Below are 44,086 nucleotides of genomic sequence, written 5' to 3'. Positions count from 1 at the left end.
GTTCATTCCATCTTTTTGGCGCTCGGCCAAAAAGTGACTCGCCGGCTACGCCGGCGAAACAGCCGCGCCCGCCAAGAACGATAACGGCGGCAATTCCCCCTAGGGTTCCCCCTTAATTGACGCTCACCCCGCTCCCCCATATATTTTTATGAACATTCAGTTCATTTTTGAACACATCCCAACGGTCAGCTGGAAAAAATGCCTCTCAAAATCGGAATCAACGGCGCCGGCATCGGCGGCCTCGCCGCGGCCATCGCGCTGCGCAAGCTCGGCATGGAGGCCGTGGTCTACGAACAAGCTCCCCGCTTTGCCCGCGTCGGCGCCGACATCAACCTGACCCCCAACGCCGTGCGCGCCCTGGACGGGCTGGGCGTGGGCGAGGCCCTGCGTGAAACCGCGGCGCGTCCCAGCCACCGCATCAGCCGCATGTGGGATTCCGGCGCCGAAACCTCGCGCCTGCCGATGCAGGACGAAGCCGAGCGGCGCTATGGCGCACCGCAGCTGACCATGCACCGCGCCGACCTGATGACGGCGCTGGAAGCCGCCGTGCCGGGCGCCTGCGTGCGGCTGGTTCACAAGGCCGTGGCGATCGAGACCCGCGTCGATGGCGCGACGCTGCGTTTTGCCAACGGCGCGCAGGAGCAGGTCGACGTGCTGGTCGGGGCCGACGGCATCCACTCCACCGTGCGCACCGCGCTGTTCGGCCAGGAAAGCCCGATCTTCACCGGCGTGGTCGCGTATCGGGCCGTGGTGCCGGCCGCGCGCCTGGCCGGCGTGCCCAACCTGGGCGCCTTCACCAAATGGTGGGGTCCGGACGCGGCCACGCAGATCGTCACCTTTCCGCTCAACCGCGGCCGCGACATCTTTATCTTCGCCACCGTCGCGCAGGAAGCCTGGCGCCATGAGTCGTGGACCACGCCGGGCCGCGTGGAAGACCTGCGCAGCGCCTATGCCGGCTTCCACCCCGAGGCACGCGCGCTGCTCGACGCCTGTGACGACGTGCTGATCTCCGCGCTGTACGTGCGCGATCCGCTGCCGGCGTGGTCGGCTGGGCCGGTCACGCTGATGGGCGACGCCTGCCATCCGATGATGCCGTTCATGGCGCAGGGTGCGGGCATGGCGATCGAAGACGGCGTGGTGCTGGCGCGCTGCCTGGCCGATGCCGCGGGCGACGGCGCCGCCGGCGTGCCGGCCGCGCTGGCGCGCTACCAGGCCGCGCGCCACGCGCGCACCAGCCGCATCCAGATCGGCTCGCGCAGCAATGCCTGGCTCAAGGAAGGCGGCAATGCCGACTGGGTGTACGATTACGACGCCTGGAACGTCGCCCTCGGCTGAAGCCGCGGCCCCGCGTTCCCTGCCAGCACGGCCGCCAGCGCGGCCGTTTTCCATGGATAGTCAACGCCAACATGCCCAAATCCCGCCTGCCGACCGAACCCGACGACGACGACGCAGCATCGGAAGACGCCCGCGAGGCGCAACTGGTGTCGCCGGTCATCCGCGGCCTGCGCCTGCTGCGCTTTATCGCCGAAGGCGGCGCCACCGCCAACCTGAGCGAGGTCGGCCGCCGTATCGACGTGAACCGGGTCACCGTGATGCGCCTGCTCGATACGCTCGAGCATGAAGGCATGGTCGAGCGGCTGCCCCAGGGCGGCCACCAGGTCGGCTTCAATTTCCTGAAGCTGGCCTCGCGCGTGCTGGCCTCCAACGATCTGACCAGCTTTGCCGGGCGCGTGCTGGCGCGGCTCAGTGCGTCGCTGCAGCTGTCGGCCTACCTGGCGGTGCGCGATGGCGGCGATGCACTCTACCTGCTGCGGCAGATGCCGGCCGCCGCGCTGGTCAGCAATATCCAGGTGGGCAGCCGCGTTGCCGCGCACCTGACCACGCCGGGCCGGATGCTGATTGCCGAACTGCCGCCCGAGACGCTGCGCGAATTGCTGGGGCCCGATCCGCTGCCGGCGGTCACCGGGCAGAGCCCGGCCAGCCACGCGCGCCTGGCCGAGATCCTGGCCGCGGACCGCGAACGCGGCTGCGCCTGGAGTTTCTCGGCATACGAGCCGGGTATCGACGCCTGCGCGGCACCGGTGCGCGGGGCCGACGGCGCGGTGCTCGCCGCCATCAGCGTGGCCGGGCCGCAGCAGCGTTTCGAGGCCGACGGCACGCTGCGCGAGCGCGTGGCGAAGGAAGTCCGGCAAGCCGCGCGCGACCTGTCAGGGCTGATGGGCTACCGGGGCGACGCTGCGTCGCGGTGACGCCGTACTGGCAGCCCCGGTTCAGGCAAACGGCCTGGGCACCTCGGGCCGGTAATCGAGCAACCGCGACAGCTCCGCCGCGGCCCGCCGCACCTGTTCCACCATGTTGTCGAGCTGGTCCGGGTCGATGCGTGCGGCCGGGATGGTGGCGCCCAGCGCGGCCGTCACCTTGCCGCTGCGGTCACGCACCGGCGCCGCGATGGTGGAGATGCTGGCCTCGAAGAACCCTTCGTGCAGCACATAGCCGCGCTGGCGGTCGCGCTGGACCATCTCGTACAGCTCTTCGACCGTGCGCGGCGTGCTTTCGGAATAGACCTCCAGCCGCTCTTCCGGATAGAGCGCGCGCAGTTCGGCCAGCGACAGGTCTTCCAGCAGCACGCGTCCCAGCACCGTGGCATGCGCGGGCAGCCGGGTGCCGACATTGACCGTGCTGGCGAACGGACGCGATGCCACCGACTTCGCCACATAAACGATAGAGCGCCCGTCGCGCACCACCAGGTTGCACGGGTAATGGATCTCGTCGCGCAGCCGGTCGAGCAGCGGACGGCCCAGCTCGGTCAGCTCCAGCGAGGCCAGGTAGTCGAAACCGAGGCGCAGCACTGCCATGCCCAGCCGGAACTCGCGCCCGCCGTCGGTGCGCTCGACGAAGCCCATCATTTCCAGCGTCGCCAGCAGGCGGAACACCGTCGAGCGCGGCACCTTGAGGCGGCGCGCCAGCTCGGCGGCCGACAGCGTGCGCTCGCGGCTGCTGAACTCGCCCAGCAGGCGCAGGCCCCGCTCCAGCCCCGGCACGATGTACCTGTCCTGCGCGCTGTCGGGCGCACCCTCCTGGCCGCCTTCCTGCGTATCGTCCTGCGGCGAATCGGTCGTCATGGTCTGTCTCTGCAATATTCGGTCTTGGCGCAACGTTCTCATATATCACGCCCGCACCCGATAGGGTACCCGTATTGCGGACAATCCCTGCCGGCCAGGCCGCTATGCGCCGGGGCGCAGGTAGTCGCGCAGCCATGCCGCGCACTGCTCGCCGTGCGCCGCGGGCCAGCGCACCACGATGGTTTCGTCATGGCGGCGCAGTTCGATGCAGATGTCGGCAAGCGATCCGCGCCCGGCGTCCCGGCGCCCCAGCAGCCGCGCGAGCAGTCCGGCCGGTGCTGGCGGCGCGGGCTCCGGCGGCGCCCCCCGCACCGGGTGGCCGTTGGCGGCCGGGCGCGGCGCGACGGCAGCCGCCTGCGCCGCCGTGGCCGCTTGCCGGGCCGGCCCGGGTGCGGGCTGCGCGGCCTGCGGCGACAGCCGCGCCAGCAGGTTGGCACCAAACTCGTCCCACATGCGGTCGGCCTTGGTCTTCATCACGCTCAGGCCGAAGGTGCCCAGCCGGCCCAGCACATCGACCTGCACCCGGATGCGCAGCTGTGTGCCGCCATGGTCCAGCGGCGTCAGGAACAGCTCGCTCGACTGCCGCAGCGAGCTGGCCACCGAAGCGTCCTCGCCGGTGCCCTCGGTGCGCAGGTAATGGGGCACGCGGGTCTCGACGATCTTCGTATGCAGCCGGAAGCGCGCGTTGATGAAGGCGATCTTTACCGCCATGTGCGCGACGTACTCGACCTCGCTGAGCACTTCGATCGATTCCATGCCGGGCACGCACGCGCCCATCACGTTGGGGTCGAGCAGCAGCTCCCACACGCGCGCCGGCGGCGCCGCGGTGACCAGGGTCTTTTCAATTTCCACGCATTGCCTCCGCGGCGGACAGGACCGATTCGACGATGCCGACATAGCCGGTGCAACGGCACAGGTTGCCGTTCAGGCCATGGCGGACCTCCTCTTCAGTCGGGTTGGGGTTGTTGGCGAGCAGTGCGCACGCCGCCATCAGGAAGCCCGGCGTGCAATAGCCGCACTGCAGTCCGCCGTGCTCCATGAAGCTTTGCTGCAGCGGATGCAGCTGGCCGTCGGCGGCCAGGCCCTCCACGGTCATCACATGGCGGCCGCGCGCCTGCACCGCGAGCATCAGGCAGGACTTGACCACCTCGCCGTCGACCAGCACGGAGCAGGCGCCGCAGATGCCGGTCTCGCAGCCGCGCTTGGTGCCGGTCAGGTTCAGGTCGTCGCGCAGCAGGTCGGCAAGCAGGCGCCGCGCCGGCACCTGCACCTGGTGTTCTTCACCGTTGACGGTGACTTCGATGGTGACTGGGTTCATGGGTAGGCTCCTTAGTCCGATGCCACGCCGAACAATGCGGCAATGGTGCGGCGCGCGACCACGCGCACCATCTCGCGGCGGTAGGCTTCGGCCCCGCGCGCGTCCGATACCGCGTTGATGTCCTCGGCGACGATGGCCGCGGCTTGCGCGGCAAGTTCCGCCGTTACCGCCTTGCCCGCCAGCAGCGCCTCGGCGCGCCGCAGCCGGCATGGCACCGGCGTGGAGGCGCCCACCGCCAGGCGGGCCTCGATGCAGAACGCGCCCTCGCGCCGCACCGACAGCGCCACGCTGGCCAGCGGGCGATGCTCTGCGGCCGTGCGCAGGAAGCGCGCATAGCGGCCATCGGCGCCGGCACCCGGCGCGGGCACGCGGATCTGCGTGACGATCTCGTCCGGCGCCAGCGCCGTGACGTAGTAGTCGACCAGGAAGTCTTCCATGTCGATCACGCGCTCGCCGCCGCGGCCGCTGACCACCACCTGCGCGCCCAGCGCCATCAGGCAACCGGGAGGATCGGTGGCCGGGTCGGCATAGCACAGGTTGCCGCCCAGCGTGCCCTGGTTGCGCACCTGCGGATTGGCCACGCGCGCGGCCATGCTGGCCAGCATCGGATAGTGCGCCTGCACCAGCGGCGAGCGCGCGAGCTCGGCATGCAAGGTCAGCGCGCCGATGCGCAGGCCTTCGCGCGCGTCGAAGCTGATGCCGCGCAGCGCATCGAGCCGGCCCAGCGAGACCAGGTGGCTGGGCGCCAGCATGCGCTGGCGCATGCCCAGCATCAGCGCGGTGCCGCCGGCAAAGAGGCGGCAGCTGTCGCCCAGGTCGGCCAGCATGGCGCTGGCTTCGGCCACGGTGGCCGGCTCCAGAAAGGCAAAGTCACGCATGGGCGGCCTCCGTTTCGCGCAGCGCACGCAGGCCCGCCAGCACCTTCTCCGGCGTGATCGGCAGCGACTGGATGCGCACGCCGACCGCGTCGAACACGGCATTGGCGATTGCCGCCGCGCCCGGCAGGATCGCGGTCTCGCTGGCGCCCTTGGCGCCGTAGGGGCCGTTGGGGTCGTTCGATTCCACCACGTCGGTGCGCAGCATCGGCACCGCGTCGGCGGTGGGCATGGTGTAGTCGGCAAAGTTGCCGTTCATCAGGCGGCCGTCCTCGTATTGCAGGTGCTCGTACAGGGTCCAGCCGATCGCCTGCACGGTGGCGCCATGGGTCTGGCCGTGCACCGCGAGCGGGTTGATGGCCTTGCCGCAGTCGTCGGCGACAAAGCTGTCGATCACGGTGACCTGGCCGGTGCGGATGTCGACCTCCACTTCCACCGCCTGCGCCGCGAACGAATGCGCGGGGGCGACGTTGCCGTAATAGTCGGCGTCGTGCATCACCGTGGGCGCGTCGTAGCTGGCGCGCACGTGGATGCCCTCGCCGCCGTGGCGGAAGATATGCAGCCGCGCGATCTCGGCCAGCGTGGCGGACTTGTCAGGCTGGTCGGGCACCGCGATGCGGCCATCGGCGATCACCAGTTGCCGCGCATCGACGCCGAGCTTTTCCGCCGCCAGCGCCAGCAGCTTCTGCCGCGCCTCGCGCGCCGCGCGCAGCACCGCGTTGCCCGAGATGATGGTCACGCGCGACGCCAGCGAGCCCAGGCAGAACGGCGCGGTATCGGTATCCGGCGCCATCACGGTGACGTGCGACAGCGGAATGCCCAGTTCCTGCGCGCAGATCTGGCTGAGCATGGTGTTGGCGCCCTGCCCCATGTCGCATTCGCTGGTCTGCAGCATCACGCGCCCGTCCTCGTTCATCTTGAGCAGGATGGTCGAGCCGTCCCAGTTGCCCAGCGTGCGGTTGCCGCTGACATGCATCGCCGCGGCAATGCCGACGCCGCGCCGGCGCGTGCCGGTGCCGCGCGGGGCGGCGCGCTTGTCGTCCCAGCCGATGGCGCGGCGGGTCATGTCCAGGCATTCGGCCATGCCGGTGCTGCTGATCTTCCAGCCATGCACGCTGGTCTCGCCGGCGCCGATGGCATTGCGCTTGTGCAATTCGATCGGGTCGATGCCGAGCATGCCGGCCAGCACCGTCAGGTGGCAGTTCAGCGGAAACTGCATCTGCTGCCCGCCAAAGCCGCGGAAAGCGCCGCGCGGCGGGTTGTTGGTATAGGCCAGCACCGCGTGCGAACGCACGTTGTGCAAGCGGTGCATGTTGTCGCTGCGCATGGCAGTGACGTGCATCACATCGCCGGCAAGGCCGGAATAGGCGCCGCACTCGGCCGTGATGCGCACGTCCTTGGCCAGGATCACGCCGTCGGCGTCAACGCCCAGGCGCAGCCAGACCTGCATCGGCACGCTGGCGCGCGCGCCCTGGAAGTCTTCGAGCCGGTTGTTGACCAGCCGCACCGGGCGCTCCAGCCGGCTGGCCAGGAAGGCGCAGATCAGGCTGTTGTTCTCTTCGACGATCTTGGCGCCGAAGCCGCCGCCGGTGGTGGCCTGCACCACGCGGATGGTCGAGACCGGCCGGTCCAGCGCCTCGGCCAGCCGCGCGCGCGCCAGGAACACCGACTGCGTCGACGCCCACACCGTAAGCCGCCCGTTGCCGTCCTGCGCCGCGACCGAGGCCATCGGCTCGAGGTAGCCGGGGTACTGCGAGTGCATGTCGTAGGTCGCCTCGTATACCGCGGCGCACGCCGCGAAGGCGGCCTCGACGTCGCCGCGCTCGATGCGCATTTCATGGCCGATATTGCCCGTACCGGCGTGGATCTCCGGCGCGCCCGCGGCCAGCGCCGCGGCCGGCGTCAGCAGCGCGGGCAGCGCCTCGTACTCGACCTGGATCAGGTCCAGCGCATCGCGCGCGATCTCCTCGCTGACCGCCACCACCGCCGCCACTTCCTCGCCGACATGGCGCACCACGCCGCAGGCCAGGATGCGCTGTTCCTTGCGGTGCGGCCCCCAGTGGCGGGCGGGCACGTCGTACCCCGTTACCACCAGCTTCACCCCGGGCAGCGCCCTGGCAGCGGCGGTGTCGATGCGCACGATGCGCGCGTGCGGGTGCGGGCTGCGCAGCACCTTGGCGTGCAGCATGCCGGGCAGCTTGAGGTCGCCGGCATACTGCGCGCGCCCCATGACCTTTTCCCGCGCGGTCACCTGCGGCGTGGACGTTCCCACGATGGCCCTGCTCATGCCGGCCTCCTGTCTGTCGTTATCCATGGCGTGGCGCTGGACTGCGATGCGCTGGCGCCGGTCATTCCGCGGTGATCGCCAGTTCGCGGATCACTTTGCCCAGGCGCTCGTAGTCGGCCGCGTTGATCTTCTCCAGCGCGGCCGGCGCGCCGCCGACGGGGATGGCGCCGAAGGTGGCCATCTTGTCGGCCACCTCGGGCAGGCGCAGCACCTCGTTGAGTTGCTGGTTCAGTGTCCTGACCACCTCGGGTGGCGTGCCTTTGGGCGCCATGACACCGTGCCACGCGCCGACCACCACGTCCTTGTAGCCCAGCTCGGCCAGCGTCGGCACGTTGGGCAGCAGCGGCGAGCGGCGGGCATCGGTGATCGCCAGCGGGATCAGCCGGCCGGTGTTGATGTATTGCGCCACCGGGCCCAGCGTGACGTAGGCAAACGGCACGTGCCCCGCCACCACATCGTTGACCGCGGGGGCCACGCCCTTGTAGGGGACGTGCTGGATCCTCACGCCGGCCGCGCGGTTCAGCATCTCGCCGGCGATATGCATCGGCGACCCCGCGCCCGGGCTGCCATAGGTCAGCGCCTTGCCGCCCCGGGCCGCGGCCACCATCTCGCCCACGGTCTTTACGCCCGCCTGCGGGTTGGCCACCAGCAGCACCGCCTGCACGGCGGTCTGGATCACCGGCGTAAAGCCGTGCAGCGGGTCATAGCTGGCCGACGGCGCCAGCTTCAGCACCATCGGCGCCAGCGTGAACGGATTCGGCGTGTACAGCAGCGTGTAGCCGTCCGCCGGCGCACGGCTGACAAACGCGGCACCTACCACGCCGCCGGCGCCCGGACGGTTTTCGACGATGACCGGCTGCTTCAGGCGGGCCGACAGCTTGTCGGCGTAGAGCCGGGCCATGGCGTCGGTATCGCCGCCTGGCGGGTAGGCCACCACCATGGTCACGGCCTTGGCCGGATAGGTCGCGGCAGCCAGTGCGCTGCCCGTGCTCAGGGCGAGCACGGCCATGGCGGCAATTGCTACGGCAGCGGCGCGTCGGGGACGTTGTTGTCTCATCTACAGCTCCTGTGGGGGCGCATTCGCGACGACGGAGTCAGCGGTTGTGCTCATCGCGAAAACAGGGGTGGCTTGGGAACAACTCTCTTCGGTTGTTTTATTAATGAAACGCAAGTTCAATAAAGGAACGCAACCATCGTAGGCGCCGTAAGTTGACAACTCAACTTACGTTAACCACTAATTGACGGATTGTGCTTTTTGCGGATTTATTCGCGCTCATCCGGATCGCCACACGGTGGCGGCAATGGCAAGCGCCTGTGAGACAATCTGCCCCGCCCACCGGCCACGCATCCTGGCCGGCAGACCAGACCAAGAGGAACGCATGCCCCGTGATGCCGCGCCCGCCCATGGCACGCCCGCGCCCACCCCTGCCCCCGCCGCCAACGCCAGCCCGTGGACGGACCTCGACGAGGCCGGCAGCGGCCTGACCGTCGACAACTTCCTGACCACGATGCTGAGCCAGCTGGTCACCGCGCTGCGCAGTACGGTCACCAAGCCCTATGCGGAACAGTTCGGCCTGACCGTGCCCGAATGGCGCATCCTGGCGTTGCTGGCCCATGCGCGCACGCTGCCGTTTGCCGAGCTGGTGACGCAGTCCACCTCGGACAAGGCGCTGGTCAGCCGCACCCTGCGGCTGCTGGAAGACCGCGGGCTGGTGCAGCTGACCTCCGCCGGCAATACCCCACGCAAGAAGCTGCTGTGCGCCATCACCGAGGCCGGCATCGCGCTGCACGACCAGGTGATGCCGCTGGCGCGGCGCGGCCAGGCCGAGGTGATCCGGCAACTGTCGCCGCAGGAGCGCGAGGCGGTGTACCAGGGACTGCGCAAGTTGTTGCGCGCCCAGGCATAAGGCCACCGGCCCGCCGCCGTCGCGGCATCCGCCGGATACCCGCCGCAGGGTTTCATCCGGCAAAACTTCTCCACGCCTGGGCATGGCAGCACCAGCCAGATAGCCTATAACGTCTGCTACCGGTTTCACTTAACGAAAACCGGACAAAGGAGACGAACGGCGTGACCATCCCGAGCACCTCGCTGCAGAAGGCCTGCCGCCTGTTGCGCGCGCTGACCGATGCCCGCAACAGCCGCCTGACCGACCTGGCCCTGGCAGCTGGTGTCGACAAGGCCTCGGCGCTGCGGCTCCTCGACACCCTGGCGGCCGAGGGGATGGTGCAGCGCGATCCGTCGACCAAGGCGTTTGCGCCGGGGCGGGAATGGCTGGCATTGCATGCCGCCGCCCTGCAGCGCACGGACCTGCGCCCGCTGGTGCGCCCGGCGCTGATCCGGCTGGCCAACGCCTTCGAGGACAGCGCCATCCTGTCGGTGCCGAGCGGCTGCGAATCCATTTGCACCGAGCTGCGCCTGGGCACCTTTCCCATCCGCGCCAATTACCTGGATATCGGCAGCCGCCGGCCGCTGGGCGTCGGCGCCGGCAGCCTGGCGCTGCTGGCCGCGCTGCCCGATGCCGAGGTCGACGCGACGCTCGACGGGATCGCACCGGCGCTGCGCCGCTATCCCCGCTTCAGCCGGCCGATGTTGCTGGAGCACGTGCGTGCGACGCGCGAGCGCGGCTACGCGGTCCTGCTCGACGTGGTGATCGACCGCATGGGCGGCATCGCCATCGCCCTGCCCGGCCCCGACGGCTATCCGCTGGGCGCCCTCAGCATCGCCGCGCTCAATGACCGTATCACCAGTCGCGAGGCCGCCATGGCCCGCGCATTGAAACGCGAGGCAGACGCCGTCTGCCAGAACTGGCGCCGGCACGCCGGGGCACACCCCGATACCGGGCGGCCCGCGCCCCGCCCACGCGTGCCACACCGGCAAAAGGCTGCCGGCGACGCCGATCGCCCCGGCCCGGCCGGAGCCAGACACCACAACAGACCGGAGGAGACACCATGACGCTTTGCCATTCGATCCGACGCCGGACCGCCGGCGTCCTCGCGCTTGCCGCGGCGCTGGCCTGCGGCGCCGCCCAGGCTCAGCCCAGGGCCGCGCTTTCCGACGACGTGGTCAAGCTCGGCATGCTGCTCGACATGAGCGGCCTGTACGCCGATGTCACCGGCCGCGGCAGCGCCACCGCGGCGCAGATGGCCATCGACGATTTCGGCGGCAAGGTGCTCGGCAAGAAGATCGAGCTGGTGGTGGTCGATCACCAGAACAAGGCCGATATCGCCGCCAACAAGGCACGCGAGTGGTACGACACCGGCAATGTCGACGCCATCCTCGACGTGGCCGCGTCGGCGCCCGCGCTGGCGGTGCTCGAGGTGGCGAAGCAGAAGAACCGCATCGTGGTGTTCTCGGGGCCTGGCACCGAGCGCATCACCAACGACCTGTGCACGCCGGTGTCGGTGCACTACGCCTACGACACCTACGCGCTCGCCAACACCACCGCGCGCGCCACCGTGGAGCGCGGCGGCAAGAGCTGGTTCTTCCTGACCGCCGACTACGCCTTCGGGCACACGCTGCAGGACTCCGCCACCGCGGTCATCAGCGAGACCGGCGGCAAGGTGGTGGGCGCCGCGCGCCACCCGATCGGCGCCAGCGACTTTGCCTCGTACCTGCTTCAGGCGCAGGCCAGCAAGGCGCAGATCGTCGGGCTGGCCAACGCCGGCGGCGACACCATCAACGCGATCAAGGCGGCGTCGGAGTTCGGCCTCACGCGCAACAACGCCCAGCGCATGGCGGGCCTGCTGCTGTACGTCAACGACATCCATGCCATCGGGCTGAAGACCGCGGCCGGCCTGCTGCTGACCGAAGGCTTCTACTGGGACATGAACGACGCCACCCGCGCGTGGTCGCGCCGCTATTTCGAGAAGCTGAAGAAAATGCCCAACATGAGCCAGGCCGGCGCTTATTCGTCGGTGACGCACTACCTGAAGGCAGTGCAGGCGGCGGGCACCGACGAGACCGCGGCGGTGATGAAGAAGATGAAGTCGATGCCTATCAACGACTTCTTCGCGAAGAACGGCCGCATCCGCGAGGACGGCCGCATGATCCACGACATGTACCTGTTCGAAGTCAAGACGCCGGCCGAATCGAAGTACCCGTGGGACTACTACAAGGTGGTGGCGACGGTGCCCGGCGAGCAGGCCTTCATGCCGGCATCGAAGTCGAGATGCCCGCTGCTGCGGCACTGACATGAACGTCACCTATGTACGCGGCACCGGCAACACGCGCTTTGGCCGCATCGACGGCAGCACGCCGCTGACGCTGATGGCGCAGGCCGCCGACGCGGCGCTCGCCGATGCCGGACTGGCGCGGACCGATGTCGACGGCGTGCTGTGCGGCTACGCCACCACGCTGCCGCATCTGATGCTGGCCGACCGCTTCTGCGAATACGCGTCGCTCAGGCCCGCCTACGCCCACGGCGTGGCCGCGGGCGGCGCCACCGGCGGGGTGATGGCGATGCTGGCGCACGAACTGGTGCGCGTCGGCCGCTGCCGCCATGTGCTGGTGGTCGCGGGCGAGAACCGCCTGAGCGGCCAAAGCCGCGACCAGTCCATCCAGACGCTGGCGCAGGTGGGGGAGCCGCATGCCGAAGTGCCCAACGGCGCCTCGGTGCCGGCCTACTACGCGCTGCTGGCGTCGCGCTACCTGCACCAGACTGGCATGGACGCCGATGCGCTGTCCGGCTTCGCGGTGCTGATGCGCGAGCACGCCGCCGGCCATCCGGATGCGCACCTGCGCGAGCCGCTGTCGCTCGCGCAGGCCCGCGCCGCGCGCCCGATCGCCACGCCGCTGCGGCTGTCCGACTGCTGCCCGATTTCTGACGGCGCGGTCGCGGTGATCGTCTCCGCCGTTCCTGGCGCGGGCACGCCGGTGCGCATCGCCGGCGCCGGCCAGGCTCACCGGCATCAGCACCTCGGCGCACTCGACGACGTGATGCAGACCGGCGCCGCCGACGCCGCGCGGCGCGCCTTCGCCGAGGCCGGAGGCGACGTGGACAGCATCGACTGCCTGGCGATCTACGATTCGTTCACCATCACCCTGGTCATGCTTCTGGAAGAACTGGGGCTGGCGCCGCGCGGGCAGGCTCAGGCGCGCTTGCTTGCGGGCGATTTCGGCCGCGAGGGCGCGCTGCCGCTCAATCCGCATGGTGGGCTGCTGGCCTTTGGCCATTCCGGCGTGGCGGGCGGCCTGATGCATCTCGCCGAGGCTGCGCGCCAGCTTGCGGGCCGTGCCGGCGAACGCCAGCTCGGCAAGCGCCGCCGGGCGCTGTTTCATGCCGACGGCGGGGTGCTGTCGTCGCATGTCAGCCTGGTGCTGGAGGCCGCGCCATGAGCAATCCCACCCGCCATCCCTATACCGACGGACTCGATGCCGGCGTGGTGCGGTACCAGTGCTGCAACGACTGCGGAGCCTGGCAAGCGCTGGCGCGCCACGCCTGCCGCACCTGCGGCAGCCGGCAATTGCACTGGCGCGATGCCGGCGGCCTGGCCACGATCTATGCCGTCACCGAGATCAGCCGCGCCCCGACCGACGCCTTCCGCGCCCTGGCGCCCTACACGCTGGTGCTGGCCACGCTGGACGAAGGTCCGCGCGTGATGGGTCATGCCGAGCCCGGCGTGGCGATCGGCGAGCGCGTGCGTGCCGGCTTCGTGCGCTTCGGCGAAGGAACGCTGCTGCGATTCCTGCGCGAGTAGCTGGCGAGTAGCTGGCCATAGGCGCCAGCCACCATCCCCTGCCGGCACCACGCCTTCGCTCCAGCCGGCATTCACAACCGGAGAACTCCCTTGGCACCGAATCCATCCCGGCGGCACGCGCTCGCCCTGTTTTCCTGCCTCGCCCTGTCCGCGGCGGCCACGCCGCCCGTGCTGGCGCAATCCTTCCCCGCCAGGCCGATCCGGCTGGTGGTGCCTTACCCGCCCGGCGGCCCCACCGACATCGTCGCGCGCGTGGTCGGCCAGAAGCTCTCGGACCGGCTCGGCCAGCCGCTGGTGGTGGAGAACCGCCCGGGCGCCGGCGGCAATATCGGCGCCGAGACGGTGGCCCGCGCCGCGCCCGACGGCTACACGCTGCTGGTCGCCACCACCGCGCATGCGATCAACATGACGCTGTTCCGCAAGCCCGGCTACGACACGCGCAAGGACTTCGCCCCGGTGAGCCTGCTCACACGTGGCCCGCTGGTGCTGGTGACGGCGCCCGCCACGCCCGCGGGCAATGTCGCGGAGCTGATCGCACTCGCCCGGGCCAGGCCGGGGCAAGTCACCTTTGCTAGTTCCGGCAACGGCCAGTCCACTCATCTGGCCGCGGAGCTGTTCAACAGCATGGCCGGCGTGCGCATGACGCACGTGCCGTACAAAGGCAGCGCGCCCGCCCTCACCGACGTCATGGGCGGCCAGGCCACGGTGATGTTCGACACCATGCTGTCGGCGATGCCATTCGTGCGCGACGGCAAGCTCAGGGCGCTGGCCGTCACGGGCGCGGCACGCTCGCCGGCCGCGCCCGACACGCCGACCATCGCCCAGTCGGGCCTGCCCGGCTACGAGGCCACCGCCTGGAACGCGCTGCTGGCCCCCGCCGGCACGCCGCCCGCCGTGCTGGATACGCTGGGCACGGCGCTGAAATCCGTGCTCGACGATGCGGACGTGCGCGCGCGCTTTGCCACGCAGGGCTTTGCCGCGGAATGGACCGCACCGGCGGCGACCGCGACGTTCCTCGACCGGGAAATCGACAAATGGGCGCGGGTCATCAAGGCCTCCGGCGCCACCGTTGACTAACCCCGACGCAACACTCACGCCTCCCAACATGACGACGCCTCTCCAGCCCCTGCTCGCCCCCCGCTCCATCGCCGTGATCGGCGCCTCCGACAACATCCACAAGATCGGCGGCCGGCCCATCCATTACATGCAGACGCACGGCTACGCCGGCACTCTCTACCCCATCAATCCGCAGCGCGACACCATCCAGGGCCTGCGCGCCTTTGCCTCGCTCGATGCGCTGCCGGAAGTCCCCGAGCTGGCCATCGTCATCGTCGCGGGCGACGCCGCCGTGCAGGCCGTGCGCGACTGCGCGCGACTGGGCGTGGCGGCGGCCATCGTGATCGCGTCGGGCTTCGGCGAGGCCGGTGCCGAAGGCCGGCGCCAGCAGGACGAGATGATGCGCGCCGCGCGCACCAGCGGCCTGCGGCTGGTCGGCCCCAACAGCCAGGGGCTGGCCAACTTCGGCAGCGGCGCCATCGCCAGCTTCTCGACCATGTTCATCGAAGTGCCGCCGCAGGACGGGCCGGTCGCCGTGGTCAGCCAGAGCGGCGGCGTGGCGGCAATGGTCTACGGGCTGCTGCGCGGCCAGGGCATCGGCGTGCGCCACATGCATGCCACCGGCAACCAGGCCGACATCACCGTCAGCGAGCTGGCGCTGGCCGTGGCCCACGATCCTGGCGTGCGGCTGGTGCTGCTGTACCTGGAAAGCCTGTCCGACCCCGAGGTGCTGGCCGCAGCGGCGCGCGTGGCGCGGGCGCGCAACGTGCCGGTAGTGGCGGTCAAGGCCGGGCGCTCGCAGGACGGGCAGCGCGCCGCCGCGTCGCATACCGGCGCCATCGCCAACGAGGACCGCGCGGTCGATGCCTTCCTGCAGGGCCACGGCATCTGGCGCGTCGACGATGCGCACGCATTGGCGCGCTGCGCGCCGATGTACCTGCGCGGCTGGCAACCCGAGGGAAGGCGACTGGTGGTGGTCAGCAATTCCGGCGCGAGCTGCGTGATGGCGGCCGATGCCGCACCCTCGTGCGGGCTGACGCTGGCGCCGCTATCCGGACACACGCAGGCCGCGCTGGCGCAGCGCCTGCCCGGCTTCGCCGCCACCGCCAATCCGGTCGATGTCACCGCCGCGCTGCTGAACAACAGCGCGCTGTTCGGCGAGGTCCTGCCGGTGGTGGCACGCGATCCGGCCGCGGACCTGTTCCTGCTCGACATCCCCGTGTCCGGCATGGGCTATGACGTACCGCGCTTTGCCCGCGACGCCGCCGTGTTTGCCGACACCGCGGGCAAACCGATCGCCGTCGCGGTATGGCAGGCACCGGTGGCCGAGGCCTTTCGCCAGGCCGGCGTGCCCACCTTCGCCAGTGCCGCCGAAGCGCTGGCGGCGCTGGGGCAGCTGGTGTCGCACCGGCAGCGCCTGCGGCAGATCGCGCAGGAAGGCGAGCCGCCGCTGCCCGCAGCCCCTGCGTCGCCGGCAGATAACTCCGCGAGCGTGACGCTCAGCGAGGCCGCCAGCCTGGCCCGCCTTGCCGCCGCCGGCATGCCGGTGGTCGAGCACTACCTGTGCCAGGATGTCGATGCCGCGGTGACCGCATGGCGGCGCATCGGCGCGCCGGTCGCGGTCAAGGCCAGCTCGCCCCAGGTTCCCCACAAGAGCGAGCATGGGCTGGTTGCCCTGCACTGTAACGACCCCCAAGCCGTCGCCAGCGCCTTCACCTTGCAGACCCGCACCCTCAGCGCCATGGGCGCCACTTGCGAGGGCGTCGTGGTGGCGCGCATGGCGCGCGGCCAGCGCGAATGCATGATCGGCGCACACTGGGATCCGGTGTTCGGCGCGGTGCTGGTGGCCGGCGATGGCGGCAAGTATGTGGAAGCGCTGCGCGATACCGCGGTGCTGCTGGCGCCGTGCCGGGAGGCCGACGTGGCGCGGGCGCTGGAGCGGCTGCGTATCGCGCCGCTGCTGCACGGGGTGCGCGACGAACCCGCGGTCGACATCGGCGCGCTGTGCCGGCTGGCGGTCCAGGTGGGCGACCTGGTCCATGCCGCCGGCGGCGCGATCCGCTCGGTCGATCTCAACCCGGTGATGGCAAGCCCGCAGGGCGTGGTGGTGGTCGATGCGTTGATCGAGGTGCCAGAGACGTCGCTGCCCGTGCGCGGCTGAGGAACGCGCACGGGCACGTTGATCGGTCAGACCTCCAGCTCCTCCAGCACCCGTCCCTTGGTCTCGATGCCCAGCCAATGCACGGTGACGGCCGCCAGCGCCGGCACCACCGACAGCGCAAAGAAGGCGAAGCTCAGGTCGCCGCTGCCGATGGTGCTGGCGATCAGCCCCGGCGCGAAGATCGCGGCCAGCTTCAGCCAGGCCCCGCCGAGGCCGCAGCCCATGGCTCGCACGCTGGTCGGGTACAGCTCCGGCGTATAGACGTAGGCGGTGATGAAGCCGCTGGCGAGGAAGCCCATCGCCAGCGCGCAGAAGGTCGCCACCACGTACACGCTGGCGGCGTGGAACACGCCCGCCAGCACCAGCGACAGCGCGCACAGCAGGAACGAGACGTTGATCACCGGCTTGCGCCCGACCTTGTCGACAATCATGGCGCAGACCAGCGACCCCACCACGCCTAGCACCGATGCCGCGGCTGCCAGGTTCAGCGCCAGCTGCAGCGGCGCATGGTAGACGGTCTTGTAGACCGTGGGCAGCCAGGTCGACAGCCCGTACTGGATGAAGCCGCAGGTGGCCCACAGCATCCACACCGCCATGGTGCGCCCTACGTAGGCCTTGCTGACCAGGTCCCGCACGCTGCGGCGCGGGTGCCGGGTCATGCGGTCGTAGGCGCTGGCATTCTGCGGCGGCGGCAGCGGTCCTTTGGCGCGCGCCTCGAACGCGCGCAGCGCGGCGTCGGCTTCTTCCAGGCGGCCCTTCTCGGCCAGCCAGCGTGGCGATTCGGGGATCACGCGCTTCAGGAGGAAGAACAGCACCAGCGGCACGCCGCCGATGAAGTACATGACCTCCCAGCCATAGTGCGGCACCAGCCAGGCACCTACGCCGTTGGATACCATCAGGCCGATCGGGAACACCACCTCGTACAGCAGCACGAAGCGCCCGCGGCCGTGCGCGCGCGTGACTTCGTTGATATAGGTGGCGGCCACCGGCAGTTCGCCGCCAAGGCCCAGGCCCTGCACGATGCGCAGCAGCAGGAAGATCTCGAACGACGGCGCGAAGCCACAGGCAATGCTCATCAGGCCGATGATGCCCGCGCTCCAGCCGATCGAGCGCAAGCGGCCGAAGCGCTCGGCCAACCCGGGGAACAGCAGCGCACCGACCAGTTGGCCGACCGACGGCGCCGCGATCAGCACGCCGATCTGCGCCGGCGTCAGCGACCACTGCGCGATCAGCAGCGGCAGCGTGGCGGCAATGGCGATGACGTCGAAGCCGTCGAAGAAGGTGGCCAGGCCGATCAGCAGCCTGGCGCGGACATGCATGGCGTTGCCCGGCATGCGTTCGATGCGGGCGACGATATTGCCGCGCGTGACCGGGCCGCCGCGGGCGGTGGCTGCGGCGCCCTGGCCGGCACTGTCGGCCGTGGTCACGATACCTGCGGTGGCGGCCACCGGTGCGCCGGGGGACGCTGCGTCTTGTCTCTGGGTTAGCACGGGAACTTCTCGGTAGATTCTGGGGGCTGCCCGCAAGCGGGAGGTTTGCTCCCCTCTCCCGCTTGCGGGAGAGGGGACGGGGGTGAGGGGCGGCGGTTCTGGTGGCGTGGCGACTTGTTAAACCACTCCTCACCCTGCCCTCTCCCCGTGAGGGGAGAGCGGAACACCGTCGGTGTTCTGGCGATGTTCGGCGGGATTACAAATCCAGCACCAGCTTGCTGCCCTTGCAACCGGACACGCACACCATCATGGTCTTGTTGCTGGCGCGCTCGCTGTTGCTCAGCACGCTGTCGCGGTGGTCGGGGCAGCCTTCCAGCACGGCGGTCTCGCACGAACCGCACACGCCTTCGCGGCAGCTGTATTCGACCTCGACGCCGGAGTCGAGCAGCGCGTCGAGCAGCGACTTGCCCGAAGGCACCTTCACCAGCGAGCCGGTGCGCGACAGCTGCACCACGTATTCGCCTTCCTGCACCGCCTCGGTCGACGGGTCGGCGGCGAAGCGCTCGATATGGACATTGGGGTAGGCATGCGCCTCGCACGCACCCTCGAACGCATTCAGCATCGGGCCCGGGCCGCAGCAATAGAAGTGCGTCTGCGCATCCTGTCCGCCCAGCATTGCCTTCAGGTCCGGCGGCGCGCCCGCTTCGTCGTCGAAGTGGAAGCGCACCGCGTCGCCATAGGCCGACAGCGGTTCGACGAACGCCGCCTCGGCGCGCGAACGCGCGCAGTAGATCAGCGTGAACGACTTGCCCAGCTCGGCCAGCCGGCGCGCCATGCAGACGATCGGCGTGACGCCGATGCCGCCGGCGACCAGCACGGTATGCGCTGCGCTTTCGTCCAGCTCGAAGTTGTTGCGCGGTGCGCCCACCGTCAGCGTGGTGCCCACGCGCAGCTGCTCGTGCACGTAGCGCGAGCCGCCGCGGCTGCCGCGGTCCAGCAGCACGCCCACGGTGTAGAGGTTGCGCGCTTCCGGCGCGCCGCACAGCGAGTAGCTGCGCACCAGGCCGTTGCCCAGGTGCAGGTCGATATGGGCGCCCGGGCTGTACTCGGGCAGGGTCTTCCCTTCGGGATCTTGCAGTTCGATGCTGACCACGCCGCGCGCTTCAAAACGCATGGCCTGGACGCGCAGGGTAAGGGACTGGTGGGCACTCATTGCTGCTTCCTTCTGTTGCGCTTCTCTCTCTTACCGCTTCTCGGTCAGGAACTTGCCTGCCGGGCCGCCGGCGTTCTTCTGGCGGCGGGTGTTGCCGTCGATGCCGCCCTCGATCGCCCATTCGGCGAACATGGTCGGGCCCGGCTCGAAGGCGCGCGCCTCCCAGTGTTCGTCGAGCTGGTCTTCATCGGCGTAGTACTCGATCAGGCCGCCGGCCGGGTTCTTGAAATACCAGAAGTAGGCCGAGGAAATCGGGTGCCGGCCCGGGCCGAGCTGCGTGTCCCAGCCCTTGCGCGAGACGTGCATACCGCCGCCAAACACTTCGTGGATATCGCGCACGGTGAACGCGACGTGGTTCAGCCCGCTCTTCGGTTCCGGCAGCTGCAGCAGGAACAGGTCGTGGTGGCCGCCGTCCGCGGTGCAGCGCAGGAACGCGCCGCGGTCCGGGTAGCGGTCGGACGGCACGAAGCCGAACTTCTCCACATAGAACTGCTCGGTGGCCTTGACGTCCTTCACGAAAAACACCACGTGGCCGACTTCGATCGGCGTGGCGTGGTCGTAGATCGGGCTGCGCTGGTTCATGCGCGGCTTGTCGTTCCACGTATTCATCAGCGCGCATTCGACCTGCACGTCATGCTTGCGCGTAACCTGGAAACGCACCGCCAGGCCATTCGGGTCGGTGCAGCCGATGCGCAGCGCGGCGCCTTCGCCTTGCTTCACAAAGCCCGGCGCATCGGCGATCGCGTCAGCCAGATGGTCGAGCGATGCCTGCGACTCGACTCCCCACACCACTTCGCGCAGCGTCGGGCCGGCCTCGATCGCGGGCGGCAGCGACGGATCGTCGATGCGGCGCACCAGCACGCGGCAGCCGTTCAGCGTTTCGAAGTCCAGGCCCTGCGCGTCATCGCGCTTGATGGCCAGGCCCCAGTCCGAGAAAAAGCCACGGCAGGCGTCAAAGTCATCCGCGCCGTAGACGATCTCGTCGATTCCCAATACCTTGATCATTGCTTCTCTCCTGCGTGCCGGGTTCAGTGGCTGGCCCACGGCAGCGGTTGTTCGTTCAGGCCCCAGTACACGCTTTTCTGCTCCATGTACTGCAGGATGCCCAGCCGTCCCTTCTCGCGGCCCAGGCCGCTGTCGCGCCAGCCGCCGAAGGGCGTCGAGATCGAGAACTGCTTGTAGGTGTTGATCCACACATTGCCCGCCTGCACCGCACGTGCCACGCGCCACGCGCGCTTGTAGTCGCGCGTCCAGATGCCGGCGGCAAGCGCGTAGACGCTGTCGTTGGCCTGTTCGATCAGGTCGTCCTCGTCGTCGAAGGGGATCGCCACCAGCACCGGGCCGAAGATTTCTTCCTGGCTGATGCGGGCATGGTTATCCAGCCCTTCGATGATGGTCGGCGTGTAGAAATAGCCGTTGGGCAGGCCGGCCACGTCCGGACGCACGCCCCCGGTGCGCAGTTGCCCGCCTTCGTCCACGCCGGCGGCGACATACGACTCGATCGAATCGCGGTGGCGGTCGGTGATCAGTGGCCCCATCTGGGTACGTTCGTCGGCGGGATCGCCCACGCGCAGCTGCGCGGCGCCGTGCGCGAGGCGGTCGATAAAAGCCTCGTACTGCGAACGCGCGACAAACAGGCGCGAGCCGGCGATGCACGACTCGCCCGACGAGCTGAAGATGCCGTACAGCACGCCGTTGACCGCGTGGTCCAGATCGGCATCATCGAACACCATGGTCGGCGACTTGCCGCCCAGCTCCAGCGACACCGGCATCATCTTGTCGGCGGCGATATGCGCGATGTGCTTGCCGGTGGTGGTGCCGCCGGTGAACGACACGCGGCGCACCAGCGGATGCTTGGTGATGGCGTCGCCGATCACCGAGCCCTTGCCCGGCAGCACGCTGATCAGTCCCTTGGGCACGCCGGCTTCTTCGCAGATGCGCGCCAGTTCCAGTGCCATCAGTGGCGTGACTTCGGCCGGCTTGACCACCACGGCATTGCCGGCGGCGAGCGCGGGCGCCATCTTCTGCGCTTCGCTGGCGATCGGCGAATTCCACGGCGTGATCGCCGCGACCACGCCCATCGGCTCGTAGACGCTCATGGTCAGGCAGTCGCCGCGCTGCGGCGTGATGGTTTCTTCCAGCGTCTCGCAGGCGGCGGCAAAGAACTGGAAGGTGCCGGCGGCGCTGGCGACCAGCGCGCGCGTTTCGCTGATGGGCTTGCCGTTATCGAGGCGCTGGCGTTGTGCCAGCGGTTCGGCTTGTGCGCGAATCAGTTCGGCCACGCGGTACAGCACGGCGGCGCGCTCGTGCGGCTTGCGCCGGGCCCAGCCGCTGGTGAGGAAGGCGTGGTGGGCGCCCTGCACTGCCTCTTCCACGTCAGCCAGGCTGGCGGCGTTGAGTTCGGCCACCACCTCGCCGGTAGCCGGGTAGCGGGTGCCGTAGCGGTCGCCGGTCCCCAGGCGCCATTCGCCGGCGATGCAGATGGGGAGTACTTCTTGCGTCTTCATTGTCGTTGCCTGCTAAGTCTGTGGGGCGTGGCTGCCGGGGCTAGATCGATACCGCGTGCGCGCGGTTGCCCAGTGCGCGCACCACGCTGAACACCGTCAGCGCGGAAGTCTTGGGATTCGCCGCGAGCGGCTTGCCCCGCATCGTCAGTTCAAACCCGCCGAACGCTCCGCGCGCTTCCACGTGGTGCACGTTCTCCACCGCATGCGGGTCGGCCAGCAGCTTGACCGAGGTGCGGTCCAGGCCGAGGCCTGCCAGCGACACCGTGGCGGCGACATTGGCGTTCTTCGGATACAGGCGCGCCGCATCGCGCGCCGTGCCTTCGAAGATCACCGTGGCTTCGGTCAGCGCATCCAGATCGAAGAGCTGCTCGGCCGGGGTGCCAGTCCAGGCGCGCGCCGGCTTGCGTCCGGTGTAGATCACTTCATCCAGCCCGCCGACACGCGCCGCGGCCAGCGCGTCGATGGCGCCGATCGCGCCCGACAGCAGCTGCACCTGGGTGCCGCCGCGGCGCGCCGCCGCTTCCAGCCGCTCGGCCATGCCGGGTTCGGACAGCGCGCCCACCGACACCACCATGCACGGGATGCCGCGCTCCAGCGCCGGCACGATGTGCTCTTCCAGCGCATGGTGGCCGGCGCACTCGACCAGCAGGTCGGGCCGCTGGTCGTCCAGGTGGGTAGCGACGCGGGCACGCGGTGCCAGCGCGGAGACCGCGCCACGGGCCTCGTCCATCGTGTGTTCCGGCACGATCACCACGTCAAACACCACGTCCGGATCGCTCTTGAGCAATTCCAGCACGCCGCGGCCGATCGCGCCGCAGCCAACCATGGACACATGCAGCATTGCGGCTCTCCCTCAGGCGGTGACAGTGGTTTGTTCGCGGGCCGGCTCTTCGTTGTCCTTGTTCACCGGGGGGCCGGCGAAGATGGTCTTGAAGGAACCGATCGACAGCATGTCGATTTCCAGCAGGAACGGGCCGGATTCGGCCTTGGCCGCCTCGAGCGCGGCACCGACCTCGGCCAGGTTGCTGACGCGCGCGTGGCGCAGCGACAGCGACTTCGCCAGCGTGGCGTAGTCCGGCGTATGCAGGTCCACATAGTGGCGGCGGCCGCCGTATTGCGCGTCCTGGATGTTCTTGATGACGCCGTAGCCCTTGTCGTTCATCAGCACGATGACCATGTCGGCGCGCTCCTGCACCGCCGTGGCCAGTTCGCCCAGGTTCAGGATGAAGCCGCCGTCGCCGGCCAGCGTGAAGGTCTTCTTGCCCGAAGCCGTGGCCGCGGCGCCGATCGCGGCGCCGATGCCCATCGCCAGGCCCTGGCCGATGCCGCCGCCCAGCGCATGCACGCCGGCGCGGGAGTCGAAGATGCGCAGCTGGCGGTTGCCCCAGGTGCTGTTCGACACGGTCACGTCGCGCACCCAGTTGAAGTTGCGGCCGACCGCGCCCTGCAGCGCCTGCACCAGCGCCGAGTACGGGCCCAGGCCATCGACCAGGCTGTTGACCGCGGTGTCGTGCGCGCGGCGCAGGTCGGCGGCGAAGGCCGGGTCGATCTGCATGCGCTTTTCGAGCCGATCCGCCAGGGCGTCAAGCGCCAGCGCGGCGTCGCCGCTGACAAAGTAGTCGCTCATATAGCAGCGGCCTTCGGCGGCGGGATCGGCGTCGATGCGCAGCAGCGGGCGCGGCAGCTTCAGTTCGTACTTCAGGGTTTCATTGCCGCGCAGGCGCGAGCCCACCACCAGCATCGCGTCGCAGCTCTGGTAAAAGGCCTCGACCGGCTTGTGCAGGTTGAACGCGCCCAGCGAGCGCGGATCGTCTTCCGGCACGATGCCGCGGCCCTGGGTGCTGGTGACCACGCCGAAGCCCAGGTCCAGCAGGCGCTGCACCTGCTTGCTGGCATGGCGCGCGCCGCCGCCCAGCCACAGCAGCGGGCGCTTCGCCTTCACCAGGCGCTCGGCCAGCGCGTCCAGCCCGTGCGCCGACGGCACGTGCTGCGGCACCGGCAGCGGCTGCAGGTCGGCCGGCAGGTCGATCAGCGCGGCCTGGATGTCGATGGGGATCTCCACGCTGACCGGGCCGGTCGGTGCCGTCAGCGCGGTCTGCACCGCCAGCTTGATGGTGCTGATCGCGGTATCGGCGCTGCGGATGCGGAACGCGGCCTTCGACACGGCCTTCAGCATGCTGAGCTGGTCCGGCGCTTCGTGGATGTAGGCCAGGCTCTGGTCCAGGTACGGGGTCTCGATCTGGCCGGTGATATGGAGCATCGGCGTGCCGGCGGTCAGCGCTTCGACCATGGCGCCGGCGGCGTTGCCCGCGGCGGTGCCGGTACTGGTCAGGCACACGCCCAGGCCGCCGGTGGTGCGGGCGTAGGCGTCGGCCATATTGGTGCCGCCCGCTTCGCCGCGCGCCGGCACGAAGCGGATCTTGCCGCGCTCGCCCATGGCGTCGAGGATCGGCATGTTGTGGATCGAGATCACGCCGAACGCGGCCTTGACCCCGCACTGCTCGAGAAACGCCGTGATGGCGCAGCCGACGGTGACCTGCGGTTGTTCGTACTGGTGTTGATTAGGCATGACGGGAGTGTCCTCCGGAGATATCGATATGGCTGCCCGTGGTGTACGAAGACAACGGCGAGGCAAGGAACAGGATGGCGCGGGCTGCCTCGACAGGCAGGCCCAGGCGGCCAAGGGGAATATGTTTCTGCTGGGCCAGGCGCGCGGTCCACGCGGCCCAGTCCAGGTGGCGGTCTGCTTCGGGGCGCGCCTCGAAGCGGCGGCGCCACTGGCCCGATTCGACCAGCCCGATCAGGATGCCGTTGACGCGGACACCCCTGGGCGCGAATTCGGTGGCCATCGAGCGCACCAGGTTCAGCACGCCGGCGCGCGCGGCGGAGGTGGCCACCATGTGCGGCTCGGGCTGCTGCGCCAGCAGCGAGTTGACGCACACGATCGCGCCCTGGCCGGACTTCTCCAGTTGCGGCAGGAACGCGCGCGTCGGGTGGATCACGGAGAAGAACTTGAGCTGCAGTTCGTCCATCCAGGCCGCGTCTTCGGTATTGGCAAAGGTGGACACACGGCCCTGGCCGGCGTTGTTGACCAGCATGTCGACGTTGCCCAGCTTCTGCTGCACGTCGGCCGCGAAGGCGGCAACCTGCTCCGGCTTGAGCACGTCGCAGGTGGCGGCATAAAGCCGGCAGCCGGCGAATTTCTCTCGCAGCTGCGCTTCGGCGCTGCGCAGGCGCGCTTCGTCGCGGCCGCACATGGCGACGCCGGCGCCCGCTTCGAGCAGCAGCTCGACGGTCGCCAGCCCGATGCCGGAGGACCCGCCGGTGACGACGGCAACCTTGCCGCCGAGTTCAATCATGGACATTGTCCTCACTCCCGATACAGATTCACGACCTTGCCGGCGCTGTGCAGCGACGGCCGGTAGTCGAGCAGGCGCGACAGCTCGCCCGCGGTGTTCCTCACCTTCTCCACCATCGCGTCCAGCTGTTCCGGATCGATATGCGCGGCGGGGATGGTGGCGCCCAGCGCCGCCACCACCTTGCCGGTGCGGTCGCGCACCGGCGCGGCAATGGTCGAGATGCTCGATTCGAAAAAGCCTTCCTGCAGCACGTAGCCGCGCTCGCGGTCGCGCTGGACGATGGCGAAGAGCGCATCGACCGTGCGCGGCGTGCTGTCGGAGAACACTTCCAGCTGCGGCTCCGGGTAAAGTGCGCGCAGGTCCGCCAGCGACAGGTCTTCCAGCAGCACCCGGCCCAGCACCGTGGCATGCGCGGGCAAGCGCGTGCCGACGTTGACCGAGCTGGCGAAGGGCCGCGGCGACACCGCCTTGGCCACGTAGACGATCGAACGGCCGTCGCGCACCACCAGGTTGGTCGGGTAGCCGATCTCGTCGCGAAGCCGCTCCAGCAGCGGTCGGCCCAGCTCGGTCAGCTCCAGCGACGCCAGGTACTCGAACCCGAGCCGCAGCACCGCCATGCCCAGCCGGAAATCCCGCCCGCCATCGGCGCGCTCGACAAAGCCCAGCATTTCCAGCGTGGCCAGCAGGCGGAACACGGTGGAGCGCGGCACCTTCAGGCGGCGCGCCAGTTCCGCGGCCGACATGGTGCGGTCCTTGCTGCTGAACTCGCCGAGCAGGCGCAGGCCGCGTTCCAGGCCCGGAACGATGTACTTGTCCGGGGTCTCGTTGGCGGCTGGCGTCGTCGGGATGGCGTTGGTGCTCATGGTCGGGGCATGCGGTCGGGCCGATGGGCGCGTCAGCGCTTGACCTTGGTCAGCGGATGCTCGGGCGGGTAGGTCGGCGTGATCGGCTTCTTGGCGCCGAGCATCACGCACATCAGCGCGTCTTCCTCGCCGATATTGATTTCCTCGCGGTACACGCCCGGCGGCACCGAGACCAGGTCGCGGTCGGTCAGGATGGTCTCGAAGCGCTCGCCATCCTTTTCCAGGATCAGCTTGATCTTGCCGCGCAGGATGAAGAACACCTCCTCCACGTCGGTGTGCAGGTGCGACGGGCCTTCATGGCCGGCCGGGATGATCATCGTCGAGAAGGTGAAGTGCTCCGACGGCACGGTGTTGGTGTCCGCGGCCACGCCGGTGCCGCCGGTGCCCAGGTAGCGCATCTGCGCGCGGCGGTACTTGGGGTCGTAGTCGGCCTGGAACTTCAGCGCGTCCCAGTCGTACTTGCGCGTGGAGAAGCGCGCCACGCGGCTTTCCATCCACTGGTCGAACGAGGCGCCGTCCGGCTGGTCCCAGGAACGTTTGATGTTTTGCTGTTGGGAAAGATCGCTCATTTGGATTCCTTCGGTTTTCTTCAGTGGATTTCGGATCAATGCATGACAAAGCCGCCGTTGACCGCCAGCGTCTGGCCGGTCACGAACCGGGCGAGGTCGGACAATGCAAACAGCACCGCGCCGCAAACATCGTCGGGCAGTTGCTCGCGCGAGATCGCGCGTTGCTCGCGGTACAGGTCGTGCCGGTGCTGGGGCACGTACTCGGTGGCTTCGACCAGCGTCAGGCCCGGCGCCACGGCGTTGACCGTGATCTGGTCGGGGCCCAGTTCGCGTGCCAGCGAACGGGTCATGCCGATGATGGCGCTCTTGCTGGCCACGTAGGCGAGCAGGTTGGGCGCGCCCCACAGCGGCGTGTCAGAGGCCAGGTTGACCACCGCGCCACGTCCGCTGGCGCGCAGCGCCGGCAGGCAGGCGGCAGTCATCAGCCAGGTGCCGCGCACGTTGACGTTCATCACGCGGTCCCAGGTGGCAATGTCGATGGCGCTGGCGTCGCGGCCGCCGGAGTCGGTCACGGCGGCGTTGTTGACCAGGCCGTCGAGGCCGCCCAGTGCCTTCACCGCGGCGTCGGCGCAAGCCTGCACCGAGGCGGGATCCGACAGGTCCAGCGTGACCGGCACCACCTTCAGGCCGCGGGCGCGCAGTGCGTCGGCTTCCTGCTGCAGGCGTTCGGCCAGGATATCGGCCATGGCCACGCTGGCGCCGGCTTCGGCCAGCGACCTGGCGAAGGCAAGGCCCAGGCCGCGCGCGGCACCGGTGACCAGCACCTTGCGGCCGGCCAGCAGCGTGTTGTTGGCGATGGACTCAGGCATGGCTGGCGGCTCCGGCGGGCTTCAGCATGGCAACCGGCTCGTCGGCGACTTCCTGCTCGGCGCGGCGCTTGAGCAGACGGCGCACGCGGGTGATGCCGGCGTCGTGCTGGTACAGCATCTCGTGGTCGCGGGCGTTCGGGGCCATCATTTCCAGCACCACGCGGTCCTGCTCCAGCACGTCCCAGTGCAACTGCTCCAGGCGGTTGCGATACAGGAAGCGCCACACGTCGCGTTCCCAGCCCTGCACGTGGCGGGTACGCCAGAAGAACACCATGCAGTGGTCTTCATCCACCGGCGTGGCCATGCCGACGATGCCGAACGGACCGCCGGGGCCGACCTTGGCGCGGTACGGGATCGCCAGGCGCAGCCACAGCGTGCCGGTCTCGCCGAATTCCACCCAGTCGAAGTTGACGCCGCGCTGGCCGGTCTTCTCGAACACCAGGCCGTGCTCGGTCTCGCGGATCTGCATCACCGCGGACTTCTCGCCGGAGGCCATCGAGTGCGACACCGCATGCAGGTAGGCGCCGTGCATCGGGTCCATCACGTTGTCGATGGCGTAGCGGTAGTTGCAGTCCCAGTGCGCCACGCACAGGAAGTTGCTGTGTTCGTCGCTGACCAGCTCTTCCGGCAGGCGCAGCTCGTCGGGGCTGCCCTCGCCTTGCGGGGCCTGGTCGCCGAACCACAGGAAGATCGCGCCGGCCTTTTCCTGCACCGGATAGCTGCGCACGCAGGTGCGGCCTTCCAGCGGGCAGCTTTCCACCGCCGGCACGCTCTTGACCTGGCCGTCGCCACCGACTTCCACGCCGTGGTACCAGCAGGCGACACGGTCGCCCAGGTTCCAGCCCATCGACAGGCGCGCGCCGCGGTGCGGGCAGCGGTCTTCCAGCGCGTGGACCTGGCCGGCGCCATCGCGCCACAGCACGATGTTCTGGCTCAGGCGGGTGATGCCGATCGGGGCGTGGGACACGGCCCACGAGGCGGCGACGGGGTACCAGTAGTTGCGCAGGCCGGTGTTGAGGCGGGCTTCGGCGCGGGCTTGCTTGTTCGATTCCATGTGGTTCTCGCTTAGACGCTGTGCTGGGGCGGCGGGGGCTCAGGCGCCCAGGCGGCGCATTTCCGACAGGAAGCGCTCTTCGGTCCAGGGCTGGCTGTCGACGGTCAGGAAGCCGGCGGCGTTGAACGCGCGCACGATGTCCTGCGGGTTCTGCGCGCCGCCCTCGAAGGCAGCTTCGAGCGCGTCGCCCAGCGCGTTCTCATAAGCGCTCGGGGCGCTGGCGCGGGTCTGCCAGACGATGTTGGCGACCTTGCCGGGTCGCTCGATATGGCCCTTGCCTGCCACGTTGTTCGGCGCCGGACGCTCCCAGGGCACCAGGTTCGGGTTGTACGAGAGGCTTTCCATTGCGCTTGGCTCCATGTCTTGCAGCTGGGGGACCGTGTTCCGCGTGCGTGGTCGGCCGGTCTGCTGGCTGCCGCGCTACGTTTTACTAATGAAACACTGGTTTAGATATTGAACACAGGTACGACTATAGACAACGACGGCCTAAAAATTGACTGGGGTTAACCCGCGACTGGGCAGATTGCCCGGCGGCGCGGCGCAAGCGAGGCGCCGCCAAGGCGGGACGCGGCGACAGGACGCCGCAGGGCGAGGAGTTACTGGCCGGCCGGCAGGGCCGAACGAATCAAACGCGCCGTGGCGGCGGCCTGGTCGATATAGCAGGCGTGCCCGGCATCCGGGATCAGCGCGAACGGCAGGCCGAAGCGTTCTGCCAGCGCCGCGCAGGCCGGCGGCGTGGTGACGATATCGCGGCCGCCGCAGGCGATCTGCGTTGGCAGCCGGTCGGGGCGCCGCGCCAGGTAGGCATCGATGTCGTCGCCGCACAGCATCGCCACCGCCTGGCGATAGCCGTCCGGGTTCAGCCGCCGCATGTTCCAGCGCACCCAGGCCTGCGCGCCCGCATCGGCCGCTTCGCTGAGCAGCCGGGCCGGGCCGCGCTGCGCCAGCCCGTCGACGCCCAGCGAAGCCAGCGCCTCCAGGCGCTGGCTTGCCACCGCGTTGGCCTGCGCCTCCTTGCCAGGCGCGCCGTAGCCTTGCGCCACGCTCAGCAGCAGCAGGCGATCTGGTAGCTCGCGCGCGGTGGCGGCATAGGCGGCCGCCGTCAGCGCGCCCAGCGAATGCCCGATCACCAGCGTCGGCTGCACGCCGAGCGCCGCCAGCAGGCCCTCGAGTCGCCGCGCATAGTCCACGGCCAGCGGCCGGGCCTGCGCCAGCGGCGAGGAATCGCCGTAGCCCGGCGCGTCCCAGGCGATCACGCGCGCATGCGCGGCGAGCAGGCTGGCGCAGGGCAGCCACGACGCCGCCCCGGAGCTGATGCCATGCAGCAGCACCACCACCGGCCCGGAGCCGCCGCCGCAGCGGTAGGCCACGCGCTCGCCATCCACCTGCGCCACGCGCTGGGCAAAGCCGCTGTCCAGGGCGTCGAGCACGCCACGGTCCGGTTCGACAAGCGTCTGACGCTGATTTTGTTCCATATATAAAACCATAGTTGGCAAATAAAACCCTTTAAGCATAGGCGCTGCACAAGGGCTACCGGGATCAGGGTTAACGATAGGCCTCCCTCCAAACGGCGTCGCCACGCCAACCGGCGCCGTCCGGGCCCGCCGCTTTAGGGATAACCCTCCTCACATGTTCCGGAAAGTCACGGCTATATTTTGCCAAGCGTTTCTTATGTTGTTTGATGTTCCATATATAAAACACAAAAGAGACGAAGATGACATCCGGTGCCGCCATCCGCAGGGGTACCGGAGCACAAGAGCAAAACACCACAAGACGGAAAACGGAAGGAAACTGGTAGATGAAACTTGCACGAACCGCCGCGGCGCTGCTTGCGGCCTCCCCCCTGCTGGCCTCGGCGCAATCGGCGCAATCGTCCGTGACGCTGTACGGCGTGATCGACAGCGGCGTCGAATACGTCAGCAATGTCGGCGCCAACGGCGACGGCCTGGTGCGCATGCCCAACAACACCGCCACGGTGCCGTCGCGCTGGGGTATCCGCGGCACGGAGGACCTTGGCGGCGGGCTGAAGGGCCTGTTCGTGCTGGAATCGGGCTTCTCGCCGGACACCGGCAGCGCCAACCAGGGCGGCCGCCTGTTCGGGCGCCAGGCGCTGGTGGGCCTGAGCAACCCCTACGGCCAACTGTCGTTCGGCCGCCAGTACACCATGCTGTTCTGGGCCATCCTGGACAGCGATATCCTGGGGCCCAACGTCTACGGCTCCGGCTCGCTGGACAGCTACCTGCCCAATACGCGCGCCGACAATGCGGTCGCGTACAAGGCCAACTTCAACGGTTTCGTCGTCGGCGCCACCTACAGCTTCGGGCGCGACGCGGTCAACGCCGGGCCCAGCCCCGCCGGCACCAACTGCGCGGGCGAGAACCCCGCCGACAAGAAGGCGTGCCGCGAATGGTCGGCCATGGTCGGCTACGACAACAAGACCTGGGGCGTGATCGCGGCGTACGACTCGCAGCGCGGTGGCCCCGGCGCTTTCGGCGGCCTGACCAGCAGCAACCTGACCGACGACCGCCTGTCGCTGGGCGGCTACATGCTGCTGAAGAACACCAAGCTCGGCGCCGGCTGGATCCGCCGCGACAACGAGGGCAGCCCGACGCCGGTCAGCGACCTGTACTACGCCGGCGTCTCGCACGACATCACGCCCGCGGTCAACCTGGCCGGGCAGGTGTACTTCCTGAACTATCACGGCAGCGACAACCAGGCCATGCTGTACGCGCTGCGCGCGACCTACAGTTTCAGCAAGCGCACCTCGGTCTATGCCACCGCGGGCTTTATCAACAACGGTGGCCAGCTTGCCATGTCGGTCAGCGGCGGCTCGCCCGGTTCGGCCCCGCGTCCGGGCGAGAACCAGTGGGGCTCGATGCTCGGCATCAAGCACATTTTCTGAGTCCGTCGATCCATCGTCGCCGCCGGCGCCGCGCGCCGGATTCCACTCCACGCGGCACCGCCCCCGGGCCGGTGCCCGGTTTTACCGAGGTCTGAAGATCATGAAGTCCGCACGACGCCACCTCCTGGCCACCCTGGCCGCCGCCACGCTCGCTCCCGCCGCCTTGCTGGGCGCCAACGGCGCGCTGGCCCAGGGTTCGTACCCGAGCAAGCCCGTCACCATCGTCGTCGCCTACCCCGCCGGCGGCGACGTCGACGTGCTGGCACGCATGCTGGCCGAGAAGCTCGCCCCGCGCCTGAAGCAATCCGTGGTGGTGGAAAACCGCACCGGCGCCGCAGGCACCATCGGCAGCGCCTACGTGGCGCGCGCCAACCCGGACGGCCACACGCTGCTGCTGGCGCCCAACACCGTCGCCATCGCGCCGCTGGTGCTGCGCGCCGGCACCGGCGCCAGCTACGACGTGCAGCAAGACTTCACGCCGATCAGCCAGATCGGCACGCAGTCGCTGTTCGTGGTGGTCAACAAGGGCACCGGCATCACCAAGGTCAGCGACCTGGTGGCGCGCGCCAAGGCCGGCAAGGTCGAGACCTATGCCACCCCGGGCAACGGCTCGCCGATGCACATCATGGGCGAGCTGTTCAACAAGTCTGCCGGCATCAAGATCAGCCAGGTGCCATACCGCGGCCTGGCGCCCGCCATCGTCGACGTGATCGGCGGCCAGGTGCCGGTCACCTACATCACCTACGGCGCGATTTCGCAGTACGTCGGCAACGGCAGCCTGGTGCCGCTGGCGGTGGCCGACCAGAAACGCTCGCCGTTCGCGCCCAACGTGCCGACGCTGGCCGAACTCGGCTACAAGGATGTCGAGATCGGCGCCTGGCAGGCGCTGCTGGGGCCGAAGAACATGCCGCCCGAGGTGGTGCGCACGCTCAACGCGCACGTCAACGAGATCCTGAAAATGCCCGACGTGGTGGCGCGCATGGCCACCATCGCCGTCACGCCATCCGGCGGCGAGCCGGCCGTTCTGTCCAGGCTGATCGCCAGCGATACCTCGCGCTACACCAAGGTCGTGAAGGAGTTCGGCATCCAGGCCGACTGACCGTGGTTCGCAAGCACGGCCAGCGAGGCCGCTGCGTGCCTGTAAGAACTACCCTTCGATACCTGCGATATAGCGGCGCCGGCGCCACGGCGCGGCCGCTCCAGCGCTGTCCGCCGGCTGGCAAGAAAGTTGCACCGGTGCCGGCATGGACTTTTCTATCGACTGGCGTGAAGCGCTCTTCTTCACCGTCTCGCCGCTCGAAACCATCGTGCGCGGCACGGTCATGTACTGGTCGCTGTTCCTGCTGTTCCGCTTCGTGGTGCGGCGCGATATCGGCTCGATGGGCATCGCCGACCTGCTGCTGATTGTCATCGTCGCCGACGCGGCGCAGAACGGCATGGCGGGCAAGGGCGAAGGCGTGGCCGACGCCGTGCTGCTGGTAATCACGCTGATCGCCTGGAACCGGCTGATCGACTTCCTCGCCTACAAATACCCGGGCTTCCAGCGCTTTGCCGAAGCCAAGAAGGTGCTGCTGGTGCGCGACGGCGTCAAACTGCACGAGAACATGCGGCGCGAGAACATCACCGACGAGGAACTCGAGGCCAAGTACCGCCAGCATGGCGTCGATTCCATCGAAGGCGTCAAGGCCCTCTACCTGGAAGCCGACGGCAAGGTCAGCGTGATCAAGAAGGAGTAGGCCTCCGGGCCCGCCACAAGCAAAAGCCCGCCGGGTCGCGGCGGGCTTTTGTCGTGCGGGGCGGGCTTCAGTTCACCTGCCGGTTCATGCCTTCCCAGAAAGGCTCGCGCAGCTTGCGGCGCAGCAGCTTGCCCGACGGGTTGCGCGGCAGCGCATCGACGAACTCGATGCTCTTCGGCACCTTGAACCCGGCCACACGCTGGCGCGTCCAGGCGAGGATGGCATCGCGGTCGGCCGCCTGCCCCGGCTTGAGCACGACGATGGCCTTGACCGCCTCGCCCCACTTCTCGTCCGGCACGCCGATCACGGCCACGTCGGCCACCTGCGGATGGCCGTAGATGGCGCTTTCGACCTCGGCCGGATAGACGTTCTCGCCGCCGCTGATGATCATGTCCTTGACGCGGTCGTGGATGTACAGGTAGCCCTCGGCATCCATGTAGCCGGCGTCGCCGGTGCGCAGCCAGCCGTCGGCATCGATGGTGCGCGCGGTCTCTTCGGGCTGCTTCCAGTAGCCGGCCATGTTGTGCTGCGAGCGCACCACCACCTCGCCGACCTCACCCGGCGCCAGCTTGCGCCCTTCGTAATCCACCACCCTCAGCTCGACCCCCGGCAGCGCCTTGCCCGCGGCGCGCATGCGCGGCACCTCGTCGGTGGTGTGGTCCTCGGGCGGCAGCGCGACGATGGTGCCGGTGGTCTCGGTCATGCCGTACTGCTGCACGAAGCCGCAGCCGAACACCTCGATGCCCTCGCGCAGCAGCGCCGCGGGAATCGGCGCGGCGCCGTACAGCAGGTACTTCAGGCGCGAATAGTCGACCTGGCGCGCGCGCGGGTCGCGCAGCACGATCTGCATCGCGGCCGGCACCAGGAACAGCTTGCTGACACGCTCGTGCTCGATGAAGTCGAGCACCGCGCGCGGATCGAACTCGCGCGCGACCACGCCCTTGGCGCCCGACAGCAGGTTGCGCAGGCCCCAGCCGGAGCCGCCGATATGCGCCACCGGCATCGCCACCAGCGAAATATCGTCGGCCACCCAATGCGACCACGCCAGGTGTTCGCGCTCGCTGACCTCGGTGCCGATGGTCAGGTTGCGGTGCGTCAGCATCGCCCCCTTGGGCCGCCCGGTGGTGCCGGACGTGTACAGTTGCAGCACCACGTCGTGCGCGGCCGGCTCATGGGCGGGCGGCGTGGCCGGATGCGCGTCGCGCCAGCCGGTGTAGCACGGCGAGTCGCCCTGCCCGGCGCACGGCTCCATCACCACCACCTTGCGCACCAGCGGCAGCGCCGGCAGCAGGTTGCGCACCATCGCCGCCGACTCGGCACCGACAAACAGCACCACCGCATCGCAATGCGCGAGGATGAACTCGACCTCGGGCGGCGCCAGGCGCCAGCTGGCCGGCGCCATCACCGCGCCGGTCTTGCCCGCGCCCAGCAGCAGTTCGAAATAGTGGTCGCTGTTCTTGCCGACATAGGCGATGCGATCGCCCGCGCGCACGCCTTCGGCCAGCAGGGCCTGCGCCACGCGGTCCGTGTTGCGCTCGAATTCGGCGTAGGTGGTCTGCCGGCCTTCGAACGAATACGCCACCGCCTCCGGCCGCAGGCGCGCGAAATGGCGCACCGCGTGAGGCAGCGTCGTCAGATAGCTGAAATCCATCCGCGTCTCCCAAAGATTTCATGCCATGGGCGGACTCGCGCGACGCGGGTCGCCCATGGCGACAGGCAAGAGGGGGTTTAGCGCGGCGCCATGCGGATGGCGCCATCCAGGCGCACCGACTCGCCGTTGAAATAGCCGTTGCGGCACATCTCGACGGCCAGCGACGCAAACTCTTCCGGCTGCCCCAGGCGCTTGGGGAATGGCACCGAGGCGGCCAGCGCGGCCTTGACGTTATCGGCCGCGCCCTGCAGCAGCGGCGTATTGAAGATGCCCGGCAGGATGGTGTTGACGCGGATGCCCTCGCCCGCCAGGTCGCGCGCGATCGGCAGCGTCATGCCGACCACGCCGGCCTTCGACGCCGAGTACGCCGCCTGCCCCATCTGGCCGTCCTGCGCCGCCACCGACGCGGTGTTGATGATCACGCCGCGCTCGCCGCCCGCGGTGTCCAGCGTCAGCATGCCGGCGGCCGAACGCGCGATGCAGCGGAACGTGCCGATCAGGTTGATCTGGATGATGCGCTCGAAGGCATCGGACGGGAAATGCTTGATCTGGTCCGGCGCCTCCTTGGAGCGCGAGGCGGTCTTGATCGCATTGCCGGTGCCGGCGCAGTTGACCAGGATGCGCTCCTGGCCGATGGCGGCGCGTGCCTTGGCAAAGCCGGCCTCGACCTCGGCCTCGGAGGTCACGTTGACCTGGCAGAACACGCCGCCGAGTTCACGCGCCAGCGCCTCGCCCTTCTCGGCGTTCAGGTCGAACAGTGCCACGCGCACGCCCTGTGCCGCCAGCGCCCGCGCCGTTGCCGCGCCCAGTCCCGAAGCGCCGCCCGTCACTACTGCCGATACCGATGCATTGAGTTCCATGCCGTCTTTCCTTTGTCTCTTGTTGCCGTGCGGCCGGCGCTGCCCGACCGCGTTCTGGTTGAAGCCGGCAGGCGCGAAAAACGCCTGTACCGGAGTGGGTTCGAGATTCGGGGATCGGGGCCGCCGATGCATCGTCTGAAGCGACGAATGCGACGAATGCGCCCGATGCGCGCGCCAGAACGCCGCCCGGCACACCACGCGACCGATGCGTTACAGTGGCGCGATCGATGGCCATTCCGGCGCCGGTGCAAGCCGGCAGACGATCACCCGCCATGCGCAAACCCGAACCTCACGCCTTTGCCCGGCGCCGCCGGCATGCCGCCCTGGCCTGGCTGGCCGGCCTGCTGGCGCTGCTGTGCGCCATGCCCGTGGCTCCGGCCGGCCCGCTCGCCGCCTTGCTGGCGCCGGCGGAAAAACCCGCGGCCGCCGCCAGCGCCCCCGCCGCCAGCATGCCGCTGGCGCAGTCGCTGGACCAGGTCATCGCCACGCTGCAGGACGACGGCGCGCGGCGCGCGCTGGTAGGCCAGCTGCAAACCCTGCGGCAGGGCCTGGCGGCGTCAGCCGCAATGGCGCCGCCGGCCGCGGCCTCGGCCCCCGGGCTGATCGGTGCCATGGCGCAGGTGCTGGACGAAGTCGACTCGCACCTGCGCGAAGACCGCGGCCCGTGGCAATACTGGGGCTGGCGCTCGCGCTTCGCGGCCGAGGAATGGCGCGCCGCGCTGACGCAAGGCGGCACGCGCACCGGCCTGGACTCGCTGCGCGAATTCGCGCTGGTGCTGGCGGCATGGGCGGTGTGCGGCTGGCTGCTGTACGAGGCCGGCCACCGGCTGCGGCGGCGGCGCACCGCGGGCACCGCGCGCGCGCCGCGCGGCAAGCTGCCGGAACTGCCCTCGTGGGTCGACGTCGGCCTCTACATGCTGCGCCATATCGGGCCCTGGGTGGTGGCATTCGGGCTGACGCTGTTGCTGGCCCGGCACCTGTTCGCGCAGTCGCCGGCCAGCGTCGCCGCGGTGCTGGTGGCCTACGCGATCGTGGCCGGCGCGATCGCCGCGGCGGTGTGCCAGGTCATCTTCGCGCTGTTCCGCAGCGCACACCGGCAGCTGGCGGTGCGGCAACTGCTGGCGCGTTCGCCGTGGCTGCTGTTCTGCACCGGCGCGCTGGCGGCACTGGGCAACGGCGCCGCCGACGGCCGCATGGTCGCGTTGCTGGGCAGCAACCTGTCGGCGCTGGTCTCCACCCTGGCCAATATCGCCGCGGCGCTCGGCATCGGTGCGTTCGCGCTGTGTTTTCGGCGCCAGATCGGCCAGCTGATCAGCCAGCGGCCGTTGCCCTTCCGCCAGGCCCATCCCGCCGTGACCGACCTGCTGCGCCTGGCCGGCCACGCCTGGCACCTGCCGGTGCTGGCCGTGGTGGTGGCGTCAGTGATCGGCACGGTGCTGGCCACGGGGCATGCCGACGTGTTCCTGCGCCGCACGGTGGCATCGGTGGCACTGTTTGTCGCCGCGCTGCTGATGACGATGGTGCTGGGGCGCTCGCCCAAGGCCGACGCGCGCGCGCCGCGCATCCGCGACCGGCGCCGCTCGGCCTACCTGCAGCGCTTCGGGCGCTTTGCGCTGGCGCTGGCGCGTGTGGTGGTGTGGGCAGGGTTCGTGGAAATGGTCATGCGCGTGTGGGGCTCTTCGCTGGTGCGGCTGGCCGAGTCGTCGGCCGCCGGACGCCACCTGACCGAGGCCGCGTTGCGCGTCACCGGTACGGTGCTGCTGGCCTGGCTGGTCTGGCTGCTGATCGATACCGCCATCACGCAGTCCTTGTCGCCCGCGCACGCGCGCGCGGCACAGCCCAGCCTGCGCGCCAGGACCATCCTGCCGCTGGTGCGCAATGCCTCGTTCATCGGCCTGCTGGTGCTCACCGTGATCGTGGTGCTCGCCAACCTGGGGGTCAACGTGACGCCGCTGCTGGCCGGCGCGGGAGTGGTCGGCCTGGCCATCGGCTTCGGCGCGCAAAGCCTGGTGCAGGACCTGATCACCGGCCTGTTTATCGTGGTCGAGGATTCCATCGCCATCGGCGACTCGATCGAGCTGCCCGACCACGCCGGCGTGGTCGAGGCCATGACCATCCGCACCGTCAAGCTGCGCGACGGCCGCGGCGCGCTGCATACGCTGCCATACAGCCAGATCAAGGCCGTCAAGAATCTCTCGCGCGGCTACGGCTATGCCGTGCTCAGTATCGGCATCAGCTACCAGAGCGACCTGGACCGGGCGCTGGAACTGATCCGTGCCACCGGCGCCGAGCTGGCGCGCGACCTCCGCTTCGGCCACAAGCTGATGTCCGGGCTCGAGATCCTCGGCCTGGATCGCTTCGACCCGAGCGGCCCGGTGGTGCTGGCACAGATCAAGACCCGGCCGCTGATGCAGGCGGAAATCACGCGTGCCTTCAATGCCAGGCTCAAGCGCAACTTCGACGCCAGCGGCATCCGCATGGCATCACCGAACCTGACCATCCAGGTGGACGGCGGGACGGCGGAGCTGCCCGTCGGGGAACTGGCGCCGAAAGGCGCGCCGCCGTGACCGCTGGCCCATGCCGGCGGCTCATCCGTACCCGGGGGTTATGCGCCCGGGAACCCCGGCCGGGTGGGGACTTAATAAAAATCTTGCGCCGCACAATCGGGGTTTCCCCCCCCAAGCACGGGGTATAAAACATACAACATTGTTTGGCATGATTGCGGCACGGCAAGCGCGACCTACTTGGCGCTGCCGGCAGCAGCCGTATCGGCGCCACTACAGAACGCCAGAACGGAACCGATAGTACGTAGGGATGTGGCCACTTGCCGTGGCGCAGAGCAAGAGGCGTTTGCCACCGGGGGGATCTGAACATGGGCGAACACCCGACAACAGACGAGGACTTCCATCGTCTGGTCGACTCCATCTATGAGTCCGCGCTGGATGTCGCGGCCATGCCCGCCGCCCTCGATCTCTTTTCACGATACACCTGCACCGTCAGCCCCCGCTACCTGATCTGGGACAAGCTGGCCGGCCATGCCCGGCTGGGCGTGACCCCGCACGGCTGCTTCACCACAGGGGCCACCCTGCCGGACTGCCTGCCCGGACCGCTCGACTGGTCTGGCCACGGCGCCGGCCACGCCCCGCTGGACGCCGCCCCGCTGTGCTGCGGCGGTGCCGCCGCAGCGGCGCCGCCGCTGGCCTGCCGCGAGCTGGAACAGGGCATCCGGCTGGTCGAGAACGCCGAAGTCTGCGTGCTGATGAGCGGCACCAACGCCGGCAGCATCAGCGCGGGCCAGCGCGAGCGGCGCCTGTCCCACGTCATGCCGCACTGGGTGCGCGCCGCGCGCATGCAGCAGCGCAACTTTGAACTGAGCGGGCTGGCCAGCCTGGGCCTGGCCGGGCTCGACACCCTGGATTTCGGCGTGATGGTGCTGCAGGCCGACCTGCGCGTGCGCTATGCCAACAGCTGGGCCGAAGCGCTGGTGCAGGCCGACAGCCATCTGTCGCTGCAGGACGGCGTGCTGCGCGCCCACAGCGACACGCTGCAGGCGGTGCTGCGCAAGCTGCTCGACGGCGCCATGCGCGGCCGCGGCGCCGACGCCGCGTCCGGCTCCTGGATGCATATCACCTCGGGCGGGCAGCCGGTGCCCATCATCGTCACCCCGCTGGTGTCGCGCCAGCCGGTGGAGGGCCCGTGGCAGCTGCCGGCGGCAATGCTGCTGCTGGGCAACTCCGAATCGCGCTCGGTGCTGGATGCCGGCGTGCTGACCTCGCTGTTCGGGCTGTCGCGCAAGGAAAGCATCATTGCCATCCGGCTGGCCGCCGGCGAAACCCTCAATGAAATCGCCGAGCGCGAGTTCCTCTCGCCCCATACCGTGCGCGTGCATATCCGCGACACGCTGCGCAAGACCGGCACGCACCGCCAGTCCGAGCTGGTGCGGCTGCTGCACCTGCTGCCCGGCGTGAACCTGGAGCGCGCCGGCGTGACTTCCGCGGTGCGGCCGCGCGCCCCGCGCCCACGCGCCGCCTGAGGCGGCGCACCGCTGCACTACCTCACCGCGGCCTGCGCCGCCGCCAGGAAGCGCTGGACCTGGCGGTCGCCGTCATCGGGCCGCGCCGCCAGCGCAATGCCGATGCGGCCCGCCGGGCGCGGGCTCGACAACGGCAGGAAGCGCACGCGCTGGTTGGCGTAGCGCGCCGCCACGCTCGGCACCAGTGCCACCCCCAGCCCGCTTTCCACCAGGCTCACCTGGGTCTGCACCTGCACCGCCTCCTGCGTGACGCGCGGCACGAAGCCCGCCTGCTGGCACAGCATCATCGCCACCGCATGCAGGTTCGGCACCTGCGCCGCCGGGTACATGATGAAGGGCTGGTCGGCCAGCGCGCGCAGCGCGATCGCGTCGGCGCGCGCCATCGGGCTGTCAGCCGGCACGGCGGCTACGAAGACATCGTTCTCCAGCGGCGTGAGCACATAGCCGCCGCTGCTCAGGATCGGGAAGCGCACCAGCCCGGCATCGATCTGGTGCTTTTCCAGCCGGTCGAGGATCGCGGCGGTGGTCGATTCATGCAGGATCAGCTCGATGCCGGGATGCGCGGCGCGGAATGCCGGGATCAGCTTGGGCAGCAGCGCATAGGTGGCCGAGCCGATAAAGCCGATGCGCAATGCGCCGCGCTCGCCCTGCCCCGCCGCCATCGCCGCGGCGCGCGCCTGCTGCGCGTGGAACAGCGCCCGGCGCGCGTCATGCAGCGCGGCTTCGCCCGCCTGCGTCAGCCGCACCCCGCGCGAGGTGCGCACGAACAGCGCCGTGCCGAGCTGTTCCTCGAGCTTGCGGATCGAAATCGAAAGGGGCGGCTGCGCCATGTGCAGCCGCTCGGCGGCGCGGTGGAAATTGCCGGTCTCGGCCAGGGCGACGAACTGCTGCAGTTGGCGCAGGTCCATGGTCTCCAATATCCAGAGGATATCGATTGCTAAAAAACTAATATTAGACCAGCCGGTCCGCGCTGATCTACCCTGTGGCCCACAGTACAAAAGACCGGAGACACTATGCTGCCGCTTGCAGGCATCCGCGTGGTCGACCTGTCCACGGTGGTGATGGGGCCGTATGCCAGCCAGTGGCTGGCCGACCTGGGCGCCGACGTGATCAAGGTCGAGCCGCCCGAGGGCGATTCGACGCGCCGCACCGGGCCCGCCGCCGAACCCGGCATGGCGGCGATCTTCCTGGGGGTCAATCGCGGCAAGCGCAGCGTAGTGCTGGACCTGAAGCAGCCGGCGGCACAGGCGGCGCTGGCGCGCGTGCTGGAACGCGCCGACGTGCTGATGCACAGCATGCGCCCGCAGAAGCTGGCGGCGCTCGGGCTGGATCCCGACACGGTGCGGGCGCGGCATCCGGACCTGGTCTTCGTCAGCCTGCTCGGCTTTGCCGAGGACGGCCCCTATGGCGGCCGGCCGGCCTACGACGACATCATCCAGGGCCTGTCCGGCAATGCCGCGCTGATGGCGGCGCAGACCGGCGACAGCCGCTACTTCCCGACCATTGCCGCGGACAAGACCAGCGGGCTGGTGGCGGCGCTGTCGGTGTGCGCGGCGCTGGCCGGCCGCGCCCGGCGCCAGGCCGGCGGCGGCAGCGGGCATGGCACGCTGGTCGAGGTGCCGATGTTCGAATCGATGGTGGCGTTCAACCTGGTCGAGCACTTCTACGGCCGGCATTTCGACCCGCCGCGCGGCCCGAGCGGTTATCCGCGCGTGCTGGCGCCGTTGCGCCGCCCGTACCGCAGCGCCGACGGCCATGTCTGCATGATGCCGTACACCGATGCGCACTGGCGCGACTTCTTCCATGCCGCCGGCCGTCCGGAGCTGGCCGCCGATGCGCGCTTTGCCGACATCGCCGCCCGCACCGAGCATATCGAGACCCTGTACGAACTGACCGGCGAGATCGTGCAGGCGCACAGCACCGCGCACTGGGTGGGCTTGTGCGAACGCCTGCAGATCCCGGTGGCGCGCATCAATACGCTCGACGACCTGCCCCAAGATCCGCACCTGGCCGCCACCGGCTTTTTCGAGACCGCCGACGATCCGGCCATGGGCAAGCTCCGCTTTCCCGGCGCGCCGGTGCGTTTCGACGGCCAGCGCGCACCGCTGGCGGTGCCGCCGCGGCTGGGCGAACACACCCACGCGGTGCTGGCCGAAGCCGGGCTCGGCACCGAGCAGATCGCGCAACTGCAACAGAGCGGCGCGGCGCGCTGCGCCCCCGCCACGGAGACACCATGACGCATGCAGAACTGCCCCGCCTGGGCCAGGGCTTCTACTGGCAAGACCTGCACGAGGGCCAGGCCTTCCGCACCTTCTCCCGCACCGTGACCGAGACCGACCTGGTCAACTTCATCTCGGTCACCGGCATGGTCGAGGCCATCTTTATCGAAGCCGGCTACGACGGCGGCGCGATCCAGGGCCGGCCGGTGCCGGCGGCGCTGACCTATACGCTGATCGAAGGCTTCATCCTGCAGACCATGATCCAGGGCACCGGGCTGGCGATGCTGGAGCTGACGCAGCAGATCCACGGCCCGGTGCTGGTCGGCGACACCATCCACGCCACCGTGACCGTGACCGGCATCCGCCCGACCTCGCGCAGCGGCCGCGCCGTGGTGGATTCGCGCATCGAGGTGTTCAACCAGCGCGGCGAACAGGTGATGACCTATACCGCGCGCCGGCTGCTGGCGGGCCGGTGACGCTGCGCGGAATCCAAAGCACGCCTCTGCCATATCAAGCGACAGGACTCAAACGTGACCGCATTGCTCTCCACCTTCAGCCTTACCACCTTGCCGCCCCACGCCACGGCATTCCGCGCCGAGGTGCGGGCCTTCCTGGACCAGCACCTGCCGGCACTGCCGCCGGAAACGCGGGCGCGCTCGTGGATGGGCTTCGATGCCGGCTTCAGCCGGGCGCTGGCCGCGCGCGGCTGGGTCGGCATCACGCTGCCGGCGCAGTACGGCGGCGCGGGGCTGGACCCGTTCTCGCGCTTCGTGCTGGTGGAGGAACTGCTGGCCTGCGGCGCGCCGGTGTCGGCGCACTGGATCGCCGACCGCCAGAGCGGCCCGCTGATCCTGCGCTACGGCGACGACGCGCAGAAGGCGCGCTACCTGCCGGCGATCAGCCGCGGCGAGGCCTTTTTCTGCATCGGCATGAGCGAGCCCAATTCCGGCTCGGACCTGGCCAGCGTGGCCACGCGCGCGGTGCGCCAGCCTGATGGCGGCTGGCGCCTGAACGGGCGCAAGATCTGGACCACCAACGCCGACCGCTGCCACTTCATGATCGCGCTGGTGCGCACCTCGGGCACGCCGCAGGACCGGCAGGCCGGGCTGTCGCAGTTCATCGTCGACCTGCACGCGCCGGGCGTCACGGTGCGGCCGATCCGCGACCTGACCGGCGATGCGCACTTCTCGGAAGTGAGCTTCGACGACGTGGCGCTGGCGCCGGATGCGCTGGTCGGCAACGAGGGCAGCGGCTGGGAGCAGGTCAACGCCGAGCTGGCGTTCGAGCGCAGCGGGCCGGAGCGGCTGTACTCCAGCGTGGTGCTGCTCGACACCTGGCTCGACGCCCTGCGCCGGCTGCCGCCCGCGCGGCGCGACACCGTTACCGCGGGCCGCCTTGCCGGCCACCTGGCGGTGCTGCGCGCAATGTCGCTGGCAGTCACGGCGCGGCTCGCCGCGGGTGAAAGCCCGGTGGTGGAGGCGGCGCTGGTGAAGGACCTGGGCACCACCTTCGAGCAGTCGGTGCCGGCCCTGGTCGAGGCCGCGCTTGGCGACGAACCGGCACTCGCTGCCGATGGAGCGCTGTACCGCACCCTGGCCTATGTGACGCAGATCGCGCCGTCGTATTCGCTGCGCGGCGGCACCCGCGAAATCCTGCGCGGCATGATTGCGCGCGGGCTGGGCCTGCGCTGATCCGGCCGCGCCGACCGCCATCCTGAACGAGATTGCCCATGCATAACGCCTACTCCGATGCCCTCGACGCGCTGCTGCGCGACTGCTGCGCTCCCGCCACGGTGCGCGCGCTGGAACAGCACGCCGACCCGCAGCCGCTATGGCAAGCGCTGCAAGACAGCGGCTTCGCCGACTGCCTGTTGCCCGAATCCGCCGGCGGCGCCGCGCTGGCGCTGCGCGAACTGGCACCGGTGCTGTTCGTCACCGGCCGCCACGCGCTGCCGCTGCCGCTGGCGCAGACCATCTTTGCGCGCGCGCTGCTGCATGCCAACGGCGTCGCGCTGCCCTACGGCCCGATCGCGCTGGCAAGCTTCGACGACGGCGCCGCCGCGGCCACGCTGGTGGCGGACGCACGCCATGCGCAGTGGTTGCTGCTGCAGGACGGCGAGCGCTGCCTGCTGCTGCCGGCCACGGCGGCGCGCGCCGAGGCCACCGGCGCCCACGGCGACCTGGCGCTGCGCGTGCCGCGTCCCGACACCGCCGCGCCCGCGGCATTCCAGTTGCCGGCCGGCACCGTGCGCACGCTGGGCGCCTGCCTGCATGCGGCGCAGCTGGCCGGCGCGCTGTCGCAAGTGCTCGACCTGACGCTGCAGTACGCCAACGACCGCCAGCAGTTCGGCCGCGCCATCGGCAAG

General features: G+C 69.6%; 40 protein-coding genes (1 of these 40 cut by a window edge). 18 read left to right on the top strand and 22 right to left on the bottom strand.

Going from position 1 to position 44,086, the window contains the following annotated elements; genetic code table 11:
* Window positions 1-198 precede the first annotated feature (198 nt).
* Both U9J39_RS22865 and U9J39_RS22860 read left to right on the top strand, forming a co-directional pair.
* Window positions 199-1,335, top strand: a complete 1,137-nt coding sequence (locus U9J39_RS22865) for an FAD-dependent monooxygenase (protein ID WP_326348155.1) — start codon at window positions 199-201, stop codon at window positions 1,333-1,335.
* A gap of 71 nt (window positions 1,336-1,406) precedes the next feature.
* On the top strand, window positions 1,407-2,249 hold the full coding sequence (locus U9J39_RS22860) for an IclR family transcriptional regulator (protein WP_326348154.1): 843 nt from the start codon (window positions 1,407-1,409) through the stop codon (window positions 2,247-2,249).
* Between the two features lie 21 nt (window positions 2,250-2,270).
* Here the strand turns inward: U9J39_RS22860 and U9J39_RS22855 are convergent, their stop codons facing one another.
* From U9J39_RS22855 to U9J39_RS22830, 6 genes are all read right to left on the bottom strand, one after another.
* Window positions 2,271-3,122, bottom strand: a complete 852-nt coding sequence (locus U9J39_RS22855; RefSeq protein ID WP_115681531.1) for an IclR family transcriptional regulator — start codon at window positions 3,120-3,122, stop codon at window positions 2,271-2,273.
* A gap of 102 nt (window positions 3,123-3,224) precedes the next feature.
* Entirely contained in the window at window positions 3,225-3,974 is a 750-nt protein-coding gene (locus U9J39_RS22850; RefSeq protein ID WP_115712636.1) for a CoxG family protein, read from the bottom strand.
* Window positions 3,964-4,440 carry a (2Fe-2S)-binding protein gene (locus tag U9J39_RS22845; protein ID WP_115712634.1) on the bottom strand — a complete coding sequence of 159 codons (477 nt, stop codon included), beginning with the start codon at window positions 4,438-4,440 and terminating at the stop codon, window positions 3,964-3,966. Before U9J39_RS22845 ends, U9J39_RS22850 begins: the two co-directional genes overlap by 11 nt.
* Window positions 4,441-4,451: 11 nt before the next feature.
* Window positions 4,452-5,318, bottom strand: a complete 867-nt coding sequence (locus U9J39_RS22840) for an FAD binding domain-containing protein (RefSeq protein ID WP_326348153.1) — start codon at window positions 5,316-5,318, stop codon at window positions 4,452-4,454.
* Entirely contained in the window at window positions 5,311-7,602 is a 2,292-nt protein-coding gene (locus U9J39_RS22835) for a xanthine dehydrogenase family protein molybdopterin-binding subunit (RefSeq protein ID WP_326348152.1), read from the bottom strand. Before U9J39_RS22835 ends, U9J39_RS22840 begins: the two co-directional genes overlap by 8 nt.
* A gap of 61 nt (window positions 7,603-7,663) precedes the next feature.
* Window positions 7,664-8,659 carry a Bug family tripartite tricarboxylate transporter substrate binding protein gene (locus U9J39_RS22830; RefSeq protein WP_442784918.1) on the bottom strand — a complete coding sequence of 332 codons (996 nt, stop codon included), beginning with the start codon at window positions 8,657-8,659 and terminating at the stop codon, window positions 7,664-7,666.
* Window positions 8,660-8,981: 322 nt separating this feature from the next.
* Here U9J39_RS22830 and U9J39_RS22825 point away from each other — a divergent pair, with 322 nt between their 5' ends.
* The 7 genes from U9J39_RS22825 (at window position 8,982) to U9J39_RS22795 (ending at window position 16,516) form a co-directional block, all read left to right on the top strand.
* On the top strand, window positions 8,982-9,509 hold the full coding sequence (locus U9J39_RS22825) for a MarR family winged helix-turn-helix transcriptional regulator (RefSeq protein ID WP_115681537.1): 528 nt from the start codon (window positions 8,982-8,984) through the stop codon (window positions 9,507-9,509).
* Window positions 9,510-9,670: 161 nt separating this feature from the next.
* Window positions 9,671-10,555, top strand: a complete 885-nt coding sequence (locus tag U9J39_RS22820; protein ID WP_326348151.1) for an IclR family transcriptional regulator — start codon at window positions 9,671-9,673, stop codon at window positions 10,553-10,555.
* Complete coding sequence (locus U9J39_RS22815) at window positions 10,552-11,793, top strand: ABC transporter substrate-binding protein (RefSeq protein ID WP_326348150.1); 1,242 nt, start codon at window positions 10,552-10,554, stop codon at window positions 11,791-11,793. The genes U9J39_RS22820 and U9J39_RS22815 overlap by 4 nt, the downstream gene beginning before the upstream one ends.
* 1 nt (window position 11,794) lies before the next feature.
* Window positions 11,795-12,937 carry a thiolase family protein gene (locus U9J39_RS22810; protein ID WP_116313588.1) on the top strand — a complete coding sequence of 381 codons (1,143 nt, stop codon included), beginning with the start codon at window positions 11,795-11,797 and terminating at the stop codon, window positions 12,935-12,937.
* Window positions 12,934-13,299, top strand: a complete 366-nt coding sequence (locus U9J39_RS22805) for a Zn-ribbon domain-containing OB-fold protein (protein ID WP_115712625.1) — start codon at window positions 12,934-12,936, stop codon at window positions 13,297-13,299. The genes U9J39_RS22810 and U9J39_RS22805 overlap by 4 nt, the downstream gene beginning before the upstream one ends.
* Before the next feature lie 90 nt (window positions 13,300-13,389).
* The gene (locus U9J39_RS22800) at window positions 13,390-14,376 is read left to right on the top strand and encodes a tripartite tricarboxylate transporter substrate binding protein (RefSeq protein ID WP_116313586.1); all 987 of its coding nucleotides are present in this window, start codon (window positions 13,390-13,392) and stop codon (window positions 14,374-14,376) included.
* 28 nt (window positions 14,377-14,404) lie between these two features.
* Window positions 14,405-16,516 carry an acetate--CoA ligase family protein gene (locus U9J39_RS22795; RefSeq protein WP_326348149.1) on the top strand — a complete coding sequence of 704 codons (2,112 nt, stop codon included), beginning with the start codon at window positions 14,405-14,407 and terminating at the stop codon, window positions 16,514-16,516.
* A 26-nt stretch (window positions 16,517-16,542) separates the two neighbouring features.
* On the opposite strand, the gene U9J39_RS22790 is transcribed toward U9J39_RS22795, so the two are convergent.
* The 13 genes from U9J39_RS22790 to U9J39_RS22730 all read right to left on the bottom strand — a co-directional run bounded on the left by U9J39_RS22790 (window position 16,543) and on the right by U9J39_RS22730 (window position 29,795).
* Window positions 16,543-17,964: an MFS transporter gene (locus U9J39_RS22790; RefSeq protein ID WP_326348148.1), complete on the bottom strand. Its 1,422-nt coding sequence runs from the start codon at window positions 17,962-17,964 to the stop codon at window positions 16,543-16,545.
* A 238-nt stretch (window positions 17,965-18,202) separates the two neighbouring features.
* Window positions 18,203-19,159: a PDR/VanB family oxidoreductase gene (locus U9J39_RS22785; RefSeq protein WP_326348147.1), complete on the bottom strand. Its 957-nt coding sequence runs from the start codon at window positions 19,157-19,159 to the stop codon at window positions 18,203-18,205.
* 30 nt (window positions 19,160-19,189) lie between these two features.
* The gene (locus U9J39_RS22780; protein WP_116313584.1) at window positions 19,190-20,164 is read right to left on the bottom strand and encodes a VOC family protein; all 975 of its coding nucleotides are present in this window, start codon (window positions 20,162-20,164) and stop codon (window positions 19,190-19,192) included.
* 23 nt (window positions 20,165-20,187) lie between these two features.
* On the bottom strand, window positions 20,188-21,666 hold the full coding sequence (locus tag U9J39_RS22775; protein ID WP_326348146.1) for an aldehyde dehydrogenase: 1,479 nt from the start codon (window positions 21,664-21,666) through the stop codon (window positions 20,188-20,190).
* A 40-nt stretch (window positions 21,667-21,706) separates the two neighbouring features.
* Window positions 21,707-22,507, bottom strand: coding sequence for an aspartate dehydrogenase (locus U9J39_RS22770; RefSeq protein WP_115681542.1), 801 nt, complete (start codon window positions 22,505-22,507; stop codon window positions 21,707-21,709).
* 12 nt (window positions 22,508-22,519) lie between these two features.
* Window positions 22,520-24,235, bottom strand: coding sequence for a thiamine pyrophosphate-binding protein (locus tag U9J39_RS22765; protein ID WP_326348145.1), 1,716 nt, complete (start codon window positions 24,233-24,235; stop codon window positions 22,520-22,522).
* Window positions 24,228-25,031, bottom strand: a complete 804-nt coding sequence (locus U9J39_RS22760) for an SDR family oxidoreductase (protein WP_115712614.1) — start codon at window positions 25,029-25,031, stop codon at window positions 24,228-24,230. Before U9J39_RS22760 ends, U9J39_RS22765 begins: the two co-directional genes overlap by 8 nt.
* 5 nt (window positions 25,032-25,036) lie before the next feature.
* A complete protein-coding gene (locus tag U9J39_RS22755; protein WP_116313581.1) occupies window positions 25,037-25,888 on the bottom strand; it encodes an IclR family transcriptional regulator in 852 nt (283 codons plus the stop codon).
* Between the two features lie 32 nt (window positions 25,889-25,920).
* Complete coding sequence (locus U9J39_RS22750) at window positions 25,921-26,457, bottom strand: cupin domain-containing protein (protein WP_115712610.1); 537 nt, start codon at window positions 26,455-26,457, stop codon at window positions 25,921-25,923.
* A 35-nt stretch (window positions 26,458-26,492) separates the two neighbouring features.
* Entirely contained in the window at window positions 26,493-27,266 is a 774-nt protein-coding gene (locus U9J39_RS22745) for an SDR family oxidoreductase (RefSeq protein ID WP_326348144.1), read from the bottom strand.
* Window positions 27,259-28,320, bottom strand: a complete 1,062-nt coding sequence (locus U9J39_RS22740; protein WP_115712606.1) for an aromatic ring-hydroxylating dioxygenase subunit alpha — start codon at window positions 28,318-28,320, stop codon at window positions 27,259-27,261. The genes U9J39_RS22745 and U9J39_RS22740 overlap by 8 nt, the downstream gene beginning before the upstream one ends.
* Before the next feature lie 39 nt (window positions 28,321-28,359).
* Window positions 28,360-28,665, bottom strand: coding sequence for a recombinase-like helix-turn-helix domain-containing protein (locus U9J39_RS22735; RefSeq protein WP_240987740.1), 306 nt, complete (start codon window positions 28,663-28,665; stop codon window positions 28,360-28,362).
* A 251-nt stretch (window positions 28,666-28,916) separates the two neighbouring features.
* Complete coding sequence (locus U9J39_RS22730) at window positions 28,917-29,795, bottom strand: alpha/beta fold hydrolase (protein WP_326348143.1); 879 nt, start codon at window positions 29,793-29,795, stop codon at window positions 28,917-28,919.
* Window positions 29,796-30,118: 323 nt separating this feature from the next.
* Here U9J39_RS22730 and U9J39_RS22725 point away from each other — a divergent pair, with 323 nt between their 5' ends.
* The 3 genes from U9J39_RS22725 (at window position 30,119) to U9J39_RS22715 (ending at window position 32,958) form a co-directional block, all read left to right on the top strand.
* Window positions 30,119-31,222 (top strand): porin, encoded by a 1,104-nt coding sequence (locus tag U9J39_RS22725; RefSeq protein ID WP_115712600.1) that lies wholly within the window; start codon window positions 30,119-30,121, stop codon window positions 31,220-31,222.
* Window positions 31,223-31,322: 100 nt separating this feature from the next.
* Window positions 31,323-32,321 (top strand): Bug family tripartite tricarboxylate transporter substrate binding protein, encoded by a 999-nt coding sequence (locus U9J39_RS22720; RefSeq protein WP_115712598.1) that lies wholly within the window; start codon window positions 31,323-31,325, stop codon window positions 32,319-32,321.
* 145 nt (window positions 32,322-32,466) lie between these two features.
* A complete protein-coding gene (locus U9J39_RS22715; RefSeq protein WP_115712596.1) occupies window positions 32,467-32,958 on the top strand; it encodes a DUF421 domain-containing protein in 492 nt (163 codons plus the stop codon).
* A gap of 67 nt (window positions 32,959-33,025) precedes the next feature.
* Here the strand turns inward: U9J39_RS22715 and U9J39_RS22710 are convergent, their stop codons facing one another.
* Window positions 33,026-34,609 carry a fatty acid--CoA ligase gene (locus U9J39_RS22710; protein ID WP_115712594.1) on the bottom strand — a complete coding sequence of 528 codons (1,584 nt, stop codon included), beginning with the start codon at window positions 34,607-34,609 and terminating at the stop codon, window positions 33,026-33,028.
* A gap of 77 nt (window positions 34,610-34,686) precedes the next feature.
* Entirely contained in the window at window positions 34,687-35,469 is a 783-nt protein-coding gene (locus U9J39_RS22705; RefSeq protein ID WP_115712592.1) for an SDR family NAD(P)-dependent oxidoreductase, read from the bottom strand.
* A 272-nt stretch (window positions 35,470-35,741) separates the two neighbouring features.
* Between U9J39_RS22705 and U9J39_RS22700 the strand changes: the two genes are divergently transcribed.
* Window positions 35,742-38,036, top strand: coding sequence for a mechanosensitive ion channel family protein (locus U9J39_RS22700; protein WP_115712591.1), 2,295 nt, complete (start codon window positions 35,742-35,744; stop codon window positions 38,034-38,036).
* Between the two features lie 305 nt (window positions 38,037-38,341).
* Window positions 38,342-39,502, top strand: a complete 1,161-nt coding sequence (locus U9J39_RS22695) for a helix-turn-helix transcriptional regulator (protein WP_115712589.1) — start codon at window positions 38,342-38,344, stop codon at window positions 39,500-39,502.
* A 17-nt stretch (window positions 39,503-39,519) separates the two neighbouring features.
* Here the strand turns inward: U9J39_RS22695 and U9J39_RS22690 are convergent, their stop codons facing one another.
* Entirely contained in the window at window positions 39,520-40,410 is an 891-nt protein-coding gene (locus tag U9J39_RS22690) for a LysR family transcriptional regulator (RefSeq protein ID WP_116313575.1), read from the bottom strand.
* Between the two features lie 105 nt (window positions 40,411-40,515).
* Here U9J39_RS22690 and U9J39_RS22685 point away from each other — a divergent pair, with 105 nt between their 5' ends.
* The 4 genes in view from U9J39_RS22685 to U9J39_RS22670 are tightly spaced (at most 54 nt apart) and all read left to right on the top strand, a layout consistent with a single transcriptional unit that may run on beyond the window.
* A complete protein-coding gene (locus tag U9J39_RS22685; protein ID WP_115712585.1) occupies window positions 40,516-41,739 on the top strand; it encodes a CaiB/BaiF CoA transferase family protein in 1,224 nt (407 codons plus the stop codon).
* Complete coding sequence (locus tag U9J39_RS22680) at window positions 41,736-42,197, top strand: MaoC family dehydratase (protein WP_252667636.1); 462 nt, start codon at window positions 41,736-41,738, stop codon at window positions 42,195-42,197. Before U9J39_RS22685 ends, U9J39_RS22680 begins: the two co-directional genes overlap by 4 nt.
* Before the next feature lie 54 nt (window positions 42,198-42,251).
* Window positions 42,252-43,412, top strand: coding sequence for an acyl-CoA dehydrogenase family protein (locus U9J39_RS22675; RefSeq protein ID WP_326348142.1), 1,161 nt, complete (start codon window positions 42,252-42,254; stop codon window positions 43,410-43,412).
* A 38-nt stretch (window positions 43,413-43,450) separates the two neighbouring features.
* Window positions 43,451-44,086: the 5' portion of an acyl-CoA dehydrogenase family protein gene (locus U9J39_RS22670; RefSeq protein ID WP_326348141.1), read on the top strand. 366 nt of this gene lie beyond the right edge of the window; 636 of the gene's 1,002 nt are visible here — the first part of the coding sequence; the start codon lies at window positions 43,451-43,453; its stop codon lies off the right edge, out of view.

Source organism: Cupriavidus sp. SS-3 (genome assembly GCF_035818815.1).
GTDB classification, from domain to species: Bacteria; Pseudomonadota; Gammaproteobacteria; order Burkholderiales; family Burkholderiaceae; genus Cupriavidus; species Cupriavidus taiwanensis_C.
This window is presented reverse-complemented; position numbering and strand designations above follow the sequence as displayed.

Excerpts from the sequence above, each read along its gene's own strand:
- U9J39_RS22865 (WP_326348155.1), top strand. The coding sequence starts at position 199 with ATGCCTCTCAAAATCGGAATCAACGGCGCCGGCATCGGCGGCCTCGCC.
- U9J39_RS22860 (WP_326348154.1), top strand. The coding sequence starts at position 1,407 with ATGCCCAAATCCCGCCTGCCGACCGAACCCGACGACGACGACGCAGCA.
- U9J39_RS22855 (WP_115681531.1), bottom strand. The coding sequence starts at position 3,122 with ATGACGACCGATTCGCCGCAGGACGATACGCAGGAAGGCGGCCAGGAG.
- U9J39_RS22845 (WP_115712634.1), bottom strand. The coding sequence starts at position 4,440 with ATGAACCCAGTCACCATCGAAGTCACCGTCAACGGTGAAGAACACCAG.
- U9J39_RS22840 (WP_326348153.1), bottom strand. The coding sequence starts at position 5,318 with ATGCGTGACTTTGCCTTTCTGGAGCCGGCCACCGTGGCCGAAGCCAGC.
- U9J39_RS22835 (WP_326348152.1), bottom strand. The coding sequence starts at position 7,602 with ATGAGCAGGGCCATCGTGGGAACGTCCACGCCGCAGGTGACCGCGCGG.
- U9J39_RS22830 (WP_442784918.1), bottom strand. The coding sequence starts at position 8,659 with ATGAGACAACAACGTCCCCGACGCGCCGCTGCCGTAGCAATTGCCGCC.
- U9J39_RS22825 (WP_115681537.1), top strand. The coding sequence starts at position 8,982 with ATGCCCCGTGATGCCGCGCCCGCCCATGGCACGCCCGCGCCCACCCCT.
- U9J39_RS22815 (WP_326348150.1), top strand. The coding sequence starts at position 10,552 with ATGACGCTTTGCCATTCGATCCGACGCCGGACCGCCGGCGTCCTCGCG.
- U9J39_RS22810 (WP_116313588.1), top strand. The coding sequence starts at position 11,795 with ATGAACGTCACCTATGTACGCGGCACCGGCAACACGCGCTTTGGCCGC.
- U9J39_RS22805 (WP_115712625.1), top strand. The coding sequence starts at position 12,934 with ATGAGCAATCCCACCCGCCATCCCTATACCGACGGACTCGATGCCGGC.
- U9J39_RS22795 (WP_326348149.1), top strand. The coding sequence starts at position 14,405 with ATGACGACGCCTCTCCAGCCCCTGCTCGCCCCCCGCTCCATCGCCGTG.
- U9J39_RS22785 (WP_326348147.1), bottom strand. The coding sequence starts at position 19,159 with ATGAGTGCCCACCAGTCCCTTACCCTGCGCGTCCAGGCCATGCGTTTT.
- U9J39_RS22780 (WP_116313584.1), bottom strand. The coding sequence starts at position 20,164 with ATGATCAAGGTATTGGGAATCGACGAGATCGTCTACGGCGCGGATGAC.
- U9J39_RS22775 (WP_326348146.1), bottom strand. The coding sequence starts at position 21,666 with ATGAAGACGCAAGAAGTACTCCCCATCTGCATCGCCGGCGAATGGCGC.
- U9J39_RS22770 (WP_115681542.1), bottom strand. The coding sequence starts at position 22,507 with ATGCTGCATGTGTCCATGGTTGGCTGCGGCGCGATCGGCCGCGGCGTG.
- U9J39_RS22765 (WP_326348145.1), bottom strand. The coding sequence starts at position 24,235 with ATGCCTAATCAACACCAGTACGAACAACCGCAGGTCACCGTCGGCTGC.
- U9J39_RS22760 (WP_115712614.1), bottom strand. The coding sequence starts at position 25,031 with ATGTCCATGATTGAACTCGGCGGCAAGGTTGCCGTCGTCACCGGCGGG.
- U9J39_RS22755 (WP_116313581.1), bottom strand. The coding sequence starts at position 25,888 with ATGAGCACCAACGCCATCCCGACGACGCCAGCCGCCAACGAGACCCCG.
- U9J39_RS22750 (WP_115712610.1), bottom strand. The coding sequence starts at position 26,457 with ATGAGCGATCTTTCCCAACAGCAAAACATCAAACGTTCCTGGGACCAG.
- U9J39_RS22745 (WP_326348144.1), bottom strand. The coding sequence starts at position 27,266 with ATGCCTGAGTCCATCGCCAACAACACGCTGCTGGCCGGCCGCAAGGTG.
- U9J39_RS22740 (WP_115712606.1), bottom strand. The coding sequence starts at position 28,320 with ATGGAATCGAACAAGCAAGCCCGCGCCGAAGCCCGCCTCAACACCGGC.
- U9J39_RS22735 (WP_240987740.1), bottom strand. The coding sequence starts at position 28,665 with ATGGAAAGCCTCTCGTACAACCCGAACCTGGTGCCCTGGGAGCGTCCG.
- U9J39_RS22730 (WP_326348143.1), bottom strand. The coding sequence starts at position 29,795 with ATGGAACAAAATCAGCGTCAGACGCTTGTCGAACCGGACCGTGGCGTG.
- U9J39_RS22725 (WP_115712600.1), top strand. The coding sequence starts at position 30,119 with ATGAAACTTGCACGAACCGCCGCGGCGCTGCTTGCGGCCTCCCCCCTG.
- U9J39_RS22720 (WP_115712598.1), top strand. The coding sequence starts at position 31,323 with ATGAAGTCCGCACGACGCCACCTCCTGGCCACCCTGGCCGCCGCCACG.
- U9J39_RS22715 (WP_115712596.1), top strand. The coding sequence starts at position 32,467 with ATGGACTTTTCTATCGACTGGCGTGAAGCGCTCTTCTTCACCGTCTCG.
- U9J39_RS22710 (WP_115712594.1), bottom strand. The coding sequence starts at position 34,609 with ATGGATTTCAGCTATCTGACGACGCTGCCTCACGCGGTGCGCCATTTC.
- U9J39_RS22705 (WP_115712592.1), bottom strand. The coding sequence starts at position 35,469 with ATGGAACTCAATGCATCGGTATCGGCAGTAGTGACGGGCGGCGCTTCG.
- U9J39_RS22700 (WP_115712591.1), top strand. The coding sequence starts at position 35,742 with ATGCGCAAACCCGAACCTCACGCCTTTGCCCGGCGCCGCCGGCATGCC.
- U9J39_RS22695 (WP_115712589.1), top strand. The coding sequence starts at position 38,342 with ATGGGCGAACACCCGACAACAGACGAGGACTTCCATCGTCTGGTCGAC.
- U9J39_RS22690 (WP_116313575.1), bottom strand. The coding sequence starts at position 40,410 with ATGGACCTGCGCCAACTGCAGCAGTTCGTCGCCCTGGCCGAGACCGGC.
- U9J39_RS22685 (WP_115712585.1), top strand. The coding sequence starts at position 40,516 with ATGCTGCCGCTTGCAGGCATCCGCGTGGTCGACCTGTCCACGGTGGTG.
- U9J39_RS22680 (WP_252667636.1), top strand. The coding sequence starts at position 41,736 with ATGACGCATGCAGAACTGCCCCGCCTGGGCCAGGGCTTCTACTGGCAA.